This is a genomic window from Methylophaga muralis (assembly GCF_001720165.1).
Taxonomy (GTDB): domain Bacteria; phylum Pseudomonadota; class Gammaproteobacteria; order Nitrosococcales; family Methylophagaceae; genus Methylophaga; species Methylophaga muralis.
In genome coordinates this window covers 1-51,011 of sequence record NZ_MCRI01000017.1, presented here as the reverse complement: position 1 = coordinate 51,011, position 51,011 = coordinate 1, and the positions used below count along the sequence as shown (strand labels likewise).

Annotated in this window: 52 protein-coding genes and 1 tRNA gene; 20 read left to right on the top strand and 33 right to left on the bottom strand. The window is 44.6% G+C overall.

Annotation, left to right across the window (positions count from 1 at the left end):
• The 8 genes from A9E74_RS08470 to A9E74_RS08435 form a co-directional block, all read right to left on the bottom strand.
• Positions 1-1,275, bottom strand: a 1,275-nt coding sequence (locus A9E74_RS08470; RefSeq protein WP_069296193.1) for a PQQ-dependent dehydrogenase, methanol/ethanol family, incomplete at its 3' end; no start/stop codon positions are given.
• A gap of 187 nt (positions 1,276-1,462) precedes the next feature.
• Positions 1,463-1,975, bottom strand: coding sequence for a response regulator (locus tag A9E74_RS08465; protein WP_342670171.1), 513 nt, complete (start codon positions 1,973-1,975; stop codon positions 1,463-1,465).
• A 127-nt stretch (positions 1,976-2,102) separates the two neighbouring features.
• Complete coding sequence (locus A9E74_RS08460) at positions 2,103-3,458, bottom strand: sensor histidine kinase (protein WP_069296192.1); 1,356 nt, start codon at positions 3,456-3,458, stop codon at positions 2,103-2,105.
• A 204-nt stretch (positions 3,459-3,662) separates the two neighbouring features.
• Positions 3,663-4,307, bottom strand: coding sequence for a response regulator (locus A9E74_RS08455; protein ID WP_069296199.1), 645 nt, complete (start codon positions 4,305-4,307; stop codon positions 3,663-3,665).
• Positions 4,294-6,012, bottom strand: coding sequence for a histidine kinase (locus A9E74_RS08450; protein WP_069296191.1), 1,719 nt, complete (start codon positions 6,010-6,012; stop codon positions 4,294-4,296). The genes A9E74_RS08455 and A9E74_RS08450 overlap by 14 nt, the downstream gene beginning before the upstream one ends.
• Positions 6,009-6,326 carry a thiosulfate oxidation carrier complex protein SoxZ gene (gene soxZ, locus A9E74_RS08445; RefSeq protein ID WP_069296190.1) on the bottom strand — a complete coding sequence of 106 codons (318 nt, stop codon included), beginning with the start codon at positions 6,324-6,326 and terminating at the stop codon, positions 6,009-6,011. Before soxZ ends, A9E74_RS08450 begins: the two co-directional genes overlap by 4 nt.
• Positions 6,326-6,814, bottom strand: a complete 489-nt coding sequence (locus A9E74_RS08440) for a thiosulfate oxidation carrier protein SoxY (RefSeq protein WP_069296189.1) — start codon at positions 6,812-6,814, stop codon at positions 6,326-6,328. Before A9E74_RS08440 ends, soxZ begins: the two co-directional genes overlap by 1 nt.
• Entirely contained in the window at positions 6,811-8,259 is a 1,449-nt protein-coding gene (locus A9E74_RS08435; protein ID WP_069296188.1) for a beta-barrel assembly-enhancing protease, read from the bottom strand. Before A9E74_RS08435 ends, A9E74_RS08440 begins: the two co-directional genes overlap by 4 nt.
• A gap of 96 nt (positions 8,260-8,355) precedes the next feature.
• Here A9E74_RS08435 and A9E74_RS08430 point away from each other — a divergent pair, with 96 nt between their 5' ends.
• Genes A9E74_RS08430 through A9E74_RS08415 form a run of 4 tightly spaced genes read left to right on the top strand, consistent with a single transcriptional unit; the run spans position 8,356 to position 10,963 of the window.
• The gene (locus tag A9E74_RS08430; protein WP_069296187.1) at positions 8,356-8,589 is read left to right on the top strand and encodes a sulfurtransferase TusA family protein; all 234 of its coding nucleotides are present in this window, start codon (positions 8,356-8,358) and stop codon (positions 8,587-8,589) included.
• Between the two features lie 3 nt (positions 8,590-8,592).
• The gene (gene dsrE2, locus A9E74_RS08425; RefSeq protein ID WP_069296186.1) at positions 8,593-9,057 is read left to right on the top strand and encodes a sulfur carrier protein DsrE2; all 465 of its coding nucleotides are present in this window, start codon (positions 8,593-8,595) and stop codon (positions 9,055-9,057) included.
• A 38-nt stretch (positions 9,058-9,095) separates the two neighbouring features.
• Positions 9,096-9,728 (top strand): DUF502 domain-containing protein, encoded by a 633-nt coding sequence (locus A9E74_RS08420; protein WP_069296185.1) that lies wholly within the window; start codon positions 9,096-9,098, stop codon positions 9,726-9,728.
• 29 nt (positions 9,729-9,757) lie between these two features.
• Complete coding sequence (locus A9E74_RS08415; RefSeq protein WP_084003008.1) at positions 9,758-10,963, top strand: OprO/OprP family phosphate-selective porin; 1,206 nt, start codon at positions 9,758-9,760, stop codon at positions 10,961-10,963.
• Between the two features lie 6 nt (positions 10,964-10,969).
• Here A9E74_RS08415 and A9E74_RS08410 read toward each other — a convergent pair.
• A tRNA-Arg gene (locus A9E74_RS08410) sits at positions 10,970-11,046 on the bottom strand.
• 221 nt (positions 11,047-11,267) lie between these two features.
• Between A9E74_RS08410 and pqqA the strand changes: the two genes are divergently transcribed.
• Positions 11,268-11,339, top strand: coding sequence for a pyrroloquinoline quinone precursor peptide PqqA (gene pqqA / locus A9E74_RS14935; RefSeq protein WP_081443609.1), 72 nt, complete (start codon positions 11,268-11,270; stop codon positions 11,337-11,339).
• Positions 11,340-11,411: 72 nt separating this feature from the next.
• The gene (locus A9E74_RS08405; protein WP_141696789.1) at positions 11,412-11,699 is read left to right on the top strand and encodes a hypothetical protein; all 288 of its coding nucleotides are present in this window, start codon (positions 11,412-11,414) and stop codon (positions 11,697-11,699) included.
• A 12-nt stretch (positions 11,700-11,711) separates the two neighbouring features.
• Here A9E74_RS08405 and A9E74_RS08400 read toward each other — a convergent pair whose 3' ends face one another.
• Positions 11,712-12,080, bottom strand: coding sequence for a sirohydrochlorin chelatase (locus A9E74_RS08400; protein ID WP_069296182.1), 369 nt, complete (start codon positions 12,078-12,080; stop codon positions 11,712-11,714).
• A 307-nt stretch (positions 12,081-12,387) separates the two neighbouring features.
• Between A9E74_RS08400 and A9E74_RS08395 the strand changes: the two genes are divergently transcribed.
• Both A9E74_RS08395 and A9E74_RS08390 read left to right on the top strand, forming a co-directional pair.
• Positions 12,388-13,428, top strand: coding sequence for an HD domain-containing phosphohydrolase (locus tag A9E74_RS08395; RefSeq protein WP_245652117.1), 1,041 nt, complete (start codon positions 12,388-12,390; stop codon positions 13,426-13,428).
• Between the two features lie 89 nt (positions 13,429-13,517).
• A complete protein-coding gene (locus A9E74_RS08390; RefSeq protein WP_069296181.1) occupies positions 13,518-16,076 on the top strand; it encodes an ATP-binding protein in 2,559 nt (852 codons plus the stop codon).
• 7 nt (positions 16,077-16,083) lie between these two features.
• On the opposite strand, the gene A9E74_RS08385 is transcribed toward A9E74_RS08390, so the two are convergent.
• The 3 genes from A9E74_RS08385 to A9E74_RS08375 all read right to left on the bottom strand — a co-directional run bounded on the left by A9E74_RS08385 (position 16,084) and on the right by A9E74_RS08375 (position 19,144).
• Entirely contained in the window at positions 16,084-16,974 is an 891-nt protein-coding gene (locus tag A9E74_RS08385; protein ID WP_245652116.1) for a crotonase/enoyl-CoA hydratase family protein, read from the bottom strand.
• A gap of 119 nt (positions 16,975-17,093) precedes the next feature.
• Positions 17,094-18,071, bottom strand: coding sequence for a histone deacetylase family protein (locus A9E74_RS08380; RefSeq protein WP_069296179.1), 978 nt, complete (start codon positions 18,069-18,071; stop codon positions 17,094-17,096).
• A 128-nt stretch (positions 18,072-18,199) separates the two neighbouring features.
• Positions 18,200-19,144, bottom strand: coding sequence for a YbgA family protein (locus tag A9E74_RS08375; protein WP_069296178.1), 945 nt, complete (start codon positions 19,142-19,144; stop codon positions 18,200-18,202).
• Between the two features lie 111 nt (positions 19,145-19,255).
• On the opposite strand from A9E74_RS08375, the gene A9E74_RS08370 reads away from it, so the two are divergent.
• Positions 19,256-20,170 (top strand): TIGR01777 family oxidoreductase, encoded by a 915-nt coding sequence (locus A9E74_RS08370; protein ID WP_069296177.1) that lies wholly within the window; start codon positions 19,256-19,258, stop codon positions 20,168-20,170.
• Positions 20,171-20,178: 8 nt separating this feature from the next.
• Positions 20,179-21,192: a ferrochelatase gene (gene hemH / locus A9E74_RS08365; protein WP_069296176.1), complete on the top strand. Its 1,014-nt coding sequence runs from the start codon at positions 20,179-20,181 to the stop codon at positions 21,190-21,192.
• 17 nt (positions 21,193-21,209) lie between these two features.
• Here hemH and A9E74_RS08360 read toward each other — a convergent pair whose 3' ends face one another.
• From A9E74_RS08360 to flgA, 3 genes are all read right to left on the bottom strand, one after another.
• On the bottom strand, positions 21,210-21,698 hold the full coding sequence (locus A9E74_RS08360) for a flagella synthesis protein FlgN (protein WP_069296175.1): 489 nt from the start codon (positions 21,696-21,698) through the stop codon (positions 21,210-21,212).
• Between the two features lie 16 nt (positions 21,699-21,714).
• On the bottom strand, positions 21,715-22,029 hold the full coding sequence (gene flgM / locus A9E74_RS08355; protein ID WP_069296174.1) for a flagellar biosynthesis anti-sigma factor FlgM: 315 nt from the start codon (positions 22,027-22,029) through the stop codon (positions 21,715-21,717).
• An 86-nt stretch (positions 22,030-22,115) separates the two neighbouring features.
• Entirely contained in the window at positions 22,116-22,790 is a 675-nt protein-coding gene (gene flgA, locus A9E74_RS08350; protein WP_245652115.1) for a flagellar basal body P-ring formation chaperone FlgA, read from the bottom strand.
• 159 nt (positions 22,791-22,949) lie between these two features.
• Between flgA and A9E74_RS08345 the strand changes: the two genes are divergently transcribed.
• Positions 22,950-23,900 carry a chemotaxis protein CheV gene (locus A9E74_RS08345; protein WP_069296173.1) on the top strand — a complete coding sequence of 317 codons (951 nt, stop codon included), beginning with the start codon at positions 22,950-22,952 and terminating at the stop codon, positions 23,898-23,900.
• Positions 23,901-24,037: 137 nt separating this feature from the next.
• Here A9E74_RS08345 and A9E74_RS08340 read toward each other — a convergent pair whose 3' ends face one another.
• The 11 genes from A9E74_RS08340 to A9E74_RS08290 all read right to left on the bottom strand — a co-directional run bounded on the left by A9E74_RS08340 (position 24,038) and on the right by A9E74_RS08290 (position 34,094).
• Positions 24,038-24,976: an urease accessory protein UreD gene (locus A9E74_RS08340; RefSeq protein ID WP_069296172.1), complete on the bottom strand. Its 939-nt coding sequence runs from the start codon at positions 24,974-24,976 to the stop codon at positions 24,038-24,040.
• 38 nt (positions 24,977-25,014) lie between these two features.
• On the bottom strand, positions 25,015-25,659 hold the full coding sequence (ureG, locus tag A9E74_RS08335) for an urease accessory protein UreG (RefSeq protein WP_069296171.1): 645 nt from the start codon (positions 25,657-25,659) through the stop codon (positions 25,015-25,017).
• The gene (gene ureC / locus A9E74_RS08330) at positions 25,656-27,368 is read right to left on the bottom strand and encodes an urease subunit alpha (RefSeq protein ID WP_069296170.1); all 1,713 of its coding nucleotides are present in this window, start codon (positions 27,366-27,368) and stop codon (positions 25,656-25,658) included. Before ureC ends, ureG begins: the two co-directional genes overlap by 4 nt.
• A 2-nt stretch (positions 27,369-27,370) precedes the next feature.
• The gene (locus tag A9E74_RS08325) at positions 27,371-28,069 is read right to left on the bottom strand and encodes an urease subunit beta (protein ID WP_069296169.1); all 699 of its coding nucleotides are present in this window, start codon (positions 28,067-28,069) and stop codon (positions 27,371-27,373) included.
• A 30-nt stretch (positions 28,070-28,099) separates the two neighbouring features.
• Positions 28,100-28,810, bottom strand: a complete 711-nt coding sequence (locus tag A9E74_RS08320) for an urease accessory protein UreF (RefSeq protein ID WP_084003006.1) — start codon at positions 28,808-28,810, stop codon at positions 28,100-28,102.
• Positions 28,800-29,255, bottom strand: coding sequence for an urease accessory protein UreE (gene ureE / locus A9E74_RS08315; RefSeq protein WP_069296168.1), 456 nt, complete (start codon positions 29,253-29,255; stop codon positions 28,800-28,802). Before ureE ends, A9E74_RS08320 begins: the two co-directional genes overlap by 11 nt.
• 30 nt (positions 29,256-29,285) lie before the next feature.
• The gene (gene urtE / locus A9E74_RS08310) at positions 29,286-29,981 is read right to left on the bottom strand and encodes an urea ABC transporter ATP-binding subunit UrtE (protein ID WP_069296167.1); all 696 of its coding nucleotides are present in this window, start codon (positions 29,979-29,981) and stop codon (positions 29,286-29,288) included.
• Complete coding sequence (urtD, locus tag A9E74_RS08305; RefSeq protein WP_069296166.1) at positions 29,981-30,736, bottom strand: urea ABC transporter ATP-binding protein UrtD; 756 nt, start codon at positions 30,734-30,736, stop codon at positions 29,981-29,983. Before urtD ends, urtE begins: the two co-directional genes overlap by 1 nt.
• Positions 30,733-31,884: an urea ABC transporter permease subunit UrtC gene (gene urtC / locus A9E74_RS08300; RefSeq protein ID WP_084003005.1), complete on the bottom strand. Its 1,152-nt coding sequence runs from the start codon at positions 31,882-31,884 to the stop codon at positions 30,733-30,735. The genes urtD and urtC overlap by 4 nt, the downstream gene beginning before the upstream one ends.
• A 2-nt stretch (positions 31,885-31,886) precedes the next feature.
• Positions 31,887-32,780 (bottom strand): urea ABC transporter permease subunit UrtB, encoded by an 894-nt coding sequence (gene urtB / locus A9E74_RS08295; RefSeq protein ID WP_069296165.1) that lies wholly within the window; start codon positions 32,778-32,780, stop codon positions 31,887-31,889.
• A gap of 69 nt (positions 32,781-32,849) precedes the next feature.
• Positions 32,850-34,094: a transporter substrate-binding domain-containing protein gene (locus tag A9E74_RS08290; RefSeq protein WP_069296164.1), complete on the bottom strand. Its 1,245-nt coding sequence runs from the start codon at positions 34,092-34,094 to the stop codon at positions 32,850-32,852.
• A 575-nt stretch (positions 34,095-34,669) separates the two neighbouring features.
• Between A9E74_RS08290 and A9E74_RS08285 the strand changes: the two genes are divergently transcribed.
• Together A9E74_RS08285 and A9E74_RS08280 are read left to right on the top strand one after the other, a co-directional pair.
• On the top strand, positions 34,670-35,857 hold the full coding sequence (locus A9E74_RS08285; protein ID WP_069296196.1) for a transporter substrate-binding domain-containing protein: 1,188 nt from the start codon (positions 34,670-34,672) through the stop codon (positions 35,855-35,857).
• A complete protein-coding gene (locus A9E74_RS08280) occupies positions 35,854-36,486 on the top strand; it encodes an ANTAR domain-containing response regulator (RefSeq protein WP_069296163.1) in 633 nt (210 codons plus the stop codon). Before A9E74_RS08285 ends, A9E74_RS08280 begins: the two co-directional genes overlap by 4 nt.
• A 126-nt stretch (positions 36,487-36,612) precedes the next feature.
• Here A9E74_RS08280 and A9E74_RS08275 read toward each other — a convergent pair whose 3' ends face one another.
• The 5 genes from A9E74_RS08275 to A9E74_RS14335 all read right to left on the bottom strand — a co-directional run bounded on the left by A9E74_RS08275 (position 36,613) and on the right by A9E74_RS14335 (position 41,626).
• Positions 36,613-37,722 carry a DUF4340 domain-containing protein gene (locus A9E74_RS08275; protein ID WP_069296162.1) on the bottom strand — a complete coding sequence of 370 codons (1,110 nt, stop codon included), beginning with the start codon at positions 37,720-37,722 and terminating at the stop codon, positions 36,613-36,615.
• A 54-nt stretch (positions 37,723-37,776) separates the two neighbouring features.
• Positions 37,777-39,690, bottom strand: a complete 1,914-nt coding sequence (locus tag A9E74_RS08270; protein ID WP_069296161.1) for a Gldg family protein — start codon at positions 39,688-39,690, stop codon at positions 37,777-37,779.
• Between the two features lie 15 nt (positions 39,691-39,705).
• Positions 39,706-40,446, bottom strand: a complete 741-nt coding sequence (locus A9E74_RS08265) for an ABC transporter permease subunit (RefSeq protein WP_084003004.1) — start codon at positions 40,444-40,446, stop codon at positions 39,706-39,708.
• Positions 40,446-41,396, bottom strand: coding sequence for an ABC transporter ATP-binding protein (locus A9E74_RS08260; protein WP_069296160.1), 951 nt, complete (start codon positions 41,394-41,396; stop codon positions 40,446-40,448). Before A9E74_RS08260 ends, A9E74_RS08265 begins: the two co-directional genes overlap by 1 nt.
• A 77-nt stretch (positions 41,397-41,473) precedes the next feature.
• A complete protein-coding gene (locus A9E74_RS14335) occupies positions 41,474-41,626 on the bottom strand; it encodes a hypothetical protein (protein WP_176718913.1) in 153 nt (50 codons plus the stop codon).
• Positions 41,627-41,752: 126 nt separating this feature from the next.
• On the opposite strand from A9E74_RS14335, the gene A9E74_RS08255 reads away from it, so the two are divergent.
• From A9E74_RS08255 to A9E74_RS08225, 7 genes are all read left to right on the top strand, one after another.
• On the top strand, positions 41,753-42,817 hold the full coding sequence (locus tag A9E74_RS08255; protein ID WP_069296159.1) for a DUF2333 family protein: 1,065 nt from the start codon (positions 41,753-41,755) through the stop codon (positions 42,815-42,817).
• Positions 42,818-42,859: 42 nt separating this feature from the next.
• Entirely contained in the window at positions 42,860-43,207 is a 348-nt protein-coding gene (locus A9E74_RS08250) for a winged helix-turn-helix domain-containing protein (protein WP_069296158.1), read from the top strand.
• Positions 43,208-43,300: 93 nt separating this feature from the next.
• Positions 43,301-44,107, top strand: a complete 807-nt coding sequence (locus tag A9E74_RS08245) for an ABC transporter substrate-binding protein (protein ID WP_069296157.1) — start codon at positions 43,301-43,303, stop codon at positions 44,105-44,107.
• Between the two features lie 98 nt (positions 44,108-44,205).
• The gene (locus A9E74_RS08240; protein ID WP_069296156.1) at positions 44,206-46,167 is read left to right on the top strand and encodes a TonB-dependent receptor plug domain-containing protein; all 1,962 of its coding nucleotides are present in this window, start codon (positions 44,206-44,208) and stop codon (positions 46,165-46,167) included.
• 80 nt (positions 46,168-46,247) lie between these two features.
• Positions 46,248-47,456: an ABC transporter substrate-binding protein gene (locus A9E74_RS08235; protein ID WP_069296155.1), complete on the top strand. Its 1,209-nt coding sequence runs from the start codon at positions 46,248-46,250 to the stop codon at positions 47,454-47,456.
• 35 nt (positions 47,457-47,491) lie between these two features.
• A complete protein-coding gene (locus tag A9E74_RS08230; protein ID WP_218104301.1) occupies positions 47,492-48,799 on the top strand; it encodes a di-heme oxidoreductase family protein in 1,308 nt (435 codons plus the stop codon).
• A gap of 21 nt (positions 48,800-48,820) precedes the next feature.
• Entirely contained in the window at positions 48,821-49,624 is an 804-nt protein-coding gene (locus A9E74_RS08225; RefSeq protein ID WP_069296154.1) for a molybdate ABC transporter substrate-binding protein, read from the top strand.
• Positions 49,625-49,651: 27 nt separating this feature from the next.
• Here A9E74_RS08225 and A9E74_RS08220 read toward each other — a convergent pair whose 3' ends face one another.
• The gene (locus tag A9E74_RS08220; protein ID WP_069296153.1) at positions 49,652-50,977 is read right to left on the bottom strand and encodes an OprO/OprP family phosphate-selective porin; all 1,326 of its coding nucleotides are present in this window, start codon (positions 50,975-50,977) and stop codon (positions 49,652-49,654) included.
• Positions 50,978-51,011: the final 34 nt, after the last annotated feature.

Here is a 51,011-nt window from a genome sequence, read left to right as displayed (position 1 = left end):
AACATAGAACAGACCTGTGCGTGGTGAGAATGCCGCTGGCTGTTGATCTTTTGTACCCAATGCTGCTGGGCAGATACCAGTGGTGTTCACGTCTTCACCGTTACGTGCAGTTGAGTATTTCGCTACACGATCATGCAGACCAGTTTTCAGGTTAACGCCATTTGACCAGTTAACTGCTGGGTCAAACTTTTCAGCAACCAACAATTCACCTGTTTCACGATCCATGGTGTAACCAAAACCGTTACGGTCAAAATGCACTAACATTTTACGCATTTGGCCTTTGATTTTTTGGTCTACCAGGATGTTTTCGTTAACACCGTCATAGTCCCACTCATCGTAAGGCGTCATTTGGTAAACCCATTTCGCCATACCAGTGTCTAAATCACGACCCCACAAAGACATTGTCCATTTGTTGTCGCCTGGACGTTGTACTGGGTTCCAAGTAGATGGGTTACCGTTACCATAGTAGAACTGGTTCAGGTCAGGGTCATAAGAATACCAACCCCAAGTGGTACCACCACCGATTTTCCACTGATCACCCTGCCAAGATTTCAATGAAGAATCTTTGCCAACTGGTTTCAGCATAGACATGGTTTTTTCTGGGTCAACTAACATTTCTGCGTCAGGACCGGTGCTGTACGCTTTGTACTTAACGTTACCATCTAAGTCATAAGCTTGAACATAACCACGAACACCAAATTCACCACCTGAAATACCGACGATGATTTTGTCTTTAAATACGTGTGCAGCCGCTGTGCTGGTCGCGCCAACTTTTGGATCATCACGTTTGTCAGACCAAACCACTTCACCTGTTTTCATATCTAATGCAACAAGTGTTGTATCAGCTTGGTTCAGGAAGATTTTGCCATCGCCATAAGACAGACCACGGTTAACGGTATCGCAGCACATGACTGGTACAGTTTCATCGTAGTTTTGTTTTGGCTCATATTTCCAGATGATGGCGCCATCGTTGTTCAGGTCAAGAGCAAAAACGATGTTTGGGAACGCTGTATGAACGTACATAGTGCCGTCCATGACCAAAGCATTACCTTCGTGGCCACGTAAAACACCAGTTGAGAAAGACCAAGCCATTTTCAAATCTTTGACATTGTCTTTAGTAATTTGAGACAGTTCGCTATAACGAGTGTTTGCATAGTTACCTGCAGGCATCACCCAGTTATTAGCATTTTTTTGCATTTCGATGAGTTCATCGGCAGCAACCAGACCTGGTGCTACTAAACCCATCATTGCGATTGATAATGTTTTCAGCTTCATAAAGTTGTCCTCTATAGTTTTTATCGTTCATGACGCCAGCGTCGCTGTTCTTTCATGAGGTTGTGACTTTATTCCGATTTTGCCTGAGAATCATTAGGAACCAATCACTCTGATATCGGGATTTTTTCCCGAACAAGGAAGATCTTCCCGTTATTCCTCAGTTTCGTGCCTATAGAGGGTGAGAAAATTAATGACTTTTTATGACGTTATATTTGATTGCAAGCCGCACTAACTCTACAGATGAGTGAAAACCAAGCTTCTGTTTGAGCATCGTTTGGTAATTCGCGACAGTTTTGTGGCCTAAATTCAGAGTTTCGGCGATATATTCCAGTGGATGACCTTCAGCGAGCAGCCTGAAAACTTCAAATTCTCGTACCGTTAATCGCTGAATCGGGTCCTCTGAACCGGAGACACTTTGCAAGGCAATTCGCTGAGCCATTTCCGAGCTGAGATAACTTTTACCTTCCATAACCTGTCGGATGGCTTTGACAATATCGTCCGCATCGCCAGACTTTGCCAGGTAAGCCGCTGCACCAGCACTCATAGACTGAACTGCCAAGGTGACGTTTTCATGCATGGAAAACATGATGACCCGAGCCTTGTTATAACGAACCAAAATACGCCGCAACGCTTCAAGACCGCCAATACCCGGCATGCTCATATCCATGATGAGAATATCGGGATCAAGTTCTGTGTACATTTGATAAGCCTGCTCACCACTAATGCTTCGCCGACAATATGCATATCATCATTTCGTTCAAGCATTCGTGCTAAGCCAGATCTGACCACTTCATGATCATCAGCCAATAAAATTCTTATTTCATTTTTCATTCAGCAACACCTTGGGTAGGAAAGCTCGCAGATAACGCAACTCCTTTGCCAGGTCCAGTAGCTATATCAAAACTACCTGACAACGCTTCTACTCGCTCTCGCATTCCAGTTAAACCATAACCATTATTTGAAAGTTCGGGATGATAACCGTTTCCGTTATCATTTACACTTATATATACAGAGTCGTGATTGCATTGCAAATTCACATCGACTTGAACATTTTCTGCACCAGCATGCCGACTGATATTCGTCAGGCACTCTTGAACAATTCGATAAAGTGTTAACTGCCGCGTTTCATCCAGCTGATTGAAGTCCCCCTCTATTAATAGATTGGCGTGATGATGAGGATGACGAATGACCCAATCATTAAATAATTCTGTCACTGCTCCTTTTACGCCTAATTCGGTTAACTCGGGTGGACGCAAGCGCTGCAACATAGAGCGGACAATAGTAGTCATGCGGCTATGCACTGAATCAATTGCCGCCGCGCTGGTTTTGGCTTCATCAAGAGAGGCAGAATGTTTTATGTTGTTTAAATCAAATTGTATTGCAGTTAAATGTTGGCCAATCTCATCATGTAATTCAGCGGATAAGCGCTTACGTTCGGATTCCTGAATGGTCATTAACTGCTGATTCAGCACATCAACCTTTTGATCGGTATCTACATAGCGTTGTTTTAACAGTTTGAGTTGCTTATTTACTGCCAGTAATTGGTTTAATCTTAACAAAGCAAACGGAGAGCGTGAGGGTTGTGTGTGCTGATTTTTCTTTGGCAACATGTCTGTTACCGGCCACAGAATCAGTGAGGCAATTATGGCAATAATCAAACTACCTATAAAAAAAGTCAAAATCAGCGGCATCAATGATTTTTTAATATAGGCATGAATATCGTTCCATTCAGCACGAAAATTGGGACTTATCACAATATCCCCTTTGTGCTGCCCAGCAATGATAATCGGGGTGATGATGACTTCAGTATGGCCTAAGTATGTTTTCAGACGTTTTTCCAACCAAAGGGGCAGACCTGTAGGTAGATTAGCGGTGGTCGGATGATTCGAATCAAGTAACACACCATTGTTTGCAATCAGCTCAATATCGACATGTGAGATATCGTGGAGATCTTTGAGGTGAAACAGTGATGACCATTCAGAAAGTGATAAATCTTGTTGAGATAACGCCATTTCTACCCGGGCGATTTGTGCTTCGATGACATAATTCGCCACTTCTGTCGAAACATCCAGTTCATGATCAACTCGAAGACGAATATCATCAAGTGTACTTTTAACACCAAGGCCACACATGATGATAAATACCATCACGATGATCAGATTGACTTGGAGTATCAAATTCACCTGTTAAAGATCCTTACACCAACGCTACATAAAACAGAAAATGAACAAGATTATAGTATGTGCGTAAGGATCTGCAGCTTTAAGCACATTAAGAATGTGAGCTAGCCACCATAAAAACTGGTTGCTGATTACAAATCAGGAAAGCAAGACGTTCGCTTCAGAGCGTTTTTTGCTAGACGTAGTGCGGCATCAAATACAGCTATATCAAGCTTCCAGCAAACCACTGCGAATTGCTAAACGAGCTAATTCTGCTGAATTTGATACGTTGAGCTTTTGTTTAATATTGGTATGGTGTGTTCCAACTGTTTTTGGACTTAAATTCAAAATATCCGCAATTTCGTTCACTGTTTTACCCTCAGCCAGCAGTCTGAATACTTCAAACTCACGCTGACTTAGCACATCAAGCGGATTCTCTGAGCCGGTTAATTTCTGCATGGCAAGTTGCTGAGCAATTTCAGGAGCGATACAGGTGCGTCCCTGTGAAACCATTTCAACAGCTTTCAACATGGCTTCTGGTGCACTTCGTTTGGGAATAAAACCCAAAGCTCCCGCCTGCATTGCACGGGTGGTAAAGACACTATCTTCATGAACACTTAATACTAAAATTTTCGCTGTCGGTTCACGCGCAATAATTCGCTCTATAGCTCCGACACCACCAATGCCCGGCATGGAAATATCCATCACCACGACATTTGGATGATACTTTGCAAAATCCTGCACCGCCTGTTCGCCCGATCCGGCTTCAGCCACTACCTGAAATTTTTCACCATCTTCCAGTAAGCGACGAAAGCCGGCGCGAACCAATTCATGATCATCAACCAGTAATACCGTTATTTTATTTAGACTCATGGTGAACATTTACCCCCAATGGTATGGTGATGGTCAGATTGACACCGGCGCCCAACTGACTTTGTAGATCAAATTTTCCTCCTAGACTTTGCGCTCTTTCACGCATGCCTAGCAAACCAAAATCCACATCCGAGTGAAAATCGTTAACGACCATGCCTTTGCCGTCGTCTCGAATATTAATGGTTAACTGTTCCGTCGCTTCGTTTTTATCCCGTATCACGCTAACCATAATATTTTCAGCATCTGAGTGTCGAACCGCATTGGTTAATGCTTCCTGTACCACACGAAACACCGTCATATTAGTGGATTCATCAAAGCCATTTAACTGGCCTTCAGTAATCAAATTAAAGTGAATGTCAGGCTGACGTTGCTGCCACTTGCTGATGCTTTCTTCCAAGGTAGCCATTAATCCTAAATCGTCTAATGGACTAGGGCGTAGACGGGTAATCATATTGTGCACAACATCATAAATATGGCTGGCGGTATCGATGATCGCCTGAGCGCTTTGGAAAATTTTATTATCGGTAGTTTCTGAACGATTACGGATTAACACCGCATCGGTTTTAATCGCTGTTAAGCACTGCCCTAATTCATCGTGTAACTCACGAGCCAGGTGACGGCGTTCTGCTTCTTGAACCTGATTCATGTGATTGGTTAACAAGCGAGTTTCATAGAGTTGAGCACGAGCTTTTTCGGCTTGTTTATGTTCAGTGATATCACGCAAAGTACAAATCATACCGGCAACACAGCCATCATTTTCCGTTAGCGGAACAGTTGAGATTAATAAAGAAAGTAATTCGTCATTACTGCGTTTGAGCGTAGTTTCTAGATTTTCAACTGATTCAAAACCATTTAATACTGAAATAATGCTGTTTCGGTCTTGTTGAAATGGCATCGAGGCAAGAGACTCACCTAATAAATTCGGTATATCGGCAAATAATCGTTCTGCTGCTGCATTACAGAAAGTAATGTAACCAGCATGGTCTAAGGAAAGGATGGCATCTCCGGATTGCTTGACTAACATCGCCAGGCGGCGGTTTTCGGTTGAGCTTTGCTCCAAAGCATCACCAACCCGGTTGAAACTCTGACTGATTTGGTCCATCTCTTTCAATGAAAATCGTGGCAGTCGCATATGCAAATCACCACGCTCAAATCCGGCTAGGGCATCCAGCAAACGTTGCAATGGTCTAATGACCCAGCCGACTCCCCAATAAATTAGGAAAGCTACTATCACAAAAATAATCATACCAAGCGCCATAATGGCGCGAACATCTTGCCAACGCTCACTGATTTCCATTAGTGGCGCAGGATAAATCACCATATGACCAGAGCCGAAACGCTTTGATAGAGGTGAGACATCGGGGAACAATAATTTTACAAACCATACAGGTGGTTGAACTGCTAACTCCCTGTCCGGCATACCCTCAAACATCAAGCCTTGCCGATCAAACAGGAGAATATGCAAACTGCGGATCTCGCTTAATGCACGCACCAATTCATGCATGTGTTCACTGACGCTGGTATCTCTAGCCAGCGCACCGCCCGCCAGCGTAACGGTAATAATATGTGCTGTCGCATCCATGGTGGAAATGACTTCGGCTTCAACAGAACGTTTAGCATTGGTTATCAGAATTACCGCACTACCCAACATTGATAGCAACAGCAATAGAGCAAAAAATAAATTAGCGCGAAGTTTCAGACTCATACGACGGTGGTTTCCGCAGTTCCCTTAGCCCCAACATTATCTACCCAACGTAAGCGTATGACATCCCCTGCTTCCCCACCGATCAACTGAAACGCAAAATATGGATTACGCGAAGTCGCTGTCCCACATTTGATGGTTAAGACTTCATCTTCGTTGCGCCAACAGCGAATATCCTGAATGAACTCTGCCGGGATCAGTTCATCTTGCTCATTCTTGCCACGGCCTGTGTGCATGGGATGCGCCAGTAAAATTCTCACTACAGTATTGCCATCCTGCAGTTTGGCCCGAATTCTGTCTCTGGATTTTATGGCCATCAGGCACACCCGCCAATATCAATTTCAACATAACGACTGGTTCGGTAAAGCTTATCGTCCGCTTTGACCATGGCAATGACTTCTGAATCTTCGGCAACTTTGAGCATTGTTTTAAATGGAAAACTCATCGCAGATGTTGGTTCAAGCGCCATGGCTAGAGGAAATGGGTTTTTTTCAACTAAAAAAGCCACACGTTGAATATTTTGTAAGCTGCTGCTGATTTCAACCGGCACTGTCGCCCCGTTCACAGCATAAGTCGGTGGTGATCCAATAGTAAATTGAATCGCCTCATCATTGACCTCTTCAGCTTCTCCAAGGAACGTTAAAATAGCATCTTCTAGGGTTTCAGCATTGAAGGCATCTTGTGGCCAATGTGCTAGCAGCACCCGAGGAATCGTCAAACCACTGGCGGCAACTAAAACCAATGTCGAAGCAGATATGGATTGTTTAATTAACTTACGACGATTTTCGTCAAATTTTTCGGTCATCGCACTTGTTCCATCATCGCCAAATCCATTTCAATCTGTCGTAACCTTGAACTGATTTTAGAGAGTTCAAATTCATCGCCACGAGCATAATCTGCAGCAATACGTAATTGATCAGCGGCTTGCATTAATCTTCCCGAGCTATGGTAATGCTCGGCCAGCCAGACATGCGACTGACTTTTCTGCCCCATATCACCGTAAGCTTGGGCCAACAACCTATACAAAGTGGCAGACGACTCACCAATATCTAACTGGCGTTGCAAAATGGGAATCGCTCTTTGTGGTTGATTTGCTCTTAACAATGCCTGCACCTGTTTGATAGATAGAGCCCAATCATCAGGATAAACCCTTTGAAAATCATTGTAGATAGCCAGTGCTGCATCCATTCTTCCCAAGGCAATTTCAATATCAGCCAACGCCAGATGATAGCTCAACCGATTATCATCTAAATCAATTAAGCCATTAACTAAATCGCGAGCCTGCGTCAGATTACCGTTTTTTAATAACGCCAAAGCATAACCATAACGTGTAATAGATTGATCTTCTGACGGTGTTTCTTTCAATTTATCTTCGTAGGTTTTTATCAACTCACGCATATTGGTTGATGACATCACGCGTAACTTTTCACGCATCAGATAAAACTGTTCAACATCTCTCAGTTGAGGGCGAGGTTCATAATTTGCAGCGCGGCCTCTGGCATCTGCAATACGAGACACTGTAATCGGGTGAGTTCGGAGAAATTCAGGTATTTGGCTGCCACCATAAAAGCGGCCAGCAACTTGTAGGCGTTCAAAAAAGCGTGGCATTGCATGTGGATCAAACCCGGCATTTACTAAGGTTTGCATGCCCAGATTATCGGCTTCAGCTTCATGCGCTCGACTATAATCCAGTTGCATCTGCACATTCCCAGCCTGTACAGCCATGATTGCCGCAGAACCAACACTTGGATCGGCCACACCCAACAAGGCTGCCGCAATCATTGCAGCTGTCATTGGCACACTCATGCGTTTGGAGCGCTCAAAGTTACGCAAAATATGTCGCTGGGTAACGTGGGCTATCTCATGCGCCAGAACCGACGCTAATTCAGCTTCTTCTTCACTGGTTAACATCAAACCAGTATTAATCCCGATAAATCCGCCTGGAGCGGCAAACGCGTTAACCGAGGTGTCTGGCACGACAAAAAAAGTAAATGGACGGCCCGGATCATCGCTGTTCGCCACCAATCTATTTCCAAGCGAGCGTATGTAGCTATTAACTTCCGGATCCTCAACCAGTGTGACAGTTTGTTGTAGCCGCCAGTAAAAGGATTGACCGACCTGATACTCTTCAATAGGCGATACTAATGCACCGGCACTATCGCCCATCTCAGGTAGCGCAATGTCTAAATTAGCCTGGGCTGTACTCGCGCAGCTAAATAAAAAAATAAATGTAGCGATCAAATTTTTCATAACGCCTATAGACCTTGGCTTATTAAGGCCGGTTCCGCAAAGACAAAAACGCCACTTGCGTTTATTATGTAAACGCATATGTTAAAGGAAATCAGTATGTCAGATTTTGATACAGAAATTGATACCTCGGGCTTAAACTGTCCGCTTCCAGTGCTCAAAGCTCGCAAAATGCTTAATGAAATGACCTCTGCGCAGCGACTTCGACTCATCTGTACCGATAAAGGTGCGCTAAAAGATATTCCGGCTTTTTGCAAAATGACTGGCAATCCGCTGTTAAGCAGCGAAGAAACTGACGGAAAGCTGTATTTCATCATTGAAAAAGGGGCATAAAGCATGGCTAAGAAACTCGCCATCATCGCCAGTAAAGGCACTTTAGACGGCGCTTATCCTCCATTTTTGCTGGCGTCAACTGCCGCAGCATTAGGTTTTGAAGCGAAAATATTTTTTACCTTTTATGGTTTGCAGTTACTGAAAAACGATTTATCACTCAAAGTATCGCCTTTGGGTAACCCAGCCATGCCGATGCCAGTTCCAGTGCCTAGCATCGTACAGATTATTCCTGGTCTTGAAGCTTTTGCCACCTGGATGATGCAACGCAAGCTCAAAAAGAAAGGCGTCGCCAGCGTCGCTGAATTACGTGAAATCTGCCTGGAATCTGGCGTTGAATTAATTGCCTGTCAAATGACAGTGGATTTATTCGATTTTAAAAACTCGGATTTCATCGATGGCATAAGTCATGGTGGGGCAGCTACCTTTCTGGAATTTGCCAGTGAAGCCGACATCACACTTTATATATAGATACTTTATTCTTTAAATTAAGAACGGGAAGCAGCTTTATGCAATTTGTCTGGAAAACTTTTCTAAAAGGTTTGGCAACGGTACTCCCGGTCACACTAACGTTGTATTTGATTTATTGGTTGGCCGTCTCCGCGGAACAAGCCTTGCGTCCCATGATGATTGCTATTTTGCCCTATGATTTTTACTGGCCAGGGCTGGGTTTATTAGCTGCTATTGGCTTAATTTTTGTTATCGGTATCGCCGTAAATGCCTGGTTGGTAAAACGTCTGTTCGATATCGGTGAATCCATATTAGATCGCATACCGCTGGTCAAATCGATTCATGGTGCATTGCGCGATTTCACCAAATTCTTCTCTCGTGAGAAGCAACAGGACAATCTGAATCATGCCGTGGCGGTTACTATTGGTGGCGTGCAATTTATTGGCTTTCTGGTGAAAGACGATGTCAGTCATTTGCTCGAAATGACCCAGGATGAAGAAGAGGAAAATGATCTGGTAGCCGTTTATCTGCCGCTGAGTTATCAGATTGGTGGCTACACCATCTGTCTGCCACGCGAACAAGTCAGATCATTAAAAATGTCTAACGAAGACACTATGCGATGGATTTTGACGGCAGGCTTGTCAGATAGCGAGACAGAATCGCACCAATCAAAAATAATTCTTCAGAAATAAGCCTTATCAAACTGTTAACTGACAAAGGAATGTCTTTGCTCTATCAACGCTACCTTCCCTACGTCGTTTTGGGATTATTATTTTTACCTGGGTTCAGTCTGGCTGAACCCGCTAAAAAAAACTGTGATTCGTTATTTTGCTACAGCAGCAAAGATGATTTCTTTCAATTTGAAAGCGGCACCCGCTTGCAGTTGGATCGGGGAGTTTTTATTAACGATAGTCGCACCGATTTTGATAACGAATGGAATGTTCGACGTGCTCGACTCTCCAGCAGTGCTCAAATCGGAGAGCATCTTTCTATCGATTTTACTTATGACTTTGCCAGGGATGATCGTTCAGCGATTCGTAATGCGTTTATCCGCTATACCAGCGCCGACAACACCCGCTTTACTGTAGGTCATTTTAAAGAACCGTTTGGCATGGAACGGCTGACCAGCGTGCAGGATTTGGCTTTTCTCGAACGCTCGCTAGTCAGTCTGTTGACACCACCCAGATCGTTAGGGGTTGAGCTTCACAAACACACACACCATTGGACAGCAGCGGCTGGCATGTTCACAACAGGCACTGAAAGCAGTAGCAACGATACAAAATTTGGCACCTCAGCCCGCGTTACATTCGCCCCACAAAGCGATGCTGGCAGAATAGTTCATTTCGGTTTAGGTATTGCACATCGAAATACCGATAGCCAACAAGAAGTTCGTTTTCGCCAACGCCCTGAAACGAGAAATACCGATATTCGATTAATCGACACACGAACCTTTATTGCCGATAGCTACACCTATTTAGGAATAGAATCTGCTATCGCCAGAGGTCCGTGGGCGCTGCAAGCTGAATATATTTACAGTCATGTTGGCAAAGCCCGAATCAATCAAACTGACTCCGGCGAAAATATTCATTTTAGTGGCTGGCATATTGATTTAACCTGGATTGCCAGCGGTGAACCACAACCATACAACCATGAAAAAGGTACTTTTGGACGGTTAAGACCGGCCCATTCTGTCCAACATGGTGGCTGGGGTGCTTGGCGATTAGGCATGCGATTAAGCGAGTTAGATTTAACTAATCACCCAATTACTGGTGGACGTCAACAAAACCTGACTACAGGGCTCACTTGGGTATTAAACCGAAATATCAGTCTTAGCAGCGAATATGTAAAGGTTCTGAAAGTTGATGGCGGAGAATTCACCAACGCCTCCCCCGCTATTTTCCAATCACGACTGCAAATAATTTATTAATATTTTTGGTGTCCCCGATGCGATTCGAACGCATGACCTTCCCCTTAGGAGGGGGACGCTCTATCCATCTGAGCTACAGGGACATCGGCGGTGATTATAACAGTCAGGGTCGTGGCTATGAACTATGAGATCCGTTTGGGATTAATCATACGTTAACGAGGTATTGGGTTTAATGCTTAACTTCCATTTTTAATCAAGGAAAATACTGATTCCTGTCGAGCAATATCCGCTACAGAACCTGTAGCGAGATGCCTATTATGTGAATCGTACCAAGCAGCATTTTTCTCACTCAGGAGTTACTATCATGTGGACTAAACCAGAATACTCAGATATGCGTTTCGGCTTTGAAGTTACTATGTACATCTGTAACCGTTAAACCAAACTGCTTTAACATAGAGGCCCCTGCAAAGGGGCTTTTTTGTGTCTTAAGTTTGCTGAGGTTTTGGTATTGCAGAAAGCCTATACTGCATCTTTAGATTATTTATTAACCACCGATTCTGAATTTATTAAGCACTGGAGAACCACTATGTCACGCCTTCCACAATGTCGTATTGAACAAGTTGGTCCAACGCTTTTTATCATTCACTCAGAGATTGATGGAGTGCAACAAGCGGTTTATAAAAAGTTTGAGAGTCACCAACAGGCGCTTGACTATATTTTGGCTCAAGGCTGGCAGGTGCAACGTGAAAGACCAACCGACTCCATGATCATTGCTTCAAGATTTTTAAAACCTTGATAAAGCAAAAAATCACTGATTAGCGATTGCTGCCGTTCTTAACATACCAATCATCGCTGACGAAGCGCCAATGTGGTCCGCAATAAAAATCTGCACATCCGGGAATTTAGGTCTTACCACATCAATATCATGTGGAATATCTTCGGTGACATGACGCCCGGAGTTTAGAAAGTATGGCAATACCGTAATGTGCGTCGCACCGTCATTCACACAATTTTCAATTCCATCGGCAATTAAGATGTCTGCAAGTTCTAGAAAGGCAGCTTGCACAATGTCGTAGTGCTCAGCACATTCTGATTTAAGTTTGTCGGCAAGTTCGATGACTTCATCATTTGAACGTTGGCGGCGACTGCCATGGGCAATTAGTAATAAAGCTTTCATGGATAATATGATCCTATTGAACACGTGAATTACACGTGAACAGATTATTCAGGTCTTCTGAGATTTCGATTCAAAATCATTTTTGCTGACAAAATTTATTTACCTCGATTCAAACCAAAGAGGTTATTAAGTATTTGTTCACAACTCAAATGGGATGGACAGCCATGAACAGTGTCAGCATAATGCGGTGATAAAAAGCATTCGTATTTAAACAAAATAACTGACACAGATTCAAGGGAAAGACTTCTGTTAATTAAACTGCCAATGCAGGGATGTAACGGAAGGGCAAGTTAATGAGGATCATGTCTTGGCAAACCAATATGGTCGTCCTGACAACTTAAAACCTTATGAATCGGCAAGGAGATTGAGCATTCTTAAGAAGACCAAAGAGGTGTTGATCGTCGATGATCAATCTACCGGCAGAACTATTTTGGAAAAAATAGTCTTGCAAATTGGCGAAAATATTCATGTTACGGCGCTAAGTAATTCTGCCGATGCCCTTGAGTGGCTGAATCAGCATGAGGCTGATTTGATTATAACGGATTACCGTATGCCAGAAATTGATGGCATCGAGTTTATCCGGCGCGTTCGTCAAAACCCCGATTTTCAAAGTGTTCCTATCATGATGATCACGGTGGTCAGTGAGAAAGCAGTGCGTTACGAAGCACTAGATGCTGGAGCCACTGCATTTCTGATACGTCCCATAGATCAAATAGAATGTCGCACCAGCTGTCGTAACCTGCTGCAAATGCATGAACAGCATCTCATCATTGAAGATCGCGCTAAATGGCTGGCCCGCCAGGTCGAAATCGCTACCGAACAAATCATCTTAAGAGAAAAAGAAACTATTATTCGTTTGGCCAAAGCTGGTGAATACCGTGATGAAGGCACCGGGAATCATGTTATCCGTATGGCGAAATATTCTCGATTTATTGCTGAAGCGTTGGGTGATTTTGATGAACAGCAGTGTGAAGATCTCGAATATGCCGCCCCCATGCATGATATTGGCAAAATCGGTATTCCTGACCGGATCTTATTGAAACCTGGAAAACTGGATCCCGATGAATGGGAAATCATGAAAACTCATACCACTATCGGGCACGAAATTCTCTCTGACAGTCAATCCAAATACATGCACATTGGAGCTGTGATCGCACTGCATCATCACGAACGTTATGATGGAAAAGGTTATCCGAATCAGTTGCAGGGAGAGGAAATCCCACTGATTGCCAGAGTCGTGGCAGTGGCTGATATTTATGATGCTTTAGTCACCGAAAGACCCTACAAAAAGCCGTGGTCCAATGAAGATGCCTGCAAATATATCAAACAAGTGCCGGAACACAGTTAGATCCGCGCTGTGTAAAAGCTTTTTTTGATCGGATTGATGCCATTCAACAAATTCAAGCTGAATATGCTGACTAGCTTTGCCCGGATACTATGAACAAAAATCTCGTCCAACCTCAAGGGGAAAAATTGCTTTCGCGACTGTTCGCCAAAATGCCAAAAACCGGAGATACCGAACCTGAACAGGCGATAAAAATCCGCCTGACATTGGGTATTGCCCTGTTAATTTATTTTTGTCTGCCATGGGGCGTTGAAAGAACCTTTGTCGAAAACCTCATCAGTTTTCCAAGCCTGATTACACTTGCTTACTATTCACTGGCATTAGTAATTGCAACGGCTTTGGTTCTCAATCCCAAGCCGTCCCCTATCCGCAGAGTGTGTGGCATTCTGCTGGACCTCACTGCACTTTCTATTGTCATGTTGATTGCCGGAGAACAAAGTGTCTTTTTGTTTGTTTTGTATCTATGGGTCATTCTAGGCAACGGCTTTCGCTTTGGGGTGAATTACCTTTATATCTCTTTAATCGTTGGCCTTATCGGCTTTACCATCGCCATTCTAAATGGTGAATATTGGCAGCATCCTCAACATGAACCATTTGGTTACAGCCTGTTATTTTTATTGCTGATCATTCCGTTGTATTCGGCTTTTCTGATTAAAAAGCTGCATGTCGCTATCGCGTTATCAAAACAGGCCAATGAAGCAAAAAGTCGTTTTCTGGCTAATATGTCACATGAACTGCGCACACCATTAAACGGCGTTATCGGCATTGCTGATTTAATGGCTGAAACCCAGCTCAATAAGCAACAACATGACTTTGTTAAAATCATGAAAACTTCAGCTCACACTTTGCTGAGTCTGATTGAAAACGTGTTGGATATCGCCAAAATTGAAGCTGGCAAGATTTTAATCAGTGATAAACCTTTCGATTTACATCAATTACTGAATAGCATCATTGGCATGCAAAAGCCGATGGCGAACGCCAAAGGATTACATCTAAATTGCTATATCGACCCTGCTCTGCCCTTCTCCATCAATGGCGATTTACAACATCTGCGTCAGGTGCTGATCAATCTTATCGGTAACAGTATTAAATTTACCGACAACGGAGCCGTTAAACTCTCGGTGCAACCCAGCAATCACAAATCGAACCAACAATTGTGGATCCGCTTTGAAGTCAGTGATACCGGGATTGGCATTCCACCAGAAGCGTTGCAACGCGTCTTCGATGACTTCACTCAGATCTCACCTGATACACTGAACAAAGGCGGAACAGGCTTAGGCACCACGATTGCCAAGGAATTGGTTGAACTGATGGGCGGTGAGATTGGTGTGACCAGCGAACTGGGAGAAGGCACCCTGTTCTGGTTTGAACTGCCATTCACGGCCAATGAGACAATTGACTTAACTTTATCCGAGAGCCCTATGCTGATCTTAAGCACCGCTTCACTGCATGATCTTATTAAACCTATCATCAATGGTTGGTCAGTGAATTATCAACATGTCGACACTACTGCCAAAGCCTTTTCAGCTTTAATTCGGGCAGCAGAAAGTCAAACACCGTACCAGACGGTTATGTTGGACCAAGATTGCATGCATGACATTGATCCGATCCAGTTTGCCAATATGATTCATGGTGAACCATTATTGGCCAATACCGCACTGATTTTGTTGAATCCATCAGATTTAAGTAAGCAGGATCCAAGATTACGTCATCATTTCATTTCAATTGTGCATGATGTTCAGGTGAAACCTGTTCTGTTTAATGCGATCCATGCGGCGCAAAGTAATCATGCCATTCAGGATGAAAAAGTCATTACCCTGGCTCAGCATTACGCCGCTCAATCGTACGCTAAAGCATTAAATATCCTGATTGCCGAAGATAATCTGGTGAACCAACAAGTTCTCGAAGGCATTCTGCGTCATGCCGGTCATTCAGTATTACTGGCCAGCAGTGGCGAGCAGGCATTAGATATTTTGAGTCAACAAATTGACAGTATTGAAATGCTGATTCTGGATATGAACATGCCGGATTATAGTGGTCCCGAAGTTATCCGAGCCATGCGTTACATGGATACCGGACACGATATCCCGATTATTATTTTAACGGCCGATGCCACGCCACAGGCCAAACAACGTTGTCTGGAAGCCGGAGCAAATGAGTTTCTCACTAAGCCAATTGATTCGCGTTCATTGCTGGAATCTATTGCCCGCCTGGCACTCAATAATCAGGACCAAGCCAAAACTCGCAAACCCGCACATCAATCTTCGGTTTCCACCCAGCAGTGGTGTGATCCGCAGATTCTAATTGAGCTATCTCAGCTAGGCGGCGGTGAAACCTTCTTAAAGCAGTTGTTTAATGGTTATAAAGAAGATGGCACTAAACATATTAAATTGATCCATCAAGCAGCACATGATGATTACCTGACTTATCGCGAAAGCTTACATGCGTTAAAAGGTTCTTCATCTGAACTAGGCGCCAATAACGTTGCCGAACTCTGCCGTCAGGGTGAATCGTATAAACCTTTTGATATCGGCTCTGTTCAGGTATTACGTCTTACTGAAAAGCTGGAACACGCTTTTTATCAAACTCTTGCCGAATTAGAGACAGCCCTTAAAGGTCAAGGGCGTTCAATAAAAGCCGACGACAGATAGCAAGCCGCTATGCTTCGCTATTCGATTTCGCAGTTTGACGATTAACGAGTCGTGTCATCATGCGAATATCTTTACTGGTCAACTTTAAAGCTGCATCAGCCCAGATATTGGCAATAGCCACCAGCTCTTCATAAGTCACTGTATTACACAGATCTTTAATGCGAGACATGGCTTTATAACTGTTTGGCGATTTTTTAGCTGCTTTGATGTATTTATACAAAGCTAGCTCGCCCTCACCTTTCTCGGCCAGAATATCGATAGCGCCCATTTCATAAAGCTCTTCAGCAGTATAAAGCGCGCCCGACAAAATCATTTTCTCTGCATTGGCAGCGCCGACTTTTCGAGATAACAAAGTGTAAGCGCCCATTCCTGGAAACAGATTAAACAATACTTCCGGTAAGCCCAGCTTCACACCGCGTTCAGCAATAATAATATTGCTGGATAAGGCGGCTTCAAAACCACCGCCCAATGCATCACCCTGAATCAGACTGACTGTCGTCAGATCACAATTAAAGTGGAACATGTTGTCATAAAGAATATCAATGCAGTGGATGGCATAACCTAATAAGGCTTCACGGTCGCCTTTTTCAATCAGCGAGGTAAACAGATTTAAATCACCACCAAGATTAAACACCCCGTCAACACTCGAACCAACCACCAAATAATCATATTTTTCCTGATTGGTCAGTTGCATCTCAGCCTTAACATTGGCCAGATAATCCGATAACTCGTTTAATAAGGTGGGGGTAAAACAAGGCCTGGGAGCAGCATCCATCATAAACCAACCAATTTTATACGTTGGATCATAATAAGTATTCAGATGTTGATATTGCTTTGCCTGATTCTGGTCAAGACCAGCTTCGTTCTCGTCTCTGAGTTTCACAACAGCGTTCATCATTTTCTCCTTAAAAGGGCTTGGGCTGCCAATCAACAAGTGACTGAAATTTGTCACTAAACTGGATTCTTTTAAGGTTTAGCACGAACTGTGCCGTTAATATCAAACGTGAAATCAGATGGTTAGATTGTTTTCATCAATGTTTTTAAATGCGCCACACTGGCTTTGGCATTTCCAGCCAAATTGTAGCCACCTTCCAGTACCGAAATCAGCTTGCCATCACAATGTTGCTTCGCTAATCGCAACATAATTTCTGTAAGCTGAATAAAGCCTTGGTCGGTGATTTTGTGACATCCCAACAGATCGTCCTGACGACTGTCAAAACCAGCAGAAATAAGGATTAAATCAGGTTTAAATTCGGCTACAGCGGGAATAAGTATGTCTTCAAACGCGGCCACAACTTCATTGTCACCACTACCACAGGGCAAATGCACATTGATATTGAACCCTCTTCCAGCCCCGGTTCCTGTTTTATCCGGAGAGCCCGTTCCAGGGTAAGCATCTGCATCATGAGTGGAGAAAAACAACACGGAAGGATCGTGGTAAAAAGCCCATTCGGTACCATTGCCGTGATGATAATCCCAATCAACAATCAAAATTCGCTTTAATTTATAGCGTTTCTGGGCATAACGAGCAGCGATTGCAACATGATTGTAATAGCAAAACCCCTCTTCTTTTCCAGTATTAGTTGCGTGATGACCGGGCGGCCGGGAAGCACAGAATGCGTTATCCAATAAGCCTTTACACACAGCATCTACTGCAACTAATACGCCACCAGTTGCCAGCATCGCTGCCTGATGCGCCCTAGGATCGTGACGCTTTATTGACGCAATATGTGTAGCGGAATGTACCAGCAATAATTCCGATTCAATATTTTTTTTGGGTTTAAGCAAGGTCACTTTGGACATCAGATCACTGACATCCAACTCATCGCGCAATCGTTCATATCGGGCTGGAGATTCAGGATGTTCAGGCATTATGTGATGTTCGGCAAATCCCGGATCAATAACCAGACCAGTCAATGCCGTTGGGCTGGCTGCCGAGGTTTTGGTACTGACGGCACTCAATAAACCAAACTTCAATAAATCTCTGCGTTGCATTTCCATTTCCTGGCTGGCTTTACTACTTCAGTCATCAATTCGAAATGACAAGTTTCACCATACACCTAGTTTATGACTAAATTCAAAAAGTCAGCTAGCCCCTCTCAATATTCTGACGATTGAAAAATCTATATGGTATTTCTCAGACTTAATGCATCAGGATACGGCTGTAGGTAGGCCTGTTTGGCAATATAAGGATCCGGATAATTATTGAAATGATGCTTTAACAAGGTGATCGGCACAATCAGTGGTAATTCTGCCGTGCGGTAGCGGTCAATAATGTCAGCCAGTTCCTGCTTTTCAGCACTGGAAAGCTTTTTCTTCAAATACCCCTGTATATGCATCAAAACATTGGTATGGGTTTTACGCGAAGCTATTTCGCTTAAAACCATCATTAGAGCGCTGAAATAACGCTCTCCCAATGCTTCAACATCATGATTCCCAGCATCCGCCAACATTCGACCAAGCTCGGCATAATACACTGGAGAATGTGCCATCAATAAATATTTATAACGGGTATGAAAGTTAATCAGTTTGTGGTGCGTCAGACCAGCATTTAGAAGTTGCTGCCAGTCGGAATAAGCAAATACGCGACTGATAAAATTCTCACGCAACAGTGGATCATTCAATCTGCCGGACTCTTCCATCGGCATCAATGGATGTGCCTTTTTTAAAACATCGGCATAAATGCCTCTCCCCGGCTCGGCTGCTGGATAACCATTCTTCTGATAAATCTTTACTCGGAATAAACCACAACTCGGTGAGTCTTTCATAAAGATATAGCCACATAAACCTTTGTGTTCACGGGCTTTCTGTTGACCAAAAGCAGTTAACTCTGCCGTGTAATCCAATTGATAGTCATGTACCGCAACGGCATGGGGCGCTTGCACATCACCTACTAATCGAATCGGTTTACGAGGAATGCCCATTCCGATACCGACTTCAGGACACTCGGGAACAAACTCAAAAAAACGCGACAAACTATCGGTGCAAAGGCGCAGATGTTTATGTCCGCCATCAAACCGTACATTTTCACCCAATAAACAACTACTGATTCCGACTTTAATTCGCATCAAATGCTCGTTAAACCATTAATAAATGGTTTTATCCTTAATGTTAGTAAACTTTGCCAGCTGTTATGACTCTATACAAGCAATAATCATAACTTTACTGAGGGAATTATCATGGCTGCTTATTTAATAACCGGTGCATCAGGACTCATCGGCCAAGCGCTGTGTCAAAGATTACTCAATAATGGCGAAACAGTTTTTGCGTTAAGTCGTAATTGTCAAAAAACCCAAAAAATTCTTGGCCCTCAAGTACACTGCGCTGAATCTGTCGCAGCGTTACCTGTAGATGATCATATCGATATTGTCATCAATCTGGCTGGCGCACCCATTGTTGATAAACGCTGGACTGAGCAACGGAAACAACTCCTTCTAGAAAGTAGGGTGACCTATACGCAGGATTTGATTCAGCAACTTTCTAAACGCTCCAGCCGGCCCCATAGCTTTATCAGCGGCTCAGCAGTTGGCTGGTATGGTAATCAAGGCGAAACCATTCTGACTGAAGAAAGTGATTTTGAAGCTGATTTCAGTCATGAATTATGCGACCAATGGGAAAAAGCAGCTTTATCAGCAGAATCACTGGGCATGCGTGTCGCGATAGTTCGCACCGGTTTAGTAGTTTCTCCATCAGGCGGGTTTCTTAGCAAAATGCTACTGCCGTTCAAAATGGGCTTAGGCGGGCCAATAAGTGATGGGCGGCAATATATGCCTTGGATTCATATTGATGATATCTGCCGGCTATTTTTATTTTTAGCAGAAAACCGTGCGTATTCCGGTGTATTTAACGGTTCCGCACCCAGACCAGTCACAAATCAGCAATTCAGTGAAGCTTTGGCCGAAACGCTGCATCGTCCGGCATTTTTTCGAGTGCCAGCATGTGTACTCAAGACTGCAATGGGTGAAATGGCTGACTTATTACTCGGTGGACAACGAGCAATCCCGGAAAAAGCTCAGGCTTCCGGCTTTGAATTTCTTTATACTGATATTCAAAGCGCGCTAAGCGATGTTCTTAACTCTTCTAACAAAAAATAATAATTATCATGACGCAACGTGCCGTTTTACTAGTCAATCTAGGTTCTCCCGACAACCCTGACGTACCTTCCGTCAGACGTTATCTCAATCAGTTTTTAATGGATCCCTACGTGATTCAACTACCCTGGTTGATGCGGCGGCTTATTGTCAGTTTGTTTGTCTTACCCAGCCGCCCCAAAGCTTCTGCCGAGGCGTATCAAAGCGTTTGGACAGAAGATGGTTCACCACTTATTGCCTTATCTGAAAAGCTGCATAAAGCGGTACAACAACAAGTTGATATGCCGGTTGAGCTTGCCATGCGTTATGGCAACCCAAGCATTGAAGCGGGTTTATTAAAATTGGCAAAGATTAGTGGGATAAAGGAAGTTTTATTTGTGCCGTTATATCCACATTTCGCCGATAGCACGGTAACCACTTGTATTGAAACGGCAAAACAGGTTATCACTCAACATAAACTTGATATTACTCTGACGATAAAGTCGCCTTTTTACCAGGAAGCGGGCTATATCAATGCGTTGGTGGAACAAACGCGACCCTATCTGATGGAAGAATATGACCATTTGCTGTTCAGCTATCACGGCTTACCAGAATCGCATATTCTCAAACGCGACCCGAGTGGTCAGCATTGTTTGAAACACGCTGATTGCTGCACCACACCCCACGCAGCACATGCAACCTGTTATCGACATCAAGTAATGGCAACAACAGCGGCGTTTGCAGAAAAAGCAAAACTTGAACCTGACAGCTATTCAGTAGCGTTTCAGTCACGGCTGGGAAGAGCTAAATGGCTTGGGCCAAATACCGAAGATCGTTTGATTGAATTAGCTCAAAACGGCACTAAGAATGTCCTGGTGATGTGCCCGGCATTTGTCACTGATTGTTTGGAAACGCTTGAGGAAATCGCTATTCGTGCAGAAGAAGTGTTTATTGAAGCAGGCGGTCGGTCATTAGCTCTGATTCCCTGCCTCAATGATGATCCTGTCTGGGTGGATTTGTTAGCGCAGTGGTGTGAAGCGCCTTAGGATCTATTGATACTAGTTTACACACGGCCGATAAGCGGTTGGCGAACTACTGCACTGGTATATTCACCACCGGGTCCGTAAGCACTTGATTCAGGGTCTCTGCCACGTAATACCGATATAGCCCGCTGCAAGTATTGACGGTTAATACTGACAATCCCGCCATTTATCTGATTGCGTTGCTGGCAGTTTTTGGCAATGACTTTTAGGGATTTTATCAACTGATTTAAAGCAACACCGTCATCTTCATTTTGATTATCAATAAACGCTTCCAAGCCTTGCTTTCCAGCAGGAAACCCCGAAGTCGTCAACAGGGCGTCTCTCTGACGGCCATGTTGTTCAAGTTTCATGATTAAAGGCTGTTTTTGGGTGTTGATATTGCTGATGGTATCAATGTCAGATAATGCAAGAGCTTCACGTTCAACAGCCAGGAGCTCGGTTAGCTGAGTGGCAACATTTAATTCGGACTGTAAAACACTGCGTAATTGTTGTCCGGGTGACATGGCCATGATGAAGATTCCTTGTTTATAGGTTACCTTCAAAATCAATCATATTTCGTGCCAACTTCTGACTATCCACTTGATAACTGCCATCTTCGATTGCTGCACGTAAAGCCGCCACTTTTTGTTCATCTACAGCAGGTAAAGCGGCAATTTTTTGTTGCAAGCTTTGCAGCTGAGTGGCAGTTGCCGTCAAGCTAATCTTATCCATTGCAGCATCCCCGCCAGTTTTGACCGGATTTGCAGTGGTGTCCGCTGTGCGTTTGTCTTCAACGCTGGCATTGCGCGGCGCATTCAGCCCGCCCTGCACGGGTGGTTTTATATTGTTAATATCCGACATATAAATGTCTCCATATTGGTTCTATATTTGTTAGCGGACCGAATTAAATAAACTTGAATAAAATGTGAATCGGTCTAGATATTTGTTTACATTGTAACGCGTACCACACCAGGAGAGTCGACTATGCCTTCTACTACGCGATCGGAAGATAAGTTTCTCACCCGTACGCGATCTCCCACTCCCGCATCAGCCATCGCCGTTCCCTGCATTCTTACTTCCATTGTTCCGGCACTGGCGACCAATACGATTGATTCGCCGCGTCTCACCACATTCAATGGGCGTAAATGATTAGCTTGAATCACCGTACCCAAACCCAAAGAGTATTTAACCTGTTGCCCAACCACAGCGGCAATACTTGCCATGTAACCTTGCCGAAGATTTCCAATATCGCGTTGTTCAATCCGCAGATCCTGCTCGGTCAATACATGATTGGCTGACACTGGACGAGCAATAACCACCATTGGCTGCATCACTTTAATCTGCAATGGCAAGTAAACCGTCCAAGACACTGGCTGATGACAACGCACGCCGACAGTCACATTGCCAGCACTGGTCAGGTCCCGATTAGTAAAGGCTTCAAGCCCGCCACCACAATTTTGCAGACGTAACCTTTTATCTAAAGGAGTTAAGGTGATTTCAGGGTTATTAAATCGCGCTTGAGCCTGGGCTAGGGTAAAGACGTACGCAGCATGTTCCACCTCTGCCAAGGATTGCAGATTGCTGGCAGATGCGGTAAATGTCAATAAATTGACACTTAACACTAATATTAAATTCCTGAATAATTTATACATGGTTTCCCCCGGCAATTCGCACGGTAAAGCAATAAACATAATCCTCACTGCAAATATCATTCCCATAATTTCAGTTCAGATTTCATTCTTACTGCCGTTATACTCAGGGTATCGATTTGGAGAATTATTATGGCAAGCATGATTGATGGTATCGACCAACGCACCCAACTTGCCGGTCAGAACCGGTTAGAGCTCTTATTATTTAAGTTAGGTGGTACGCAGCGTTATGGCATTAACGTATTTAAAGTCCGTGAGGCCATTGCTTGTCCACCACTAACGCAGATGCCTCATTCGCACCCGGTTGTTCGAGGCGCAGCACATATCCGCGATAGAACCATCAGTATCTTTGATTTATCCCAAGGTATTGGCAAACGGCCAGTAGTGAATCCCCGGGAACATTTTGTCATCATCACCGAATATAACCGCAATGTGCAGGGATTCTTAGTCAGTGAAGTAGATCGAATCGTCAACATCAGCTGGAAAGATATTCTCCCGCCCCCTACCGCATCGGGCTCAAATCATTACATGACTGCGGTCACCAAGATTGATAATGAATTGATCCAGATAATCGACGTAGAAAAAGTCATGTCCGAAGTACTGGGAGTTGATGATACGGTTTCAGCGGATTTAGTAACGCGTTTTGCAGAAGCCAACGCAGAGTATAAACACCATATTCTGGTAGCCGATGATTCCAGTGTTGCCCGCAATCAAATTCGTCGCACCATGGAACAGATTGGCGTCAGCTGCACTATTGTTAACGACGGTAAACAGGCTTTAGATCAGCTGAAAGAATGGGCTGCCGAAGGTATTGATGTCAGCAAACATATCGCAATGCTGATTTCCGATATCGAAATGCCTGAAATGGATGGCTATACCCTCACCACCGCGATCCGCCAGGATCCAAATTTGAAACATATACGTATTTTGCTGCATACCTCAATGAGCGGCACATTTAACAATGCATTGGTGGAAAAAGTCGGTGCGGATAAATTTATCGCTAAATTTGCCCCGGATGATCTGGCTATCACCGTACAAGGCTTATTGGAAGAGTGGCGGGATAAAGCCGAACAAACCAGCTGAAAACTAGTGCACAAGAAATTCTTATTGCTGTACGAATTGTATAGGTTATGACCTTGAACGGATTAATTTGAGTTTCGACGTTAAACGAAATTGAGTTTCTGAGCTGATAAAGATATTTCTGATTGCTAAGGCCAAGACTACTTTCGTCTTTGTAGTGGTGTTTTACCGAACAATTGTTCACGCAATAAAATCCAGCTTTGCAGCAGTAGATGCTGCAAAGCAATATTATCTTCCGCCAAAAAGCGAATAATTAAACCACTGTCGTTAGGAAGTTTTGAAGCGCCAGCATAGCAATCCGTAACTTGATACAACATTTCCCTTAAAGAAAGTAATACCTGCTCCGATAGCGCCAAATCTATGAGTAGAATGGTTCCTTGAGCTTCATATTCACCATGCACTGCACAGTTTTGGCTTAAGGCGACTTCACCCGTTAAACGAAATCTATCCAGCACAATCGCTTTACCCTTTTGGTTAAAGATTTCGATAGAGCTGTGATAAAAATCGAAAGCTTGATCGGCAACCTCATCGGCAGCTCTGTTTTTATAACGCGGATCATGCCAACTAAAGCTATCCGACAACAGAAGACGGGCATTTTCAGCAATTTCTACTCGAATATCAGAACAAAACGCTGCGCCACTAAATAATACAGTCGGGTCTGGTAGATATTCACAGTAACTGTTTTTTGCCAGTTTTAAGTTGAGAGATTGTTTTGCTGTCTGGCCTCGAGTGTGATGAACAATTGTGCTGGCCTGAGTGGTTAAATGCAGCTGAGCATTTTCCTCAAGTTTTACATCCATTTTCAACTCATCGCCGCGATACAGACCGCCGGAGGATGACTGTAAATAAAGCGTGACCATGCCCTCAGGGTCCTGTTTAAACTGAAATGGTCTGGTGAGATGAAACGGATGTTCGGCTCTCTGACCTGCCAGAAACGTTTTCCCTGAGGGATCGGTTGAAAAGGTTAACGCTGCCCTGGCACGCCGCGATTGAGTCAATGAAACCGGGGGCAAAATCGAGGATGTTTCAGATGTAGCCGCCAAGCTGATGTTGTTTGGCCCTTCGCTGAAACCATTCATCAACATTCCTTCAGAGTAGCAATTGTCCACATGAGTGCTTAGGCTGCAGTTTTGTTAAACAGTAAATTGTTCACGATAAAGTCAACAACAGCCTCGACGCCTTCACCAGAACGACTATTTATCGCGGCAACCGGACGATTCTCTCGCACGGCTAACGCTTCAGCGTACATCGCGTCAAAATTCACACCAACATATGGCGCCAAGTCTTTTTTGTTTATTACTAACAAATCACTTTGTAGTACTCCTGGGCCTTTCTTTCTGGGAATATCATCTCCACCCGCCACATCAATTACAAACATCCACTGATCCACCAAATCCAATGAAAACGTTGAAGCAAGGTTATCACCGCCGCTTTCAATTAAAATCAGTTCTATCTGTGGAAATTTGAGCGCCATTTGTTCAGCCGCTTCAATATTCAACGTCGGATCTTCACGAATAACGGTATGTGGGCAAGCTCCCGCTTCTACTGCAGCAACGCGTTCAGGTGCAATTAAGCCACTTTTACGAAGCCGCTCTGCATCTTCTTTGGTAACCAAATCATTAGTAATTACGCCAATTTCGATATTGCGTTGTTTAAAAGCAGGGATTAACTTTTCGATTAAAGCCGTTTTACCTGACCCCACCGGTCCGCCGATACCTACTCTCGCTGGACCAGGCATTACTGACAATGTTAATGACTTCATCTCAATATATACCTCTGAGTTAAGGGCAATTCGGTCGCGGGTTCACATGTCGCTAATTCGCCATTCACAAACACATCAAAGGTTTGTGGATCGACTCGCATTTCAGGGCAAACATCGTTGTGCAACATATCGCTCTTTTTGAGATTTCGGGTGCCACTTGCCGGCAGCAGCTGTTTCTTCAGTCCCAACTTTTCGGCCAAACCATTTTTTATCGCCAGCGGATTCACAAAGTTTGCACTCAGCTTTTGCTTGGCCAATCCAAATGCTCCCCACTGTGGCCGCATAATGATGGGCTCGCAGGTCATCAAAGAAGCTGCACTGTCCCCCATCGCGCCGTAGACAATGAACCCGCCTTTAACAATAATTTCCGGTTTAGAGCCAAACATCGCCGGCTTCCACAACACAATATCGGCCATCTTTCCCGGCTCTATCGAACCGATATGCTGATCAACTCCAAAGCTTTTCGCGGCATTAATCGTGTATTTGGCGATATATCGTTTGATACGCTCGTTGTCGCCAATTCTGGAAGTTTCAGTATCTAACCGTCCACGCTGATCTTTCATCTTACTGGCAAGCTGCCAGGTTCTGGTAATCACCTCATTAATACGCCCCATTCCCTGGCTATCCGAACCCAGCATTGAAATGGCTCCGATGTCATGCAAAATATCCTCGGCTGCAATGGTTTGTGCCCGAATACGACTTTCAGCAAACGCGACATCTTCAGGAATTGCCGGATTTAAATGATGGCACACCATCGTCATATCTAAATGTTCATCGAAAGTGTTGTGAGTAAAAGGATTGGTGGGGTTGGTAGAGGAAGGCAGACAATTCATTTGTTCGACCACAGAAATGATGTCCGGAGCATGACCACCACCCGCGCCTTCGGTGTGATACATATGGATGGTGCGACCTTTAATTGCCGCCATTGTGTTCTCAACAAAGCCACTTTCATTGAGCGTATCGGTATGTAATTGCACCTGGAAATCCAGTTCATCCGCAACGGTCAAGCAAGTATCGATTGTGGCTGGTGTTGCCCCCCAATCCTCATGAATTTTAAGCCCAACACAGCCGCCTTCAATCTGATCATACAAAGCTCGCGGTTTACAGGAATTACCCCGCCCCAGAAAACCAAAATTCACCGGAAAATCTTCAGCCGCTTGTAACATTTTCCCCACATTAAATTCCCCACCACAATCTATTCCGACAGTGATTGGGCCAAGTGAGCCGCCAAACAGCGTGGTGAGCCCAGACGCCAGTGCATGATCACACAACTGGGCACTATCAAAATGCACATGCACATCAATACCGCCTGGGGTGGCAATCAAACCTTCCGAATCTCTGACTGTAGTGGCCTGCCCAACCAATAAGCGAGGATCCACACCATCCATAATGGCTGGGTTGCCGGCTTTACCAATGGCAACAACTTTCCCATCCTTAATACCAATATCACCTTTTACGATGCCAACAACAGGATCAATAATCAGCGCATTGCATAACAGCATATCCAGCGTACCGTCTTCACTGTTTAACCCCGAAGTCATGCCCATGCCATCACGCAACGTCTTACCGCCACCATGCAAACATTCATCACCATACACGGTGAAATCATGTTCGACTTCTGCGATCAAACTGGTATCACCCAAACGTATACCGTCTCCCGTGGTGGGACCATACATTTGTGCATATTCCAAACGACCCATTTTTGCCATTGTTATGCTCCTAGAAAGTTCTCTGCCTTGGCTTTTTTCAAGGCCGCTTCACGGATAGTGTTATCAGTCACCTTGCCGTTGGTTAAGTTATTCAAACCATATAAGGCTTTTTCCCCACCAAACTCACACAAGGTAAATTCTTTTTCTTGTCCGGGTTCAAAGCGCACAGCCGTGCCGGCAGGAATATCCAGACGCATACCAAAGGCGGCTGCACGATCAAATTGCAAGGCTTTATTGGCTTCAAAAAAATGATAATGACTGCCTATCTGAATCGGACGATCACCAGTATTAACTGCACGTATGGTGATGGTTTTACGATTAGCATTAAGCTCGATTTCACCGTCTGCCGGGAATAATTCGCCCGGTATGATGCTATCTTCTGGCACTAACTCTCTACCGGGACGGATAGGATCATGGACGGTGACTAACTTGGAACCATCAGGAAAGACACCTTCAACCTGCAGCATGTGCATCATGCTGTTCACACCGGGCAAAACATCATCCGTGGTTAATATTGTGCTGCCATAACTGATGAGATCTGCAACGGAACGGCCATCACGAGCGCCTTCCAATATTTCATTGGCAATAATCGCAGTCGCCTCCGGGTAGTTTAATTTCAGGCCTCGATCACGTCGCTCTTGAGCTAACTTTGCGGCAGTATAGATCGTCAATCGTTCAAGTTCAGATGGGGTTAGATACATAGCATTTCTCCGCATATCCTCGGTTATTTGTTAATTGGCAAACAGCCGCTGATCACTTATTTCGTGGCGCATCGCTGCAATTTCTGTAGAAGGCAAATAGCTGTGCATTTGTTGTATGTCGGAAACCGGTTGCTCCAGAAGTTCGGCAATATGTGACGTTAAGTTCTGCCGAATTAGCTGTGCATGTAAGTGCCCTAACTTCCCTAAGCGCATTGCGGCGCCCAATAAGTCTGCACAGACCCCATGTGCTCCGGCCACTTGGGCTTCAAGCAATGTCATGCCGCAATGGCGAAACACCAAACCTTGAATGACCGCCACATGTCCGGTGGCTTCATGGTTATGTAGTTTTTGACGATACTCAAGGCTACCTGGCGTACCTAAGCGTGCATGCATACTTAATAAAGCGGCACCATTTCGACAGGAGCCAATTCTTAAGCCTTCTGATAACGTTAAAGCATCAACTTCTTGGTCAATTTCTACGACAATATCCAACTGATTGGCGTTGTGAAAACTTCGGCCTAACGCAACACGATCCAAACTATTCCAACGGCCACTCAGTTGGGCGGCGATAAAGTCATAAACTTGCTCGGGTGTAGCTATTTTTTTATCGTTAAATAACGCTTCAAGTCCACCGGAAAATGCAAAACTGCCACTTGGAAACTGACTATCCCCAAACTGCAGCATATTCAACATACCAAAGGCAGCCGAATGTGAAGAGTTGGACACTTGCTCAGCATGCATCGGGAGTTTCACAAACCACACGTTTGCTATCAATTAACGGCGCAATTCGGTCAATGTAACGTTGGGCTGGACCTTCCAGCGCTACTAACAAATCAGTGCCATCAAACCTAATACGCCAATGCAAATTACCGGCATGGTAGCCAAGTTCCAACGCGGTTTCAGCATCAATCGGCGATAAACGTAACCACTGCTCTTCATTAACTCTGATGACAAAAGCTTGATGTTTATCCAGATAGAGCACGGCACCGTTATACAATTTCTGGGATCGTGATAATGCAATACCGCACTCTGTGCCTTTATCGGTAATCACTTTTTGCCTGCTACGTGAGGTATCACTCACATTCAGTTTAATAATTTCCACACCGCCTTGATGCTGCAACTGATGCAACTTTTCAGAAAGCGACTCATCATTTGCACTGCCAATAATTTCACTCAGAACAATCATTTTGTTTCCTCTTGGCTTTGACCGATCTTGCTAAATCGTTAAATGTTTATTCGCCAGTTCATCGGTAAGTTCAGCACCTTTTCCGGTCAGCACGACCCGTCCGTTATCTAAAAAAACAAATCCATGGGAAGCACGTTTGGCAAAACGGATGTTTTGCTCAACCAGAATGATGGTTAAATTAAGTTTTTGGTTGAGGGTAATAATGCATTCTTCAATTTGCTCAACGATATTCGGCTGAATGCCTTCGGTGGGTTCATCCAATAATAAAATATCCGGATTGGTGGCCAAGGCTCTGGCAATGGCTAACTGCTGTTGCTGCCCACCAGAGAGTAAACCACCCGCCCGGTTCAAGTTGTCCATCAAATATGGAAACAGTTCGGGTACCAATTCTGGGATTTCGACTTTGCCATTGATGTCCGCAAAACGACCCATCAAGATATTTTCTTTCACACTGAAATCTGGAATGATTTCCCGTCCCTGCGGCACATAACCAATACCGGCACGTGCCCGTGAAAATGTGGTTTTAGTGCTGAGATCGTCCTCATTCAACAGTAGCTTTCCAGTCATCGAACTGGTTAACCCCATTATGGTTTTTAATAACGTACTTTTACCCACGCCATTACGGCCTAATACCGCAAAAATTTTGCCCTTTTCTATCTCCAGATTAATGTCGTGCAGGATGTGACTGCCACCGTAAAAACTATTAACTGATTCAAGCTGTAACATTACGCAATGCCTCCACTTCCTAAGTAAGCATCTTTTACCGCCTGGTTTTTTTCGATTTCACTGATGCGTCCTTCGGCTAAAAACTTGCCTTGATGCATAACCGTAATTTTGTCGGCAATCTCCCGGACAAACGCCATATCGTGTTCCACGACAATAATCGTGTGCCTACCTTTTAAGTCATTCATGATTCGAGACGTTTTTAATGTTTCATCTGCCGTCATGCCCGCGGTTGGTTCATCGAGCAAGATAACCTTCGGGTTGCGGATGATTAACATTGCTAATTCAAGCCATTGCGTTTCTCCGTGTGACAGAGTTCCAGCAACGTGATCAGCCTTCTTGTTCAGGTTGGTCAGTTCCATAACTTCTGCTAAACGATCCATATGGATCTGCCGTTTCATCGAGCCCAAGTTGGCAAATACAGAAACTTGCTTCATGGCAGCCACCGATAGATTTTGTAGAACCGTTAGCTCTTTAAAGACGCTAGGTATTTGAAATTTACGACCAATACCTAGCCGAGCAATGACATGAGGTGGTTTATTGGTAATTTCTTGCTCACCGAGAAAGACTTTTCCTTCCGTTGATTGGGTCTTGCCGCAAATCATGTCCATTAAGGTAGTCTTACCGGCACCATTAGCACCAAGTAATACCCGCATTTCACCGTGCGCAACCACCATGCTGAAATTGCTGACTGCCTGAAAACCGCTGAAATTAACCCCCAAGCCATCAATATAAAGATCGAGTTTTGATTCGATCATGCGGCTCCTCCTTTAGTTAATTCTTCTGCTTTGTTTTGCTCGTTTCGCTGTTTCTTGTCGTCTTGTCGTGCCACGAATTTTTTACAAAGTCCATGTGCAATTCCAGCTAAACCGTTAGGCATGAATAAAACAACCAACACAAAGCACAATCCCAAGATGGCTTGCCAGGACTCAACAAAAAGTTCACTTTCACTGACCGATGACCCAAGCATGGAAATCGCAATTGCCCCTATACAGGCACCCAGTATTGAAGCTCTGCCACCCACAGCTGCCCATATCACCATCGTGATACTGAAGGTCAAATCCATAAAGGTAGGCGACGCAAATTCTGAGGTAATGACATACAACAAACCAGCAAACCCTGAAATCGCCGCTGAGACACAGAAGAAAAAGGTTTGATAGGCAGCAGCATCAAAACCCAGGTATTTCGCACGATTTTGATCATCTCGTATTGACTGCAAAATCAGCCCAGAACGACTGTTAATGAGTAATCGTGTCAACAATAAAACGACGATAAGTGAGCAAGCCACCAGGTAATAGGTGGTCACGCTATATGGATCAAACTCATAGCCAAACACAGTAAACCAGGCTAAATCTGTTAAACCGTTAAAGCCTCCCGTCAACGCTTGGTTATCCACCACCAGTAATCTCATCAACAACACGGATGCCAGTGTAATAATGGAAATAAATACGCCCGAGATACCTTTACTAAAAATGATTGACCCTAAGGCCCAGGCAAACAGCACTGGAAGCGCGATTGCCATAATCAAACCAAACGTTTGTGATTGAAACGGTATCCACAAAAATGAGCCACTATTGATACAGCATAAATCGATAACCGCATTGGGCTCCGCGTTCCACATCATAAAGTCCGGAATAGGGCTTTCAGTACCTTGTTCCAAGCTGGTTGGACTGGCTAGTTTCAAGCTCATACCCAGCATGTAAGCACCGGCACCAAAAAACATACCCTGCCCCAGATTGAGTATTCCTGCATAGCCCCAACTTAGTGAAACAGCCACACCAAGCATGCCGAAAATTAAATACTTCGCAGTACGGTTCAACCAGAATTCATCCAGTGCCAAAGGCAACATCAACACGGTGACAATAAAGATTACATAAGCCATTATTTTCAAATGTGAATGCGTCATAACTAGCGCCCTTTATAATTAAACAGGCCGCGCGGACGCCACACAATAATGCAAATGACGACGGCAAATACTACTGCCCGGGCAATAATGTCATTACTGAAAAATGCCACAAAACTCGTCAATTGCCCCAATACACCGGAAGCCACAATTGAACCGACCAAACTACCTACTCCACCGACAACTACGACCAGAAATCCGTCTACCACCATTGCACTGCCCATATCAGGCATAACCGTTTTAAACCCTGACATCATTACCCCTGCCACGCCGGCTAACCCCGAACCGTAAGCAAAGGTCAACGCATTTATTTTCTTGACATCAATACCACACGCGGCCGCCATTTCTTTATTACGCATAATGGCTCGAACTTGTTGGCCGATTCGGGTGCGATACATCAAAAACCAGGTGAACGCTGCCAGGACAATGGAAATCAAAATAATGAAAGTTCGATAGGGCTGAAGTACAAAATCCCCTAACATAATCGGTTCGCTGAGTACCTTTGGTACGGTTACCGACTGTAATCCAGGACCCAATCCGTCAACATGAATACCAAAAAAAGATAAACCGAATTCCAAGCGGATCGCTTGCTGTAACAGAATGGCCACGCCCCATGTGGCTAACAAGGTGTCAAACAAACGGTTATAGAGTCGACGGATCACTAGTTTTTCAATCAACAGTCCTAATCCAGCACAAATTACAAAGGCGAGAGGGATTGCAGCGAATAAATTTATATCCAGATAAATTTGTGACAGCACCGCGGTGTAAGCACCTATCATCACTAACTCACCATGAGCCATGTTAATGACCCCCATCGAGCCATATACAATCGATAATCCAAGGGCAACCAAGAGCAGGACCGAACCGAGACTAAGACCTATAAACACTGTATCTAACATTTCAAATACTCCTCGTTAAACACCCTGACTACATCCTTTCAGTCAGGGTGGATAAAGAAATGTTTAACGTTACAATTTAGAACTATCTAGCCCTGACTCACTGCAATAAAGCGATTCTGCAGTTTCTCCGTAGGCGGAATAAGGAAGCGGCAACACGGGACTGTCATATTCATCAACAATTAGCCCTTGTCCGTCTTCTTGCCATTGCGCGATGCGTGGTGTCATTGAGGTATGAAGATTGTCCCTACTGACGGTCATTAATCCACTCGGTGTTTCCTGACTAACCCCTTTAACAGCATCACGAATCCCTTCAGGGGTGACATCTCCTGATTTTTCTATAGCAGCAGCCCACAGATAAACCCCTGAATAGGCCGATTCCATTGCATGATGAGTAACTGCGTTGGCATCTTTGGTATACGCCTGATAACGCTCTATGAAAGCTTTGTTTTCGGCTGTATCAATTGCCTGAAAGTATGGAAAAGAGGTGTAACTGCCAGCAGCAAATCTACCACCTAATGCTGCGACCTCAATTTCAGACGTAACTGTAGAGGCAATCGGAATATCCGCTTGTGAAATACCCTGATTGGCAAATTCCCGGTAGAAAGCAATAATGGAGTCACCGACGACGTTGGATAAAACAATGTCGGCACCACTATCTTTGATCTTCCTGACCATAGATCCCCATTCTGAATGTCCTAATTCCAGATAATCATCGCCTACCCACTCAGCACCATTTTCTTCAATGAGTTTTTTCGCGACTTTTGCCATTTCTTTAGGAAAGACATAATTCGAACCGACAATGAAAAATTTCTTCTTACCTAGCGTATTAACCAAGTATGGAATGTAATTATTTAACTGCTGATTAGGGACTGAGCCGGTATAAACCACATTTTTGGAGCATTCAAAACCTTCATAAAAGGTCGGATAAAACAAAAGGTTTTTGCGTCGCTCAATAACCGGCAGCATGGCTTTACGGCTAGCTGAGGTATAGCCGCCAAACACCGTCGCTACCCGATCACGAATCACCAGCTTGCTGACTTTCTCATTAAATGTTTTTGGATCACTGGCACCATCTTCCAAAATAGGTTTGATGATCATGCCGTTAACACCACCAGCCTCATTAATTTCTTCAATAGCCATCATCGTGGCACTGGCAAGTGATTTTTCAACAATGGACAGGCCGCCAGTTTGTGAAAACAACACCCCCACTTTTATCTCTTCATCAGCATGAACATAGTTGGAGCTCATGATGGAAACACTCGCCACCAAGGCCGCTGTTTTTAAATCACGCATTAGGTTTTTAACTAATTTCATCAGTTTTTCCCTTTAAAAACGCAAAAGGGCCCCCTAATAAATTAGGGAGCCCTTATGCTCGAATCAGATGTATAGACATTTAGAGACGCATTTCAAATCTGCAACTGTGAAATGATGCTTCACTGAGCGCTTTTGCCCGGCTGAATTCGCGCTTTTGCGATCAGCCTTGTTCTGCAGTTTGAAAATAAGTCCTCAAGTTACCATCTGCATAGGGTATGCCAGTTAATAAAATCCTATAAGATACAATTACTAAGCTTGATATCAGGATTGTGGCAAGCGATATTTAAGACCTTTTTTGGTGCAAAAAATCATTATGAAGCACCTTTTTGGTTCTCAATTTAAATCAGATTTTTCAACAAACTAATAAGGGGGGGGTATTGTTTTCACCGTGTTGACTTTGCTTTTTTGGTGTGTTCAACTTTAAGCGACATTTAGAAAACGCGCACTAATACTATAGTTTCAGTCTGTTAAAACTGATTCTGTGTAGTTTCTTAACCAGGTTAACGTTTAAGAAATATTTTTAAGCCCTCATGAATAGCATCTATTCGTGGGGCTTTTTTATGCAAGGTTTATTAATGTCTAATCACAATTCTTCCGCACTTCCAGTTGGGGTGATCTTTTCTCAAACTGGCGTAACCGCCAATACGGAGCTTAGTATGCTCCGAGCAAGTTTATTGGCCATTGATCGTATTAACCGGCAAGGTGGAGTCAATGGTCGGTTACTCTCGCCTATTTGTGTTGATCCGCAATCCATCGCCGAAAACTATGGCAGTTTGGCGCAGAAACTGATTATTGATCACGGCGTAAAACTCATTTTTGGTGGATATACCTCAAGTTCCCGTAAAGCCATGCTTCCTGTGACCGGGCGACATAATGTATTGCTGTTCTACCCCACACAATATGAAGGTTTCGAATACGCATCAAATGTTATTTACACTGGTGCTGCCCCCAATCAGGGATGTTTGCAGCTAGCTCAGTATATGTTGAGTAATATCGGTAAACGCGTGTGGATGGTTGGCTCAGATTACATCTGGCCACGTGAAATCAACCGTATCATGCGTGACTTAATTGTTGAGTCAAACGGTGAGGTGCTTGGCGAGGAATTCCGTCCACTTGAGACCGATGAAGCTTCACTCTTTCAAGTCGCCAAACTTATTAGCGAGCAAAAACCTGATTTTGTTTTTGCTAACTTTGTCGGTAAAAGCATTCAATCTTTTTACCAGGCAATGCATGAGCTCAATGCTCAAAATCCCATACCGATCGCCAGTTTAACTACCACCGAAACTGAAATTCAGGCCATGGGATTTGAGGCCGGCCTGGGTCACTACACTGCAGCGCCGTATTTTCAATCGATTAATACCCCTATAAATATCGAACTGGTTAAGGAATACCGTTCTCTATATGGCGAAGATCAAGTAACCAATATGTGTTGGGAAGCAGCTTATTTCCAAGTACATCTGGCAGCAAAAGCAGCAGAATTGGCGAACTCATTTCAACCAGATGCCATTCTGGAACAGATAGCAAAAGTTCAACACCTCGCGCCGCAAGGCAAAGTCCGTATTGATACTGCTAATAACCACTGTTATCTGTGGTCACGAATTGGACGAGCAAATGATAAAGGACAGTTCGATATTGTAGCGACATCAAAAACAGCCTTAAGACCTGATCCTTATTTAGTTTCTTACAGCAAATCATCCGCTTCCTCGATGCAAATGATTGAAACCAATACTTTCGCATCACCAGCAGATAAGGTTTCGCTGTGAGTAAAAGATTAACAGCGGTTCAACAGCCTTTTGAGATATCGACATTGGTTCGAAATCTGCGTAATCACAAAATTTTATTGCTGATGCCAGAAGGCGAAAACAGAACCAAAATGGAACAACAAATTCGACGGATTGGCTGCAGGCTGCAGGCTCAATGGCCGCCACCAGAGCAAATTGATTCCGTGTATCAAGTAGTCATCTTGGGGCTGACATCAGTGATAGAAAAGGATCAAGCCTTTCATTGGGATGTCAGTAATCCACCAGCGGCTTTAGTATTAGTCGTGGACTATGAAAATCCTTTGGTATTGCAATATTCATTAAGCTTAAACGCTCAGGCCATTATCGCCTTACCTTTTCATCCTATGGGGGTACTGAGTAACTTATTGTTAAGCTTGCAAGAGTACAAACAAGTTCGCTCGATGCTTAAAACAATCCGCAATCTGGAATTGAAATTGAGCGCCAGCGAGCATATTGAAAAAGCAAAACATCACATCAGCCAAACTCAGGGAATAAGTCTTGAAAAAGCCTACATGGCAATGCGCAAGCTCGCTATGGAACGCCGCCAGCCAATCGGAGAAATGGCAAAGGAAATTATTGCTCAACAACGAGGAATTCAAACCGATAAATGACGAAACAGCCTAATACAGTATTGGATTGGTATCTGGCTTGATTGATTTTTGAACGGCTAGATCAATAAAGGGCTGAAGTTAATCGATTGCAAACTTCAGCCCTTACATGATTATTACTATTTTGATTTAAGGCCCAAAACCACCAGGCATTGGAATGACCTGGTCTTGTTCGGTCACAATATCTGCCTTGGCACGCATCAGGTTGTTGCCGACAAAACCGCCCAGGCGATAGACCCAAGGTTCAACTTTCTGGTTAATTTCTTCCACTTCAGCCTGAACTTGTTCAGATGTTTTTAACACATCCAGACTGGCGATGGCTTCAGGAACTTCAGCGACCGCTTCGGGTGCGTATTCAGCGCGGAAGGTGGAGAAGTAAAAACCATCATTAAAGGAAGTCTCAGAGATGACTTTTAGTCCATCGTAGCTTAAGAACTCTGCGCGAACGACTTCAGCATTACCACGTGAAAATTCACTGGCCGGTTGTACATCTTCTAAACGCATCTGGAACAGTGATCCGGCGATATCATAGCCTAGCTGTTCATAACGGAAGATAGTGTTTTCACGGTTTTCCGGCGTACCAAATTTATCTTTCACACCCAGATTTACTAGGGTTGCAGTGTTTCCATTGGGTTGAATGATATCGACTTGGGCAATGCGTTCACGTGCAATATCCATGATTTGCCCATCAATCCAGTTCAACATCATCGGACTGAATTGAAAGTACCCTTCAGCCAGATAGCTGCGTTCATCACCATCACGACGAACATAAAATTGCTGCGGACCCGCTGTTTGTGCACTTAAATCACGAGGCTGCCCCAGAATTAAACTAACCACTTCTTCGTCGTCTTTCATCAAATTAATGACAAATGAAGTGCCGCCTTCTTCAGCGCCTTCCACACCCAGCACATAATAAAGCTCAGGATCATCGGTTTTTTGTTCAAGAATACGGGCATCGGCCATATCGACCAGCATTCTTCTCACCAACGATTGATCAGCCGGATAATTATGATAATCCTCAATGAACCAGGCGGAACCCTGTCTGCTCAGGGCGAATTCATCTTTATCACTTTTGAAGGTGATATTGTTCACATCACTTAGCTGTTCAAACAATTCTGGAAACAGCAATGAAAAATCATCGCTGGTATCTTCAGCTTTGTAAATGGTGATTAACATCCAGAGCACCATCACAGAAGTGATGATGGCGAGGATGGAAAGGCTATTAAGTTTTTTCAGCATCTGTAGAACCTGTCTGTTCAATTTGATACAAACGTCATATGACGAATGCAGAATTTACGATTGGAAACGACCACGCGAACGTTTACGAACTCGTAACCATCCGGTAATCAGTGCCAGTATCGCCACAATGATTGGTATCAACCCAATATTGATGAACTTCACCAAACCTTCCAACTGATCGATATCTTTACGCAGATTGCCTTTCACTGCCCGTAACTCTAATTCGGTACGATCAGCAATTGCTCTGAATTCAGCAATTTCTTTTTGTTGTTCAGGCGTAGAGATCTCTTCACCAGTAACATTGCGGTCCACCTGCATACGTGCAATACGCTGACGGGTTTCCTGTAATTTGTTTTCCAGTTCACGTTCTTTGGCACGGTAGAGTCTCTCAGCTTCACGTTGCAAAGCTTCAACCCGAACAAATGGACGGCTAAAGCCAGTACGTGAACGTACGCTTATCAAACCTTCGGTACCGGTTAACTCTTCAATGGCGTTATGCACAAAGTCGATATTATTCGAAGTATTGAAGGCTAAATCCTGACCGTAAAAATCCTGCATGATGACCCAGAAACGATCATCAAGCAGATCCACGTCGGCAATCGCAATCACGTCAATGCCATCAACTGCTTCATCGATATGATCCGGCATTTTCACCAAATCTCTGCCATCACCTCTAGCACCGTCAGGAAACGCTGAACGCGATTGTCCCTGGATACGCACGGCTAATGGATAGCTGATAGTACCGCCCTCATAGCGGGTCAGTAAGGCAACAGGATCATTACGGAATTGCACCACACGTTTATCCACCAACATGGCTTCATTACTGGAGCTCAACAACGGTGTTATCTCGGTCGTGGCGTTATCCAATACTTTGAAACGCCCCGCTGTCGCCACATTGATTTGGCGTAATTTTGAAGTGATACGCTCATCTTGATTCATATTCTCTTCAGCCAGTGCGTTCCATAACACGTATTCAATCGGCTGATTATTACTACGCGCACCAAAGTCCACCTGACGGGCGGTTTTGCGGTCGGCGACGATATCAGATGCATCACGTTCCACACCCCATGCAGTCAACAATTCCGGCATATTAGAGCTGCGATTTGCCACCATAGCCGCCATTGGATTTTCCGGATCACGTTCTGGAACATCTATTTCTGCATATGGATCGACAAAGGTGATTAATTTGCCGCCGCGCAATACATATTGATCAATAGCGTAAAGTGTTTGTTGTGGTAATTCTTTGGGATGCACCACCATCAACAAATCAATTGACGACGGGATACGGCGGATATCTTCCGGTAACATCGAGACGTTAAACATCTCACGCAATTTACCCATTACAGCCCAGGGTTTTGCACCGCCCTCGGCATCAAGCTGACCTTTTAATGGGTCATAGCCTTCACCATCAATTGGTAATGAGCTCATTACTGCTACATTTTTACGCTGCACATCTGACAGTTGATAAATCAACCGTGTCAGATCGTATTCCAGTACATCCTCCATTTCCGGTTGAAAGAAACGGATCCGCTCTAAACCATCAAGAATATTGGTACCGGCAACACCGAAAAATAATGGATCGGTTTCGCCTTCAATTGGAATGGATTGCAAACCATATTGCTGAGCACGCTGCTCGTGGTCTGAAAAAGGTCTTGGATTAATGATTTTGACCTGAACCATGCCATCAGAAGCGCGTTGATATTCCATCAACAGTTCCTGCACCCGCTGGGCATAGGCTTTCAATGAAGGCAGAGCCTGAGCTACCTGCTCGGAATAATAAAACCGCAGAGTTATAGGTTGCTGCAACGAAGACAGAATGTTCAATGAACCTTCTGACAAGGTGTACAGCTTGTCCTCTGTCAAATCGACCCGAGCGGATTTGAAATTGCCGTTTACAACAATAATAAAAGCGATAAACAGAATAACGGCCAGAATCAAACCGGTTGAAGATAAAAGTTGTTTATTCATTGCTGACGGGTGCTCCTAATCGGCTTTACGTGCATTCACTATCAAGGCGTTGGCAAACAACCAGATAGCGATAAGCGCTGCAAAATACAAAATGTCACGTAAATCAATTACCCCTTTGGAAATCGCATCAAAGTGGGTTAGAAAACTGAATGAACTAATGGCATCGACCAAAGGCTGTGGTGCCCAGCTACTGAAGAAATCCAGCACAATGCCGTAACCGGCCAGTACAAATATCAGGCTGACAATCAGGCTAAGTACAAAGGCAATGACCTGGTTTTTCGTTACCGCTGAAATACAGGAACCAATCGCCAGGAAACCACCGGCCATCAGGAAACTGCCAACAAAGCCGGTGAAGATCACGCCGTTATCCGGGTTACCCAGATAATTTACGGTGATCCATAGTGGGAAGTTCAGAATCAACGCCAAACCGGTAAAGGCCCAGGCGGCAAAGAATTTACCCAGCACGGCTTCAAAGACTGATACCGGCAAGGTCATTAACAACTCGATTGAACCACTCTTACGTTCTTCCGCCCATAAGCGCATCGAAATAGCTGGGATCAATAAGATGTATAACCAGGGATGTAATGAAAAGAATGGATACAGGTCGGCTTCGCCACGAGCAAAGAAATTGCCCACATAAAATGTCGAGAAACCAGCCAATAATAAAAAGATAATAATAAAAACATAGGCAACGGGGGTGGCGAAATAACCGCCAAACTCACGTTTCATGATGAACCAGATATTCAGCATATTCATCATTTAACTCCTGCAGTACTAGGCAAAGTGATGCTACGGAAAACTTCATCCAAGCGGCCACTTTCGGCATAAAGTGAAGCGATTTCCCAACCTTGTTCACGAATTCTTTCTGACAAGGCAATGGTGATATGAGCGCTGGCTTTCGGAAACACTCGAATGCCATTACCCAATGTCAACAATTCGGCATCAGCGACAAAATCCAGAGCCTTAACAAACTGCAACAATTTAGTGTTATCAATTTCGTTGACCGTCAACACCACCGCGTTGTGATATCGAGATTTGGCTTCTAACTCAGCAGGTGTTCCATCAAACACGACTTTACCACTGGCAATCACCACGTTTCGGGTACACAGAGCATTCACTTCTTCGAGGATATGGGTCGAGATAATAATGGCTTTGTCTTCTGCCATTTCATTGATCAAGGTACGAACTTCGTGTTTTTGATTCGGATCCAAACCATCGGTCGGTTCATCCATAATCAATACCGGCGGGTTATGCAAAATGGCCTGCGCAAGACCAACACGACGTTTATAGCCTTTAGATAAGGTTTCAATCGGCTGATACATTACGTTAAGGATTCGGGCACGCTCTGCAGCAGATGCCACTGCACGTTTTTTATCGGCACCGGATAAACCACGAATATCCGCAATAAATTTCAGGAAACTATCCGGTGTCATGTCTGCGTAAGCAGGCGCACCTTCGGGTAGATATCCGAGGCTGGCTTTTACCGAAATAGGATCAGTTGAAACATCATAACCACAGACTCTTACGGTACCGCGAGTGGGTGCCAGAAAGCCGGTTATCATCTTCATTGTGGTGGATTTACCTGCGCCGTTCGGGCCGAGAAATCCAAGTACTTCGCCTTTACTGACTGAGAATGTCACACCATCCACAGCTCGAATCTCGCCAAAATGCTTGGCCAGATCTTCAATCTCAACTCTGAGTGTCATACTTAAAGCGTCCCCCGCTTCATCAAAAGCATTTTCAAACCGGGCATTATTCAGCCCCTTCCGCTATTACGTCAAGCTTAATACATTAAAGTTTTCAGGAAATTCTCCCGCACAATAACGGGAAACCACTCCCGACAGGCATTGGGGCCTGTATAACTTTCTAAACCACCATCGCTTGGGGTTATTTTTTGTCCAACAACGCGTAATTTATGCGATATGGGCATCTTCATAAGCTATTTCCTAAACTGTATCGCGTAAAACTAGTCCCTACTGAAAAATAAACGGACCCTATGCATTTTTTTGCTGTCAGAAATGCGCTATGGTGAAATCTGACAATTAATCTCTCTGGATGTTTTATGGCCGCAAATTCATTTTTTCAACGCAGTCGTCAAGTGTGGTGGAACTTCACAGATTCATTCCGCGATGCTGACAGCCGTCGACAAATATCCAAAGCTTTGCTGCTGGCTGTTGCCATCATCGTGTTGCTTTTTATCGTCATCATGATTTGGTGGAGCGCTCCCCCAAGTGCATTTGATCCTAAAAACAATGCCCGCGATATGGCTGCAGAAAGACAACATGAACTGGTTACGGGCTATACGTCCACCGCAACGCTTATCACCTTGGCCAACACACTGCTTGATAAGCCCGGCGGTTATTTAACCAACGACGTGATGCCACCATCAGTGTGGATGGACAATATGCCTAACTGGGAGTTCGGCGTTTTGGTGCAGATTCGCGACTATTCACGTGCCCTGCGCAACGACATTAGTCGTTCCCAGTCTCAATCCGCAGAAGACAAAGATCTGATCATTGCTGAGCCGCAATTTAATTTTAATTCTGACTCATGGTTATTTCCGTCTACCGAAAGCGAATATCGAGACGGTGTAAAAGCTTTAGAACGTTATTTAGCCCGTCTGGCTGACGTCGAAAGTGAAGAAGCACAGTTTTATGCTCGAGCAGATAATCTGGCTGCCTGGCTGGGTATCGCTGAAAAACGTTTAGGCAGTTTATCTCAACGTCTTGGTGCCAGCGTGGGGCAGATACGTGTGAATACTGATTTGGCAGGCGATCCCACTGCACATCAATCCACTATTACTCAGCTGGAAAGAGTGACCAAAACACCCTGGACGAAAATTGATGATGTGTTTTATGAATCACGTGGTTCCATCTGGGCGATGATTCATCTGCTCAAAGCAGCAGAGCATGATTTTGCCGATGTTTTACAAAAGAAAAATGCACTGATCAGTCTGCGTCAAATTATTAGAGAACTTGAAGCGACTCAAGCTACCGTCTGGAGCCCGATCATCTTAAACGGCAGTGGCTTTGGTTTGTTCGCTAATCATTCCTTAGTCATGGCGTCTTATGTCTCACGAGCTAATGCGGCAATGATTGATCTACGACGCCTGCTTGAACAGGGTTAAAATCAACTCTTCATCTCTGATCTTGAGTAGGTCCAGCAGTCAATGAGTTATAAAACCTCTGTCAAAATTCGGCTGCATATAAATGACAAAGTCGCGTTGGGGCCGGGAAAAGCGGATTTACTCGACGCTATTATTCAAAACGGGTCTATTTCTGCTGCGGGCCGGGCCATGGGCATGTCGTATAAACGCGCCTGGGATTTGGTGAATACGATGAATGAAAGTTTTGCCAAACCAATTGTATTGACCGCAAAAGGCGGCAGTCATGGTGGTGGCGCGGAAGTCACAGAACTTGGCAAACAAGTGTTACACCAGTATCGACAAGCGCAAGTGCAGGCTGAAAAAGCCATCGAACAGGAAATGAACAAGCTATCCGAGCAATTAAAGCTCTAATCCCCTCGATAATCGCCTTTTAAAAATTCATTTACAGCTCACGGTATATATGTTGGAATACATCGAATTTTCCAGCTTGTGGTGAGACTTAATATGAAACGTTTGTTTTCCTTGTTGTTTATCAGCTTTTTGCTGAGTTCTACAGCCAGTGCCGAACAATTACTCAAATTATCCACCACCACCAGTACCGATAACACCGGCCTGTTAGGCGTATTAAACAACGCTTTCACCGAGTCAACAGATATCAAAGTCGCCGTCATTGCGGTTGGTACCGGTCAGGCTTTAAAACTGGGAGCCAATGGCGATGTCGATGTAGCACTGGTACATGCACCACAAGCCGAGTTGGAATATGTCGAAAAAGGTTATTTCATTGACCGCCGATACGTTATGTATAACGACTTTGTTATGGTTGGCCCGACAGATGATCCAGCCGGCATTGCTTCAGCTAACAACATCAGCGAAGCCATGCAAAAAATTGTTGAATCCGGCAGCCGGTTTGTCTCCCGTGGCGATGATTCCGGCACCCATAAAAAGGAACTCGAACTATGGCAAACCGCCAATATCAGCCCATCTGGTAGTTGGTATGTGCAAGCCGGGCAAGGCATGGGCGCTGTACTGAAAATTGCTGACGAAATGTCAGGCTATGCATTAACTGATCGAGGTACCCAAATCGCCTATCAGGACAAAATGCAATTACAGCTGCTGTTTGAAGGCGGATCTATGTTGTCCAACCCCTATCACATTATGGCGGTCAATCCTGAACAGCACCCCCATGTGCAAGCCGCTATGGCAAAGCAGTACATGGATTTTGTAACCGGAGAACAGGGCAAACACATCATTGATAACTTTAAAATTAATGACCAACCATTATTCTTCACGGCGTCTCCGCCAGCAGACTAAATCCTTAAGTTATTTTTAGAGGCTTTACCCAAAAAAAGCATAACGTTAACCATCGTTATATATACAAAAACATATTGAGAAATATAAACGGAAAAATTATGGCCCCCTTCAAACTTAAAATCAGCCTTCTCACCTGCTCTCTCGTCTTTGGCTCTATTGCTCAAGCCGATTCCACTTTTGATTTAGGGCGCATCGAAGTCAACGCTACCCAAGATCTTCCGGCACTGGGTTCAGCATCGATCGATGCACAAACCATGCGTGACGAAAATCGTGAAACTGTTACTCAAGCGCTGGATAGACTGCCAGGTATTACGGCAAATAATATCGGTGCACGCAGTGAACAGATGGTGTTTGTCCGTGGCTTTGATTTACGTCAGGTTCCAGTATTTGTTGATGGTATTCCGGTTTATATTCCATACGATGGTTATGTAGATTTAGGCCGCTTTACGACATTTGATTTAGCCGAGATCAATGTTTCAAAAAGCTTCAGCTCAGTTTTGTATGGTCCTAATACACTTGGCGGTGCCATCAACTTAGTCAGCCGCAAACCCACCGAACAACTCGAAGGAGAAATCGGAGCTGGATATAACGTAGGGGATCGCAGCGGCAGTGATGGCAAACGTACCTGGTTGAATCTGGGCAGCAATCAAGGTTTATGGTATGCCCAGTTAGGGGCGAGTTACCGTCAGCAAGACAGTTTTTCTTTGTCTGATGATTTTAATCCTACCGAGGCCCAGAGCGCTGGCCTGCGTAACAATGCTGAACGCAAAGATACCAAGGTCAATATCAAACTGGGTTTAACACCAAATACAACCGATGAATATGCTATCGGCTATGTCAAACAGGATGGTGAAAAAAATACGCCTCCCTACGCCGGTGATAATCCTGATGTGCGTGTTCGCTACTGGCAATGGCCCTATTGGGATAAAGAGAGCGTATATTTCCTGAGCAATACGGCCATTGGAGACGATAGCTATATCAAAACGCGTCTGTATTACGACAGCTTTGATAATTTGCTATCAAGCTTTGATGATGACACTTACACCACACAAAACCGACCTTATGCATTTGATAGCTTTTACGATGATGAAACCTACGGCGCCAGTGTTGAGTTTGGTAAAACACTTGGCCGACACGACGTTAAGCTGGCAGCCCATTATAAGTTCGATGAACACAAAGAAAACGATCTAGGCGAACCGGTCAGAACCTTTCAGGACAAGACAGTTTCATTTGCCATCGAAGATACTATTCGTCTGACCGAAAGACAATATCTGGTGGCTGGCGCAAGCTACGACAGACGCCGTAGTGATCAGGCAGATGATGTCGCCACAGGCCAACCTTTTGAGACCAATGATGCCGACTCGTGGAACCCGCAAATCGGTTACTTCCTCGACATTGATGATCGTAATGAAGCCCGCCTGACCTTATCGAAAAAATCGCGCTTCCCAACTATAAAAGATCGTTATTCCTATCGATTCGGATCTGCCTTGCCTAACCCGGGCCTTGAAGCCGAACAATCGAAAACCATTGAAACTGGCTGGGTACATAAAGTTGGCACCACCGCCCGCTTCGAGGCAGCGGTGTTCTACAGCGATATCAAGGATCTGATTCAGGAAGTCAGTGTGACCTCTAATCTGTTTCAATTCCAGAATGTCGGCGAAGTCACCGCCAAGGGCATGGAATTAAGCAGTGACTTTTGGCTTGGCGATTGGGAATTTGGCGGTCATTACAGCTATCTGGATCGTGAAAATAAAAGCTCCGATCTCAAACTGACTGATGTGCCACGCCATAAAGTTTTTGTCTATGCCACCTGGCATATTACCCAACCATTTAGCGTTTCGGCGACCAGCCAATATGAAAGCAAACGTTACACCACCACCGATGGAGAACGTCGAGCCGATGCATTCACCATTGCCGGACTGCGTGCCAGTTACGCCTTTGATAAGGGTGTTACCGCCAGAATGGGAATTGAAAACCTGTTAGATAAAAATTACGGCTATCAGGAAGGCTTCCCAGAAGCAGGTCGCACCTATTACGCTAACCTGAGTTATCAATTCTAATGATGAAAAGTCTGCTTACGTGCACTCTGGCCTGTTTGCTACTCTTCTCTGGAGTAGCAAAAGCAGTCACGCTGAATGTCATGACCAGCTATCCACAACCCGTGGTGATGGTGATGCAGCAGGCTTTTGAAGAGGCCCATCCCGATATCGAACTGAATATTCTATGGCGCAGGCCGCATGATGCCCTGTCAGTGCTGCTGCAAGAGGAATCTGAAAATGTAGATGTGATTTGGATGCCTTCGGTCAGAACATTTTTGAGCTTGAAAGCACATGGGAAATTAGCCCAATTTAAGCAAAACAGGACAGGCTTGCCTGTATTACTTGGTGATACGGCGATATCGGATCCACAAGGCTATTTCATTGCAACGGAAATTGCCGGATATGGCTTATTCTTTGAACCAGAAAAGCTGAAACAAGCTGGACTGGCGGTTCCCAACCAATGGCAGGATCTGCTGGCCGCCGAATGGCAAGACAATATCGCTTTACCGATTCCATCCGAAGTGAGCTTTGCCCATATGCTTATCGATCAGCTGTTACAGGCTGAAGGTTGGCAAACCGGCTGGAATCAATGGCAACAGATTGCAGCGAATAGTCACTTAATGGGCCGTGGTGGCATGTTCACTACTGAAGCCGTCTTGGCAGGTCAGGCCAAAGTGGCTTTTACCATGGATTTTTTTGCTGCCTCCAGTATCGCCAATGGTGCCAATGGCAAGTTTATCTATCCAAAACAAACGGCCTTTAATCCGGCTCATGTCGGCATTTTATCTGCCGCCACTCAGCCCGAAGCAGCAAATACCTTTGTGGACTTTATTGTTTCCGAGCAAGGGCAGTCGTTATTACTACATCCCGATTTACGCAAATTACCGGTTAGGCCCAGCGTTTATAGCCAGGCACCAAAGATGCAAAACCCATTTGCTGGCTATATCCGCCATCAATATGATTACCAAACAGGATTGCAACGCCGGGAGTACAACGCCGTGGTGTTTGATGCGGCGATTACCCTGCATCATGACAAGTTAAAACAGGCCTGGCAGCAATGGCATCAGTTGCAACAAAACGCGGATGCCGATCAGCAGGCAGCATTAGCTGAAATAAAAACCGTATTGCAGCAGTGGCCGGTGGAAGAACCGGCCATGGATAACGATGTATTACAGGACTGTGCCCAACGTCATGATGATGTCAAAAAACAGCAAAACTGTGAAGCATTTAAATCCGAGCTTGCCCAGTCCTTTGAAAGGCAATATGACAAAGCCCTCAACATGCTGGCGCAATTAACTACAAAATCATGATGCGTCTGTTCGCACTAATATTCATCGGCATAGTTTTGTCGGCAAAAGTGTATGCCGAGGATTTACTGGAAACCACTGAGCTAAGTCGCCGGGCATTATCAATGCCGATGCCATTATTGGATAGCGAACAAAAGCTGGGACAATTCGCCGCTGGTCGCAGTCTGTTTAACCAGATGTGGGTTATCGCCCCTTCCAGTGATGAAGATATTGATGGACTGGGACCACTGTATAACAGCATTTCATGCCTAGCCTGTCATTCCGGAAATGGCCGTGGCCATGCTCCAGATGGCCCCACAGAAAAAATGCGTTCGATGCTGGTCAGGCTAAGTATTCCTGGTGAAAATCCGTTTCATAGTGAGCCACATCTAGTTTACGGTGGGCAATTACAGGAATTCGCTGTCCCCGGCGTGCCAGCGGAAGGCAGAGCCGAAATTCATTATGAATATTCCACCATCGCGCTCAGTGAAGGTGAAACGGTCACTTTAAGGAAACCATCGATTAAGCTGGTCAACCCTGGCTATGGTGAGTTTGGTGAGGTACTGACATCAGCACGCATTGGTCCGGCATTAGTGGGGATGGGTCTGGTTGAAATGATTGATAAACAGGAAATCCTTAGCTGGCAGGATGCCGATGATGCAAATGCCGATGGCATCTCCGGACGTGTTAACTGGATAATCGATGATGCCACGCTAACCCGCAAAATCGGTCGTTTTGGTTATAAAGCCAGTATCGTTTCTTTAAATGAACAGATTGCCAGTGCTTTCCAGGCGGATTTGGGACTCACTTCAGCATTATTTCCTGAAGAAAATTGCAGTGATGTTCAATTAGCCTGCCAACAAGCGGTCTCAGGCGGTAAACCAGAACTCACAGCAGAGCAATTACAAGCAGTGAGTTTTTACTTACAGTTTCTGGCCGTGCCAGCACCACGGGATCAATCTAAACCTGAGGTAATTCGAGGTCGAGCGGTATTTGACGAGGCAGGTTGCACAGCCTGTCATCGTCCACAGATCAAAACATCCTCAACAGCCAAACCTGCAGCATTTGCCAATAGGCTTATCGCGCCTTATAGCGACTATCTACTGCATGATATGGGTGAAGAACTGTCCGATCATCGTCCTGATAGTGGTGCCACAGGAGCTGAATGGCGCACCGCCCCATTATGGGGGATCGGGCTTGCAGAAAAGGTCGGTGACAGGGTCGGATATTTACATGATGGTCGGGCCACAACGTTGCTGGAAGCTATTCTCTGGCATGGTGGTGAAGGTCAAAAGAGTCGAGATGGGGTGATCAATATGCCTAAAGCGGATCGTGATGCCTTACTGCAATTTCTCAAATCTTTATAGAAAAAAACGATGACAACATACATGACCACTCAAACAATGTTGCGAATTCTATGGGTGATAATGATGATGCTTGGACCACTCAATACGGCAAGGGCTGATGTCATAATTTTATATGCCGCAGGTAGCCTGAAAACGGTCCTCAGTGAAATATTGACTGAGTATAGGCAACAGCATGATATTGCTATTAACAGTCAGTTCGGACCGAGTGGGATGTTAAGAGAAGCGATTGAAACTGGCGAGCATGTTGATATTTTTATCTCAGCGAACATAGCCCATCCACAAACTCTCGCCGCTCAAGGCTGGGGAGAAACAGTAACGCTATTGACCCGGAATCAACTGTGCGCTTTGGCTCAACCTGATATTGAACTGTCCAGCCACAATTTTTTGGAAACACTGCTCGATAAAAAAATTCGATTAGGGACTTCAACACCCAACTACGATCCCAGTGGCGACTATGCCTGGGAAATGTTTCACAAAGCCGAACAGATTCATCCGGGTAGTTTTAAGTTACTGAGCAACAAAGCCCAACAACTGACTGGCGGACCTGACAGCCCCCAAGCTCCGGAAAACCAAAATCAATATGCCTGGGTGATGCAACAAAACAACGCGGATGTATTTCTGACTTATTGCACCAATGCGGTATTGGCCCAACAAGAGCTGCCTGAGCTGCAGATAATCCAACTACCAGACAACCTTGCCGTTGGAGCGAAATATGGATTGATCATGCGGCGAGGTGCACCGGCTGCTACAAAAAAACTAGCGATGTATATGCTTAGTCCCGAAGGACAGAGCATATTACATCGCCATGGTTTTGCTACTGATTAATGCGTTATTGAACGTTAAGTCAGCGTTTTAGAATGCCCACTGGCTGCGAACCTGGAATACATTAGGTTTTTTCCCATCAAAGTCAGGCCCACCGTCAATATCTAAGACATGCACATAATCCGCCGAGAAACGTAACATTGGTACGGGATACCAATTGAGTCCCAACGTCATTGAGTCAGCTTCACCACCATTAATCGCGCCATCATTTAAATCCAGTGAACTGTAACGCATGGCCACTTCCCAGGCACCAATGCCACCATCACCCACTCGATGATTCGGTTTAATACCACCAAATACGCCATTTTTATAGGGACGGGATTCGCCAGTTAGCAAATAACTGCTTTGCACATACCAGCCATCAAAATCGGCATTACTGATATTGTCACGATCTACTGAGGTGCGAATATATTCGGCTTGTGCAGTAAAAGGCCCGATTACTGTGGCGAGTTCCAGGCCGGTTTTCAGCATACTGTCGGCATTATCAATTGCAGAAGTATCGACAATACGCACACCGGACACATTGGATTCAGGTGCCTGACTGAAACGCACGGTATTGTTTGGTTGCAAATCACGGTAATTTAAACCCAAACCGATATGCAGCAACTTACCGGGTTCATTAATCGGTGAAAGAGTTCCACGCGTGCTCCAGCCCCACCCTTCATCATCCTCACCACCGGTATTGCCGACCGTGTCCCCAAACACTCCCGCCGCCACTGTCCAATACTGACTATTACGAGCGCCCATCACACCGATATGCCGTCCGGCATTAAATGCTGTGGGTAAGGCACGTTCCATAAACATGGTGTTATTAGCACTGATCATATAATCCAGACTGAACGGATCTTTGAAATTACCGACCATGATTTGATAGTTTTCAAACCCGTCGTAGGTGATAAAAGCATCGGTAATCGAACTGTTATCAAACTCGTATTCCAGTTTATAACCCCAGTCACGATATAAAGTACCTGAAAGATATAATCGGGCACGGCGAATATCGGTGCCATCGCCCATATCCGGTGAGCCACCATAAGTCGCAGCATCTACTTGAACTCGTCCGCCAACTTTCGTGGAAAACTGACCGTCGCGAGTTTTAAGCGTTAAGCCACCTTGAGTAGAAATTTCGACATCAGAGGGTTTGGTTGCTTCAGCCAGCTTTTCATCAATCGCGGCTTTTTCCTGAGCTTGGGTAGTTTTATTTGCTGCCAATTCATCCATCAATCGACCGTATTGTGCATCGGTCACCATGCCATTTTCATGCAGCATATTTATAAGTGTTTCAAGCTCGGAGGCCTGAGTGGAAAAGCTCAGAGATAAACCGATGGCGGCTGCCAGCAGGTGTTTTTTGGATAGCATAAGTATAGCCCTCAAATTGTCAGAAAACTTCTGT

Coding starts and splice junctions, on each gene's coding strand:
- A9E74_RS08345 (WP_069296173.1), top strand. CDS start 22,950: ATGGCAAGCATGATTGATGGTATCGACCAACGCACCCAACTTGCCGGT.
- A9E74_RS08390 (WP_069296181.1), top strand. CDS start 13,518: ATGAACAAAAATCTCGTCCAACCTCAAGGGGAAAAATTGCTTTCGCGA.
- A9E74_RS08320 (WP_084003006.1), bottom strand. CDS start 28,810: ATGCATGCTGAGCAAGTGTCCAACTCTTCACATTCGGCTGCCTTTGGT.
- A9E74_RS08225 (WP_069296154.1), top strand. CDS start 48,821: ATGACCACTCAAACAATGTTGCGAATTCTATGGGTGATAATGATGATG.
- A9E74_RS08245 (WP_069296157.1), top strand. CDS start 43,301: ATGAAACGTTTGTTTTCCTTGTTGTTTATCAGCTTTTTGCTGAGTTCT.
- A9E74_RS08275 (WP_069296162.1), bottom strand. CDS start 37,722: ATGCTGAAAAAACTTAATAGCCTTTCCATCCTCGCCATCATCACTTCT.
- A9E74_RS08235 (WP_069296155.1), top strand. CDS start 46,248: ATGACCAGCTATCCACAACCCGTGGTGATGGTGATGCAGCAGGCTTTT.
- A9E74_RS08385 (WP_245652116.1), bottom strand. CDS start 16,974: ATGATGAACGCTGTTGTGAAACTCAGAGACGAGAACGAAGCTGGTCTT.
- urtB (WP_069296165.1), bottom strand. CDS start 32,780: ATGTTAGATACAGTGTTTATAGGTCTTAGTCTCGGTTCGGTCCTGCTC.
- urtC (WP_084003005.1), bottom strand. CDS start 31,884: ATGACGCATTCACATTTGAAAATAATGGCTTATGTAATCTTTATTGTC.
- A9E74_RS08270 (WP_069296161.1), bottom strand. CDS start 39,690: ATGAATAAACAACTTTTATCTTCAACCGGTTTGATTCTGGCCGTTATT.
- ureG (WP_069296171.1), bottom strand. CDS start 25,659: ATGAAGTCATTAACATTGTCAGTAATGCCTGGTCCAGCGAGAGTAGGT.
- A9E74_RS08285 (WP_069296196.1), top strand. CDS start 34,670: ATGTCTAATCACAATTCTTCCGCACTTCCAGTTGGGGTGATCTTTTCT.
- A9E74_RS08360 (WP_069296175.1), bottom strand. CDS start 21,698: ATGGCCATGTCACCCGGACAACAATTACGCAGTGTTTTACAGTCCGAA.
- ureC (WP_069296170.1), bottom strand. CDS start 27,368: ATGGCAAAAATGGGTCGTTTGGAATATGCACAAATGTATGGTCCCACC.
- A9E74_RS08465 (WP_342670171.1), bottom strand. CDS start 1,975: ATGTACACAGAACTTGATCCCGATATTCTCATCATGGATATGAGCATG.
- A9E74_RS08435 (WP_069296188.1), bottom strand. CDS start 8,259: ATGAAAAATTTGATCGCTACATTTATTTTTTTATTTAGCTGCGCGAGT.
- urtD (WP_069296166.1), bottom strand. CDS start 30,736: ATGATCGAATCAAAACTCGATCTTTATATTGATGGCTTGGGGGTTAAT.
- A9E74_RS08290 (WP_069296164.1), bottom strand. CDS start 34,094: ATGAAATTAGTTAAAAACCTAATGCGTGATTTAAAAACAGCGGCCTTG.
- A9E74_RS08260 (WP_069296160.1), bottom strand. CDS start 41,396: ATGACACTCAGAGTTGAGATTGAAGATCTGGCCAAGCATTTTGGCGAG.
- A9E74_RS08265 (WP_084003004.1), bottom strand. CDS start 40,446: ATGAATATGCTGAATATCTGGTTCATCATGAAACGTGAGTTTGGCGGT.
- ureE (WP_069296168.1), bottom strand. CDS start 29,255: ATGATTGTTCTGAGTGAAATTATTGGCAGTGCAAATGATGAGTCGCTT.
- A9E74_RS08440 (WP_069296189.1), bottom strand. CDS start 6,814: ATGACCGAAAAATTTGACGAAAATCGTCGTAAGTTAATTAAACAATCC.
- A9E74_RS08250 (WP_069296158.1), top strand. CDS start 42,860: ATGAGTTATAAAACCTCTGTCAAAATTCGGCTGCATATAAATGACAAA.
- A9E74_RS08375 (WP_069296178.1), bottom strand. CDS start 19,144: ATGCGAATTAAAGTCGGAATCAGTAGTTGTTTATTGGGTGAAAATGTA.
- A9E74_RS08415 (WP_084003008.1), top strand. CDS start 9,758: ATGTCTTTGCTCTATCAACGCTACCTTCCCTACGTCGTTTTGGGATTA.
- soxZ (WP_069296190.1), bottom strand. CDS start 6,326: ATGGCCATAAAATCCAGAGACAGAATTCGGGCCAAACTGCAGGATGGC.
- A9E74_RS08380 (WP_069296179.1), bottom strand. CDS start 18,071: ATGCAACGCAGAGATTTATTGAAGTTTGGTTTATTGAGTGCCGTCAGT.
- A9E74_RS08325 (WP_069296169.1), bottom strand. CDS start 28,069: ATGTATCTAACCCCATCTGAACTTGAACGATTGACGATCTATACTGCC.
- dsrE2 (WP_069296186.1), top strand. CDS start 8,593: ATGGCTAAGAAACTCGCCATCATCGCCAGTAAAGGCACTTTAGACGGC.
- urtE (WP_069296167.1), bottom strand. CDS start 29,981: ATGTTACAGCTTGAATCAGTTAATAGTTTTTACGGTGGCAGTCACATC.
- A9E74_RS08370 (WP_069296177.1), top strand. CDS start 19,256: ATGGCTGCTTATTTAATAACCGGTGCATCAGGACTCATCGGCCAAGCG.
- A9E74_RS08430 (WP_069296187.1), top strand. CDS start 8,356: ATGTCAGATTTTGATACAGAAATTGATACCTCGGGCTTAAACTGTCCG.
- A9E74_RS14335 (WP_176718913.1), bottom strand. CDS start 41,626: ATGAAGATGCCCATATCGCATAAATTACGCGTTGTTGGACAAAAAATA.
- A9E74_RS08340 (WP_069296172.1), bottom strand. CDS start 24,976: ATGAATGGTTTCAGCGAAGGGCCAAACAACATCAGCTTGGCGGCTACA.
- A9E74_RS08240 (WP_069296156.1), top strand. CDS start 44,206: ATGGCCCCCTTCAAACTTAAAATCAGCCTTCTCACCTGCTCTCTCGTC.
- hemH (WP_069296176.1), top strand. CDS start 20,179: ATGACGCAACGTGCCGTTTTACTAGTCAATCTAGGTTCTCCCGACAAC.
- A9E74_RS08220 (WP_069296153.1), bottom strand. CDS start 50,977: ATGCTATCCAAAAAACACCTGCTGGCAGCCGCCATCGGTTTATCTCTG.
- A9E74_RS08450 (WP_069296191.1), bottom strand. CDS start 6,012: ATGAGTCTGAAACTTCGCGCTAATTTATTTTTTGCTCTATTGCTGTTG.
- A9E74_RS08400 (WP_069296182.1), bottom strand. CDS start 12,080: ATGAAAGCTTTATTACTAATTGCCCATGGCAGTCGCCGCCAACGTTCA.
- A9E74_RS08255 (WP_069296159.1), top strand. CDS start 41,753: ATGGCCGCAAATTCATTTTTTCAACGCAGTCGTCAAGTGTGGTGGAAC.
- A9E74_RS08455 (WP_069296199.1), bottom strand. CDS start 4,307: ATGAGTCTAAATAAAATAACGGTATTACTGGTTGATGATCATGAATTG.
- flgM (WP_069296174.1), bottom strand. CDS start 22,029: ATGTCGGATATTAACAATATAAAACCACCCGTGCAGGGCGGGCTGAAT.
- A9E74_RS08420 (WP_069296185.1), top strand. CDS start 9,096: ATGCAATTTGTCTGGAAAACTTTTCTAAAAGGTTTGGCAACGGTACTC.